We start from the raw sequence: 57,671 nt of genomic DNA, 5'->3' as shown, positions 1-57,671 counted from the left end.
ATTCTGGCAATTTATTTTGCTGACGGGTGGGATAGGATATGAAAAGGCCTGAATTTAAAATTGCTTTTGTGCTACTCCTGGGCCTGATATTATGTACGGTACCGGCTTCTGCAGGCAGTGCAGAAAGGACTCTTCCTTCTTCCGTTAGTACCAGTGAGGTATTTGAAGTAACGATAAATGTAGCTGATTATGGGGTAGCCGGGCAGGTTCTGGAAAAGATTCCTGCAGGTTTCACATACGTCAGCTCGACCCTTCCGGAAGAAGCTGTAACTGTAAATGGCAGCAAGATTTCTTTCCTGCTGATTAATGACGAGAGCTTCAGCTACACTCTTAAAGCTCCTGAGTCAACCGGTACATACCAGTTCGTGGGACTTTTAAGAGACGTCAACAAAGCTGAATTCTCTGTTCTTCCGGCCAGTTCTTCTATCAAGGTAGTATCAACCTCAGGAAGTTCAGGCGGCAGTTCACGTAAGAGTTCAGGTAGCAGTTCAAGTGGCGGAGCTGGAGGTTCCCCCGAACTCCAGAGCAATGTAGAGGCTAAAGAGCTTTCTCAGGCGTTTGTCACCAACGGAACACATGTAAGGTTTGATTTTCCAAATGGGGTAACCTGCATAAGGTATGTGGAGTTTGATGCCAAGAAAACTCTTGGAAAAATCACTACCATTGCCGAAATGCTGAAAGGCCAATCCAATCTGGTTCCGAATCTGCCCGAGGGCACGGTCTATAAGAACGTGAACATCTGGGTGGGTTCAGGAGGAATTGCAAACTCTGATAACATCGAGAACGCAGTTGTCGGTTTCAGAGTCGAAAAGGCCTGGCTTGAGGAAAACGAGATTGATGCAGATTCGTTAAACCTCTGGTACTATGACGATTCATGGAGCAAACTTGATACAGAGAAATTAGACGAGGAAAGCGACACTTACGTCTATTTCGAAGCCGAGACTCCAGGTTTCGGGTCCTTTGTAATTGTTGCTGGAGACGATTCTGGTTCGATAGAAGTCGAGCCTGTTCCGACTGCTGATGCAGAAGATGATGTGGCATCCGAACCCGCAAAGGCTTCAAGTGGAGGCTGGCGTTCCACGCCTGGCTTTGAATCCGCAGCTTTTCTGGGAGCTGTTGGAGCCGCATACTGCGTCATGAGAAGAAAGGTCTAAATGCAAAAATAAATTCCCTGGTTAAAGCAGCATCCAAAGCTGCTTACTTTTTTATATTTTATCCGAGTTTCGCTGCCCGAATTGCGCCTCGGGATCGCAGGAAATCGGAGATTCTCTGGGAGTTGCGATGTAATCGCAACAGTACGCAGCCTGTTTCGCTTCGCTCAAGCAGACTATAATTTATAAAAGAATCAGAGTCGGGAGCTGAGCTCAAGAAGACTATTTATGGGCTAAGAAGTGAGCTCACTCAAGAGGACTGCATTTCAATATTTCTTACCAATGTAATGTCATTATCTATATTGGGTGTCGAAAAGAATTTTTTACAATGTCGCTCCAGACAAGCAGGAGGAGATATCCGATATGGTCTGATTTTAAGGTGGTTTCCGGGGTAAAAGTTAGTATTCCTAAGACCGGCAGGAGTATTCTTCAGTTCTTTTTTCCGGGCAGAAGGCCGGCTACAGACCCGGGGTGCGAGGAGAAAAAACAGAAAATATTATTTCTGACGTTCGGTTTAAAGAACTGCATAAAATACTGAACTGAACAAATGAACTCAGAACTCGAAATTCTTACTGAAATCTGCATTAAATTCGGAATCTCTCCGGGCTACTGTATTTGACCTGGCATTTCTCCGGGAAGGAGCATCAGATTCATGTTTTTTCCCTGCTGGAGGAAGGTTGAGGATATGGAATTGGGGAGCCCTGATGCCATTTTTTAGGAATTCTATCCAGGTTCTTGTGTGCACATCGGATTCGAACTTGAATTCATCCCTCAGATCATTGACGTAAGCTTTCGCCCTTAACATTGTATAAAACGGGAGAGCTTTGTGGAGCAGAGTAACAGGGCTGCTTTCAGAGATATAGACGTATTTTGAGCTCACAACAGCTTCCCTCAGGATCCTCATTGCAGTTTCCACATTTGACCCTGATGCTATATAGAGGTCTATTACAACCATCATTTCCGAATCTCCGTAATTCCCGCTGGCAACGGTTTCATTGAAGATAAGGCTGTTTGGGGCTGTAATGGTGTTGTCATCAGGGGTTACCATTTTCGTTGCCCTTAGTCCGATATCGGTAACCTCCCCATAATGACCTCCAATGGATATTTTATCCCCTATCTGATAGGGCTTTTCAAAAGTAATTACAAGTCCGCCTATAATGTCTGCAAAAAGGTCCTTGACTCCAAAACCGATGGCAGCACCAAGAAGCCCTGTAAGAAGGAGCAGTTCGGGCCCAAAAATATTGAATATTTCCTTGAGGATGTAATAAAAAGCCAGAACATATATTCCAAACTTTACCGTAGGTATAATCATCTTTACTTTTATCCTATCCTTCCGGCTCATTTTTTCCGAGATCTTTGATAAAAGGGTGGTAATAATCCTGCTAAGGACATAGGCAGCGGCAAGAATCAGGAACATGATTACGATGGTTTGTGTATCTATTGACCTGAGGGTTTCCAGAAGCTGCTGACTGCCTGAATCTCCGTTTACCATTTACCACACCAGCCTTAGTTTTTCCATGTAAGCAATTACGCTTTGCAGGGCTTCGGGCCTGACTCTGTAGGAAGCGCCTTCATCTTTAAAAATCAGTTCCCCGGTTAAGAGCCTGAAGAGAACTTTATCTGCCCTGAATTCTGACCCTATTATTTCGGCAATTTCGGTTCTTTTTAGGGCCTGGTATGAAAGGATCAGGCTTAAAACAAAAGCCTCTTCGTGCTCAAGATCGATATCAAATGAAAACTGCCCTATATCTTCATACTTTATCCCCGGATAATCAAGCCCGAGTTCCCAGATCCTCCATGCAATTCCCGGGTTACCTTTTGATTCAAGGTAGATCTTTTCAAATACCCTTTCTTCGGCAGTCTGTGTCTCCTCCTCGTGCAGGAAGCGTTGCCTCAGATAAGGCAAATTTATTTTCAGGACCGGGACGAAGATTTTCCTGCCCAGGGAGGACAGTTCAAGCGGGTATTTTTCCATATATATGAAAGGCTCTTTTTTTGACTCTTCATCGTTTTCAAATCTGATTTCTGCTTTTCCATACCTTTTAAGGATAAAGAGCCTGAGATTTTCTTTTTCGAAGGCAGGGATGAAGATCTGTACCGGAAAATATCTCTCGATCCCGAAGGCTTCGCTCAGGTATCTCCAGGAATAAAGGTTCCAGGTGGTGACGAATAGCTTTTCCTGAGAACTTATCATGTCCAGAAACTCATAAAAGATGTCAAAACCGCCGGGTTTTCGCATGTACAGATAGTGACAGTTGTCATAGAGCATTACCCTTTTAGTGTCATCAGGAATGGAAATCTCCTTTCTGTTCCGGACAATTTCGGATAAAATGATTCCAGCCGCACGATTTCTATTTATTCTCTCTATTTCACCAAGCAAAGCAGTCTTTCCAGCAAGAGTTCCGGCTACTATGGCTATATTCAGTTTTTTCCCGGTCTCATAATCAGCAATTGAAGCCTGTATTTTTCCGATTTCTTCCCGCAATCCGAGTATTTTACCGAAGTTGTCCTCTCCAGAGTCGCTGTGCTGAATCTCCACCGTATCCCCGAGTTTATATTCCCTGTATGGTACTTAAGAGATACTGATAATATTTTTCCAGAATTAAGTTCTTTTCAGGAGCAGGACTTTTTTAAGTAACTTTTTAAAGCAGTCAGAGGAATCTCCAGGGCATTGAGCTTATATAATAATTATAGAATCTAAATTCGGCTAGAACTTTTAAATATTTATAGCCATTTATATAGTCTGAAATTCATTCTTCGAGATTCTTTTCCTTGCCCTGCTTATAGTGTATCTGCTCGTCAAATACATCAAATTGAAAGGTAGGGTAGAATCCCGTGCAAAAGACCTGTATGAAGCCTGGCAGACACGGGAGATGGAACGCCCGGTCTCCGAAAAAACCGATACTCTCTTTCGGAACTGGAAACTTGATGAGGAGAAAAAAATCCGCCAGGACGCCGTAAAGAAAAGCGAAGCCGTAATCTGCGGCAAGGTCACGGAACACCTGATCCCTTATTTCCCTGATTTCGAATACAACCCTAAGGATGCAAGGTTCCTCGGCACCCCTGTGGACTTCATCGTCTTTGACGGGCTTTCCGAAGGAGAAATGAATAAGGTGGTCTTTGTCGAAGTAAAGTCCGGAAAAACCGGCGCTCTTTCCCGAAGAGAAAAGCTTGTCAGGGAGTGCATTAACCGAGGAAGAGTTAGCTATGAGATCATTCACAACAGGGGATAGTTTCCCTTTTCTGAAAAACGGAAGAAAAATTTAAAAGTATGAATATTTTTCTTTCGCCTTTTTTGCTTTCGTTTTTCACTCCAGCTGTTCTCCTTCGACATAACACCCAAAATAGGTATTTTGCTCTACCTTTTTCAGGATATTGTTAATGCTTTCCAGTGTAGCTTCCATTTTTTCCATCCTCTTCTCGATTTCTTGCAGTCTGGTAAGAATCTCCTGATCCGCAGTCACAAACTCACTTCCTTGTATTTCTACGAAATTTATCATTTAGCATAGTTGAAGCTTTAGTGTATATCCAGCGTATATTTCAGTGTATATTCAGTATATTCTGCAATGTTTTTAAAGCCAACGTAAAAATGAGTGATAGCTTATTTATATCCTTAACTCCCATTTTTTGTAGGGAATATGTTGAATTTGAGAGTTTTATCTAATTCTCTTACTTTCTTAGGAACTTCAGTAATGATACTTTTTTCACCAAAGTTTATACTTTTCACTTTTCTAAACTTCAATAGGATATCAATGGGTGAGACCTTGTCATTTATCTCTGCTTTTTTAATTGCCTTCAACAATTTACAGTACGCATATAATGAAAGAAATGCCACAAACACATGCCCATAAACGCTCTCATCATCATGAAGATACAATTTGTCAGCGTCTAATGTTGTTTTGTATGCATCAAACAACTTTTCAATCGAGTCTCTTTTTTTGTAGAGTTCATACATCTCCTTTTTTCCTATGTCGTAATTGGAGATAATCAAGAACTTCCCTGCTCTATTTTGTTTTAAAGAGTACTCTTCATCGCTGATCTTCCCTTCCTCTCTCTTTCTGAAGATCGTCTTCTGTTCTTCAAGTCTTAGATCCAGGTCTTCATATAAATATAGGAACCTATTTCCTAACTTTCTTTTACCACATTTGATGAGTCTATCATGATAGATGAATTCTTCATTAAGGTGTATTCTTGTGTCATAATAGTGGCTGTTCCTTTTTGTTGGTAACACAAATTTGATATGTTTTTCTTCTAAGCAGTTAAGGATGTTCTCTGAGAAAAAACCACGATCAAGAAGAAGTATCTTATCGCTGATATCCAACTCTTCTATTGTTTTGTATAATGTCTTTATGTCCTTCACACTGCCTGGAACTGATTTGATCATAGTAGGCATTTCACTATCAAGACCACAAAGAAAGGGCAAAGTTGATTTGGGGAACTTGAATACAGTCTTTGTTGTAGCCTTTTTCAGCCTGTAGATATTCATAGATCGAGAGAAACAGGAACTTAAGTCATAGACGAGTTGAGTGTCTGCATTTTTGAGATGATTGAATAGCTCATTCTGCCCAAACCTATCACAGCCTACTTCCCTTAACACTTTTGAAAGATTGGATGGATTAAGATTTGGTTTTATACCTTCAAGATTATAGAGATCTTCCCAAGTATCTTTAATTCGTTTGAGGGGGACATATCCATTTACACGAACAATTGACATTGCATAGAGTTCTTCCCAATATTCCGGAAAATTTTTCATGAGAAAAGGTTTGAGCTCTCCCATCATATTATGTAAAATCATTGAATTTCCATAGTCAGTGACAGAGTGAGGCACAGGTATCACATTAGTTTTAGGTTTCTCACCTTTAGGTATAAAGCCGTAATCTTTGTCGAGTCTACCAATGTAAACTGAAACTTTACGACCTTTCTTAATTTTTTTGTCATATTTACTCGTAGAGCGATAAACATAATGACAAGCGCCTCGAACTTTGATTTCAAGACATTTTTCTCCAGCTTTACGCTGATCTTCAAGCCAGCATCTTGCCCAGGGTTCCATAATCCCTATTATGTAGGGAATATAGGCATATATAAGTTTCGATTTGAAATCGTTCTACTGATATTAAAAATGAGAAAAAATAAGCAAATTAGATGATATAGTCCCTATAAATAGGCAGAGTTAAGGTTATATAAAATCAGGAATATTTTTTTGGGAAATGAGAATAGAAAGGGGAAGGAAAAACCAATGTTAAGAATTGCAGTAACCGGCAGTCCGGGAGTTGGGAAATCAACAGTTGTAACAAAAGTCGTCGAAAAACTTGCTGAGCAGCCGGGCTTCAAAATAGGCGGCATCCAGACTGCCGAAATTCGGAAAGAAGGGCATAGGGAAGGTTTTTCAATCATGGACCTTGCGACAGGAAAGACAGGAATTCTTAGCCATGTGAAAGGCAGCGGACCCAGGCTTGGAAAATATCACGTTAACCTTGAAGACCTTGAAAGAATCGGAGCAAGCGCAGTCCGGGATGCTCTTGCCTGCGATCTGGTAGTGATAGATGAGATCGGGCCGATGGAACTCATATCCGGGTCTTTCGTTTCTGCGGTTGAGGAAGTTTTGCAATCGGATAAATCTGCCCTGGCTGTTCTGCACAGGTCAAGCAGGCATCCGCTTGCGCAGAGGATTAGAAAAGGGTTTGAACTTTTGACGGTTGATAAGGAGAACCGGGACGAATTACCTGAAAAAATCTCAAATGGTTTCCTCAGGGAATTGGGCTGAAACTTATCTTTCGTGCCTTACAGGCAACCATTTTTTTTCTGTCGGAACCAAACTTTTGAGATATTTTTATACTTAATGTTATTACGTTGTTGTCCGGTCTACGGTCCGGGCACACTTCAGAACTTCTGCGTGGTCAAAGAAAAGTAAGCTTCCTCGATAACAGGCCCGTTTGCCATATCCTGCTTTACTTCTGGGAAAGCAGGGCTAGCAGGATCACTAAAACTATGATCAATAGTTTTGAGGTAACCAGAATTAGTTTTTTTCTCAATATTTTCTCTCTTTCGGATTTCATTTCTTCTTCAATTTTTCCTGTTTTTTCTGGTTTCATTTCTATTTCTGTTTTTCCTGCTTTTTCCAGTTCTTCTTTTTTTTCGGGGTTTTGCTCCAGTCTTTCGTTCATCCTTCTCGCTCCTGATCTTTGTATGTTGATTTCTTTTTTAAGCTTGAATACTTTTTCTTTTTTCCGAACAGACTGTCGCCCGAATCAGACAAGATTTTTTGTTCCGGAGCAGGAGCTTTATCAACTTTTCAGATAAGCAGTAGCCCGGTTTGCCAGTCATTGATTATTCTGACTGCTGTCCTCATTTCATCCACCTCGCCTTTCTTCTGGAGAAAATTGCACTGTTTGCCTATCAGTTCAATTACGGCGTAAGAGTCCCGGGCTTCGAGGGTGACATTATAAAAAGCCTCAAGAGCAGTCTTGTTTTCGACAAGCATTATTTCTATTATCTTAAGGGCCACTCCTACAGGGTCCTTCAGGTGGTTTGCATCCTTTATCCCCAGCAGGCCCTGGACATATTCATCGTTTTCATCGAAGGGGATGACTCCGGGGGTGTCCATAAACATGATACGTGACCCTGCGTCCACGTGCTGCACACCTTTTGTGTGGCCGGATATCGGGGACGTGCTCGCCCTGTGCCTGCCGGTAACTCCATTGATAACGGAGGATTTACCCACATTGGGATACCCGAGGGTGCCGACAAGGATTTTCCGCCCTTTTATGCAGGCAGATTCAAGGATCTGGTGCCTTAATATAGTTGTCCCGGACCTGTCCTTGCCGGATACAAAAACCGTGGGAGCGATTCTGGAGAGACGGATTTTGGTTTTCTCGAGTTTCTCTTTTGAGACAAGGTCGCACTTATTGATGACTATTATGAAAGGCTTCTTTAAACGAATGATCTCCTTTTCAACCTCACTGTTTCGGGTCTCGTCAGGAAATCGGGCATCTATAACCTCAAGAAGGACATCTGATTGTTTTATAACATCCCTTACCAGAACTTTGTAGCTTGTCATCGGGCTGTGCTATGAAGGGGTAAGGATATAAGGATATCTTTAAATCTGGATCTTTCCAAATCTGGATCTTTTTCAAACGGGAAACTTTTGTTTCCATAACTTTCAACTGAGGAGCGGAAAAAACAAAACAATTAAAAGAGTAGTCAGTAACGGAGAAATTCTGCAAAATCAGATAATGTTTTTTTAGCTGATATTTTTCAGTTAGTGTTTCTTCTGTTAATGTTTTCCAGTTAGTTTTTTTAGTTAATGTTTTTTAGTTGCAGAGTTTCAGTCATTTGTTTTTAGTTCTCCAGCAACTTTAGAGTGGGTTCAATTTCCTTCTTTCGGATTACCGGCAGTTCGAATCTGAAAGACGAACCTTCGTCCATTTTGCTTTCCACATAAATATTTCCGCCGTGCATTTCAACATACTTTTTTACCAGGGTCAGCCCAAGTCCAGTACCTTCAAAATTGCGGCTTAGAGATGAATCGAGCTGGATAAATGGCTCAAATATCTTTTCAAGGCTGTCCTCAGGGATTCCTATTCCCGTGTCTTTGACTTCGATAGTTGCAAGGGTGTCTTCCTGTTTTGAGGTTACATCAATTAGACCGTTGGCAGGTGTGAACTTAATAGCATTACTTAATAAGTTCTCCATGATCTGTCGGAACTTACTTTCATCAGCAGCGATCCATAAAGTTCTGTTTTCGGAATGGTAATTTAATATTATATTCTTCTCCTGAGTTTTTGGAAGAACCATTGAGATAACTGTTTTGATAGCTTCATCTACGGAAAACTCTTCCATATGGAGGTCTTTTTCTCCGGCTTCTATTTTTGACAAATCGAGTATATCATTGATAATATTAAGAAGATTTTTTCCACTTGAAGAAATAAACTGAACATACCTGGACTGTTTTTCGTTAAGGGGCCCTGTGATTTCTTCTTTTAGCAGGTCCGAAAACCCGATTATGGAATTCAGAGGAGTCTTCAGTTCGTGGCTCATGTTGGTTAAAAACTCGCTTTTTGTGCGGTTCGCCACCTCGGCAGCTGTTTTTGCATTTATCAGCGCTTCTTCTGCTTTTTTTCTAACAGTTATGTCCCTTATAACTACGATATTTGCCGGCTGGTTCTGGTAGATTATTTTTGTACCAAGCCCTTCAATCCAGAAATGTTTGCCTGTTGAAGAGATTGCTTTGTAAACACTGAGGTAACCCCCCTGATCATTGAGGACATTTATCTGGTCTTTAATTGCAACCGGTATTGATTCTGGAGCGAGGTATTTTGCAATGCTCATACCGATTATCTTTTCGAGTTCCATGTTAAACATTTTTCCAATAGCAGCGTTTGCAGCAACGACTTTCCCTTCAAAGTTAAGTATGATTATACCGTCAAGAGTATTGTTGACAAGAGCACGGAAGTTCTCTTCGCTTGATTTAAGATCCCTTTCCGCCTTTTTACGCTCCGTAATGTCGCGGACATACACTATCAGCCTTTCTTCATCCCCCAGTTTGAATTTTCGGGTTGCAATTTCAGCCGTAAAGAACGTATCGTCCTTTCTTTTATTTATACTCTCGATGATTTTATTGTCCGGGACTGCTTTGACGTTTATTATCTCCGAAATGCCTCTTCTAAAGTTTTCCCTGAGAATATCAGCTACGTTCAGTTCCAGCATTTCTTCTTTATCGTACCCGAAGATTCTGCAGGCTGCCTCATTACAGTCAACAATTTTTCCACTATTTGCCCCTATAATCATGCCGTCAATTGAGAGTTCTACAACCTGTTTGAATTTTTCTTCCGATTCCCTGAGTTCAATTTCTGTCTTTTTGTTGAAAGTAACATCATAGACGTTTGTAATAATAAGCTCCTTGCCTCTGATGTTTATTGTATTGATATACATCTCTACATTCCTTGTTTCACCATTGGCAAGCTTATGGCAGGAATAAAAATGGCCTTTCTTCTCGGAAAAAAACTGCTGGATGGTCTCTTTGTTTCTTTCCCGGGAGTGTATACTGATATCAGTGATTTTTTTTGCAGTCATCTCTGCATACGTATACCCGTAGTAAGCAAACGCAGGCTCGTTTGCATCGGCAATACGGTAATTGACCGGGTCAATGAGAAGGGTGACAGCCGGAATGTTGTTAAAAAGCTGTTTATACCTGCTCTCACTTTCCTGCAGGGCTTTATAATTCTTTTTTATCCGGATTAAAGACTTTATCCTTGTTTTAAGCTCAAACCTGTTTAGCGGCTTGTGAATAAAATCGTCAGCTCCGCATTGAATTGCTTTCATGTTAGTTGTATCCTCAAAAAATCCGGAAATTATGATTATGGGTATGAACCTGTATTCTGGATCACTTTTGAGTGTGCTGCATATCTCATATCCGTCACTCTCAGGCAGCTTCATATCTAATAATATCAAATCAGGAAGTTCAGCTTTCACAAGTTCGATAGCTTCTTTTCCGCTGTATGCAGGGATAGGAAGATATTCATCTTCGAGTTGTAAGCATAGTAACTCTGCCTGGTCTCTTTCGTCGTCAATTATGAGAACTTTTGGTTTATTGGAAGCGTACAATTCGATCATCTTGAATATCATTTTTCATGGTTTTTACAACTGAATGGAAAATTTTGTATAGATTTACTCTCTGTATGAATCTCAACTTATTTATTTTCTTTTCCAAAAAAGATTATAAATTATTAGGTGGTAACTTATTTTTTTTGAAGTTCTTTCTGAATCTTTATCCTTTTACCTTAATTATCAATATCTGTAGCTTTAATATTTTTTCATTCATTATAACTTTTAAAAAATTCATGGATTCTTCTTTCGCCAAATAATTTACTAATTCACTATAACTAAATAAAAAATATTTATATTGATTCAAACATTTTTGCATGAAATTCTTCATTTACGGTAACAATTATTCATTCCTGTTTGTCCGAAATAATCCTTGTTGAAGTTAAAGGCTTTATTTTATTGAAAAAACAAGAGAAAAAGGGTAGAGAGGAAATTTTATAGAAAAATTGGCACACTGCCTGAAAATAAGAAAATCTCACAAAATTAACCTTTTTTAAGGAATTTTTTTGGTACTATTAACCGCTTTGCTTGATAATTTGTGATAAATAAATATTGCTGCTAAAAATATTATTATTGGTATTAAGCTTATTAAGGCGGTTGTATAGTCCAATGTTATTGTTTTCATTCGGTTTTCTTTAATAAATATAAAAAAGTAACTAATAAAGTAAATAAGGACCGTTGGAGCTAAGATTATTGCTTTGTCTATTGTTACGTTTGTTGTTTTTTTGTGAGATTGACACACTTTTGATTATACATAATTACTGTTTATATATTTTGTGTTTATTTGTATTTTTTTTATTTATACAATAATACTATCGATGGAAAATAGCCAGATAGACAGGTTGACGAGCTCATACTCCATCACAATTTTACAAAGTTTTTTAAGACTCCACATTCCTGGTATTTTCACTCAATAGCAAAAAACAGCATTGGTAAAGCGTAAAATATTTATTGCTTTCAAAATTTGGTCGTATCCTTGAGTTAGTTGTCAAGTTCGAAAAAGGGATTATCCTCCATACTTGAGGAAAATGTAGAGAATTTCTCATGCCTACGTTTTTCGATAATTTATTCCCGTTATTCTCATTTCTTTAAAATCTTAACGTAATTTTCTATATACACATCTTTAGGTACTGATTTTATTGCAATATACAAAAGAACGGGAAGGATTACCATATCATCGAGATATCCAATTACAGGTATGAAATCAGGTATTAAATCGATTGGTGATAATGCATAGCCTATGGCAATCCATAATAATATTTTTGAAATTTTGGGGGTGCGAGAGTCTGCATATATAAATTTACATAATTCCAGGTATTTTTTTGCATTATTCTTTATTTCTTTTAGTTTCATCATGTTTATTTCCAAATATTTTTTCCATTGAATCCATTTGTATCATTTCATAGGCGGCTATTCTCTATAAGTGATTTCAGCCCCAATAAATACCAACGGTTAATAAACTTATCTTTATTTTATAGGTTAGAAATCCGACATGAAAAAAAGATGAGCGGATAGCTCTATCCGGGAAACTGGATAAAATACCAATAGAGAACCGTTAAAGGTTTCTTTCTCGTAGAAACAATCTTTTCTGCTATCTTTTTCTGTTATCTAGTCAATACTCTCCGTTTTTTAGTATGCATCACTCATTTGCTGCCTGGTGATGACTTTCTACCTGTTTGCGTATCTTCATAAACGATAAGGTACAATAATAGCTTGGAGTGAATAATTATGCATAAATTAATAAAAATAGTGGGTTTTATCTTAGCGATAATAGGTTTTGCTCATATTGTAAAACACATCATGCACTGCAAAGAAAGTTGCCGTTGGTGTGGCTGGTATAAAATAAAAGTAGAAGACGAAAAAACAGCTGAAAAAACCGTATCGCATAAAATAAAAGTAGAGGATGAAGAACAAAAAGGTTCGAGGTATGGTTCTAATCCCATCCGTTATTAAACCCGAAACCATACGTGTAAGGGTTATTTCGAGCCAGATCATTATTCTTAACCATTATTCGTAAAAACACTTTAATAAGTGCGGTTTAATTTTCAGGCATTCCGATATTTTCACCTGCCATTCCCAAAAGTAAAGGAAGCTATAAACGTTCAGATTACCCCAGAGGTATGCACTGTGGCACTGCAATAGATAGTGTCATACTCTCTGTTTTTGAACTTGCAAATTCCCAATTGACCAGACAGGGAAATATACCGCATATCCACTGTAACTGTATCGGGTACATAAAGATGTATTTCTTGGTATCTCCGATGGTTTCTACAGCTAAAGCTTGGTTTTCGCTAACAAGTTTAAAAGAGAGCTTGTGCTGAAAATCATTTCTCTGATTGCTTATTTTCTCATGGAGTTTTGCAAGTCTCTGTTTTGCTTTTTCTCTGTTTTTGGAACTTTTTTGCTTCCAGGACTTCACAGCCACAACATCATTATAAATATATGTGTTGTTTAATTTGTTTGTATATCCGTCCCAGTGTTTCAAAAGAACTTCCATCGCGAAGAATCGAAGGAATTGATTGATGTCTATGACCTTCGCCAATCTCTTATTCAGGTTTATACAGACAGACTATACAGTCTAGTCTACCATCCCCGAAACCCTGTACTCCTAAGAACATTTCACTTCAGCAGCTTAATCATTTCCCTTCCGAAAGCGTGCAGGTCTCCCGGATTCCTTGAAGATACAAGGTTTCCGTCCACTACAACTTCGCTATCCTCGTAAAGCGCTCCTGCAGCTATGATGTCATCCCTGATTCCTATCCAGCAGGTAGCTTTCCTGCCCTTTATCACGCCTGCCGAGACAAGAACCTGCGGGCCGTGGCAGATTGCAGCAACGGGTTTGTTTTCTTTGAAGAAGTATTTTGTAATCTCAAGTGCATCTTTGTCGAGCCTCATTTTTTCGGGCCCTTTTCCGCCGGATATCACAAGGATGTCGTAATCTGCAGGGTTTATATCCTTAAAGGTAATGTCAGCATCGAGGACATAACCGTGCTTTCCTGTTATCGGTCCCCTCTTCATGGAAGCGATATGTGCGGTTATACCTTCTTCTTTCAGACGGTGGTAAGGGTAGATAAGTTCGACATCTTCAAAACCATCAGCTCCGAATACAAGTGCTTTCATATGAAACTCCCCCGGTTAAGTTAAGGTTTTATCTTAAGGTTCAGGCTTTTCTGTTTATCTTAAGGTTCAGGCTTTTCTGTTTATCTTAAGGTTCAGGCTTTTCTGTTAGACTTACGGTTATCTGGTCTTAAGTTTCTGATTTTAGGCTCCATGTTGAAATAAAGATTACTCCAGCAGCAAATATACCTTATCTGATTCTGAAAATATGACAGGTGAAATCCACTTAAAACAGGTTGAATCGTTTTCTCCCAGCATCAAATTTTTGATAGGGCCTGTTCAAGGTCTGCAATTATATCCTCAGAATCTTCAATTCCCACAGACAGCCTGACAAGGCCGTCTTTAATTCCGACCTTATTTCTGATATTCCTGGGAATGCCGGCATGGGTCATGGAAGCGGGATGCTGGATAAGGGTATCAGTTGCCCCAAGGCTCACTGCAAGGGAACAGAGCCTGACACTGTTCATAAGCCTGCTTCCGGCTTCACCCCCTCCCCGGATCTCAAAAGAGAGCATGCCACCGTAACCGCTCATCTGTTTTTTTGCGACCTCGTGCTGAGGATGGCTTGAAAGTCCGGGATACCTGACCCATTCTACTTTGGGATGAGACTCAAGGAAGTTTGCAACCTTCAGGGCGTTCTCTGCATGCCTTTCCATCCGGATGTGCAGAGTCTTAAGTCCCCTGATACAGAGCCAGGCTTCGTGCAGGCCCATAATCCCTCCTGTATATCCGACAACCTTTCCCAGACTTTTCATAAAATCCCTGCTCCCTACAATGACTCCGCCAAGCAGGTCTGCGTGCCCACCTATGTATTTTGTGCAGCTGCTGAGGGATATGTCCGCCCCGAGTTCAAGAGGTTTCTGGAAATACGGCGTTGCAAAGGTATTGTCCACGATGCAAATGGCTCCCTGTGCCTTTGCAAGTTTGGAAATCTCCCTGATGTCGCAGACCGTAATTGTGGGATTGGCAGGCGTTTCCAGAAAAACCATCCTGGTTTCCGATTTAAAGGCTGCCTTCACCTTCCCTATATCGGAAGTATCAACAAAACTGACATCTATCCCGAGACCGGGCAGGATCTCCGAAAAGAGGCTGTAAGTGCAGCCGTACACCACATCCGTAGAGATCAGGTTGTCTCCCTGTTTCAGGGTTGAGAGTACAACTGCGGTTATCGCAGCCATTCCCGAGGAAAAGGTCTGTCCTGCCTCCCCACCCTCAAGTGAAGCAACCTTTTCAGCAAGAACCGCATGTGTAGGTGTGTTCGGAGGGATTCTTGTGTATACGTACCCGGTTTCCTCTTCTGCAAACCTGGCAGCCCCCTGTTCGACATTCTCAAAAATAAAAGTCGAAGTCTGAAATATCGGAGTCGTATGCGCCCCGAAGACAGGTTCCGGCCGCTCTCCTGCATGCACGCATTTTGTTGAAAACTTAAATTCCCTTTCCATATACCGGGAACCCCCTGTTAAAATTAATGTCCAGACAAATTATCTTTCTTTCCGGTAATTATTTGTTTGGAAGAAAAAGCAGGAAAAAGGTTAAAGGGCTGCCCGAACTTAAAAAAGAAAACTTGTTTTTGAGCAGGTACATCAGAAATTTTAAAAATATAACAGGTTATATACGTGAAGCAAAAAGCCGCAATATTACTGAGAAGTTACGGATGTTGCGCCAGAAGCAAGCTAAAACGTTAAAGGAAGGCCTTCCGTGATAAAATCCATACTTGATAACGACCTTTATAAATTCACCATGCAGATGGCTGTACTGGAATTATTTCCAAAAGCAGAAGCAGAATACCGTTTTACCAACAGGGGACCCCAGCGTTTTTCCCGGGAGTTTGTAGAAGAGCTCCGGAGAGTCATAGACGAAGAGATCTCCGCCCTGGTGCTGACAGAAGACGAATACCAGTGGCTTGGTGAAAACTGCTCTTTTTTAAAACCCATGTACCTTGAATACCTCAAAAATTTCCGTTTCAAACCCGGGGAAGTAAAAGTCTGCCTCACCGAAGAAAAAGAACTGGACATCCGGATAAAAGGGCTCTGGCACAGCACGATTCTCTGGGAGATTGTCCTTATGGCTGCGGTCTCCGAGATCTACTTCACAACTATAGAAAAAGAATGGAACGGGAAAAGCCCCTCAACATCCGAACCCCTCCTTGAAGCCTATGGAGAAAAAATCCTGGAAATAGGAAAGGCCCTTGAGGAAAACGGCTGCCTTTTTGCCGAATTCGGAACCAGAAGAAGGAGAAGCTTTGAACTCCATGACCAGGTGATGAAAACCCTACTGCCGATAAAAACCCTCACAGGGACTAGCAATGTATTTTTTGCAAAAAAGTACGGTTTAAAACCTATAGGTACGGTAGGCCACGAGTGGATCATGGGCACTTCCGCACTTATAGGCCTCAGGTATGCTAACCGCTTCGCTTTTGAAAACTGGGTGGAGGTCTACAAAGGAGACCTTGGAATTGCCCTGACGGATACCTTCGGCTCTGAGGCCTTTTTTAAGGACATGGATCTGAAACTGTCAAAAATCTACGACGGCTTCAGACATGACAGCGGAGATCCTTTCACCTTTGTGGACGGGGTTATAGGGCATTACAGGAAAATGGGCATCGACCCGATGAAAAAGGTAATAGTTTTCAGCGATGCCCTCAACGCCGAAGCCGCAATTAGGCTCAAAAAATACTGCCAGGACAAAATCAACTGCAGTTTCGGGATAGGTACAAGCCTTACCAACAATTCGGAATTCTTCCGGGAAAGCCCTCCCCTGAATATGGTGATTAAACTCCACAGTGTTAACGGCATCCCGGTAGTGAAATTAAGTGACTCTCCCGAAAAAGAGACGGGAGAAAGGGACGCCCTGAGGGTTGCAAACTATATCGTTGGAAGAAAAGGGCTGGATGAATGACTTAAAGAATAAAAAAGTTACAAAGAAAAGAAAAAGAAGAGGAAGAAAAGAAAGGAAGAAGGAAAAGAATCCTGACTTAATGACCGAATATTCTGCTTCAGGAAGAAGTGTTTCACTCCTCAGACCTCAGATATATTCATTGAATACTCTGTAGAATACCTGTAGAATATCTGTATACAGCATATCCCTGCTGGTCCCGGTCCGCAGAGAGTGAAGGGTCTCTTATGTAAGTGCCGTTGCTATCGTCTTTCAGCCAGGACCTTACGAAAAACACAATTTCCTCGGTTCGGTTATTAGGTGTCACTGTCACGTTGAGCGTTTCTTCCTTCCCCGCACCCCAATCATACTCCGCAAGTTCAACAAGTGGATACTGAGCGGTTATCTCCCCGTTATTTCCCTGGATAAAATTTCCTTTTAAATAAACATCAACGTTGCTGGCCGTTCCCTCTGCATCTTCTATTGTCTCATTTTCAGGGAAGGAGACCGAGATATAGCCTTCAGATGCGTTTCCTCCTTCATTGATTACTGTTACGGAAATTGTGACATTTCCTTCCGGAGAAACTCCTTCGGGAGGAGCGGCTTTTACGCTGGTGATTTTTGGATCGGGGGAGATATAAGATGAGGAGAAGAGCTTTATAACAACGATGTCTGAACCATTAACTGTAGCTGTATCTGAACCGTTAAATGTAGTTGCATTGGAACCATTTATCGGATCAATATCCGAACCATCAATGTTGGAACCTTTTATCATATCCGTGTTTGTCGAATTAATTTCGGAATTATTCTCCCGGTTGTATCCTGCAAAAACGATTTTTGACCCGTCAGGGCTCCACTTTGGAACAGAATCAAGGCTTCCAATTTTGTTTGTAAGTCTGGTCCTATAGTTTCCTTCAATATCCCTGAGCCAGATATCGGGGATTCCGCCTTCTTCTGAGACGTACGCTATCCATTTTCCGTTTGGACTGAAAGAGGGGTTCCATTCGTTATAGGATGTATTTGTTAACCTGACCTGGTTTGTACCATAAAAGTCTATTACCCACAGATCTGAGTTATCCTCTGAATCTTTTGCGCTGTATATCACTCTCAGTCCTAGAGGACACCAGTCCTTCCCGGTCCCCACATTTTCAGAGGTTCCAAGCCTGAATTTGTTGCTTCCGTCCCGGTCAACTATCCATAACTGCGACGGGATCTCTGCCTCCTTCTGCGTGTAGGTTATTTTTTTCCCGAGGCGGCACCAGGCCCCCCAGTATTCGGAGATCTGCGGGTCATCAGAAACAGGGAATACTGTTCCATTCTCAAGATTTGCCAGATACAGCCCAGGCTGAGAATTAATTGATTTTGTAAAAATCAGTTCTGTTCCATTAAGATTTATATCACTGAAACCGGCAAGGTTTCCTTCCCCAATTCCGGTTCTTTCGATCGAACTTCCATCTGCTTTCATCCGATATGATTCTAAATTTTCTGAGTCGTTTCTTTCAACGGTGTACATGATGTACTGGCCGTCTGTAGTCCAGACCGGAGACGATTCCGATTCCGGACTGTCAGTAAGAAAAGTGATTTCTTCCACAAGCTCATCTGCAGAAATAATTTCCCCAGAATCTACGGTCTTTCCTGCAGCAACACAGATCAAACCGGAATCGGAGTCAAAGTAGTAACGCGAAGCATTTGAGGTTTTGTTTAATCCCGAATCCTCTGTAAAGTTGTCGTATTCAGACAGTTCATTGGGCACTGCCTCCACAGGCAGGACAAGAATTACAATGAACAATAAAGAACAGAAATCTTTCAATATTTCCTTCATGAGTCCTCACTGTTAACTTAAAAAATTAGATACATAATTATAAACGATTAATTATATAACATGCCGAAACTTTAGTCCAGATTCTACTTTATTAACTGAATTCAGAAAACAAAACCAACAGTCTTTTTAATTCACATGATATAGTGAGCCCACACATTTTTTCAGTCGGTTCGTATTCGCTTCCCTGGTAACTTTTACTTCTTGCACTTTTTCATGATCCTGTTTTTATGGGAAAGACCGCTCTCCAGCATCAAGTGGTAAAGGAAAGACGTTGTATGGCGAATATGGTTGTACGGGTCAGAGAAATCATAATTTAGTTCTCTTGAACGACGCTCCCGATTTTTACCCACAAATGAGTCTGCTTGAACGTAGTCTGCTTGAGCGGAGCGAAACAGACCTCGTGCTCCCGAAGCGAAACTCGGGAAGCAAAACTCGGGAAGCAAAACTCGGGAAGCGAAACTTGGGTGCTGACATAAAATTCGGCTGGTATGATTATGAGTGAAAAGAGAAATAGAGAACTTGCCCGAAAACAGGAAAATAAGGCAGTTCCGGGCAACGAAAAAAGATTTGGTACAGGTTTTGGTACAGGTTTTTTTCGGTAAAAGTCCCTTGCATCTTTTAAAGTTATATCTCCAGCATATTTCCTTGTTACAGTATATTTTCTGTTCTTACCCTATATTCGCTATCCATACTCTGTATATTTCCCCTGTATAGTCCAGTCCGTTCATTTTACTACTTAAGAGGAAAGTGTTTTTATGCGTTATATCCCGCAGCCAGGTTAACATTTACGTAGACTACTGCTTCATTAGTATGCTTGTATCCATAGTCATCAGTGACTTCGGGTAGCTCGTCCGCTTCTGCCTGAGAGGTTACCACAGTACCTGCAGGGATGTATCTGCCATCAGGGATGGTCACACCAATTGCTCCTGATTTCGGTTCAAGGACACAGTTGTCTCCTACGTTAGCCTTGAAAACGATGGCTTGCATACCAATGAATGTGTCATTTCCGACATAGGCCGGGCCGTGGATCTGAGCCTGGTGGGCAAGGGACACCCTTTCTCCGACGTAAACTGCATATTTTTCACCGTCAACCTCAACCAGATTACTTTCTACAGGCTCACCTTCCTCATCAACCGTTTCAAGGGCATGGAGTACGACTCCGTCCTGGATATTGGTCTCGTCCCCAACAAAAATCGGCGTGCCTTCGTCGCTCCGGACCGAAGTCATCGGGGAAACCATTACACTTGCGCCTATTGTTACGTCACCTATTACTGCTGCCTGGGGATGGATGTAGGCAGTAGGGTCAATTACAGGTTCGGTTGGTTCGGGATTCCAGGGGGTCACGGGATTTGCCCGGATGTTCGAAACCTCGCTTTCAACTTCTGTGTCCGCACTTTCTTCGTCCACACTTTCGTCTTCTTCTGCTCCCTCTCCCTGTGAGACACACCCGCTTCCGGCAAGGGTAAGTGCCAGGGATAAGAGAAAAACCAAAAAGATCCTGTTAATTTTCATAGAAATCCTCCAGTAACAGTGTCAACATTAGAAGTTATATAGGCGTTTCCATTTTTATTTAAAAAAAGATAAAAAAATAAATGTAAAAATATTTTGATCCGAAACCGGAAGTAGAAACTTATATTATATTACAAATAAGTTAAGGAATGCCCCTGCCAACAAAACCCGTTTCATTAAAATTAGTTTTACAAAAAACAACGAGCACACAGCCCTTTTAGAAATTAAGGATGATTGACTGATTTCAGCAAATCCAAAAAGCCATATATCTGAAAGAGATAGAAAATGTCACGGAGTCTGTGCTTCAAGTTCCCTGGCAGTTTATAGAGGCTGACCTGCCGGTCTTGTCTTATAAACTTAATTTGACAGTATCCACTAATTGATCTTGAAAATCTATCCTTTTCTTAGCTCAAACTAATTTGACACAAGGTTATGAACCCATCTAACTTTATAATAAATTCTATGGAATAATGCCCATTTTTGTTACAATTAAGCTATTGATCTTATCAAAATTAGCAAAAATATAATTTCTGAGTCCATTTTTCACTAACTTTATTGTAAGTGTCATATTTCTGACCAAACCCTTAACGGTTTAATCTGTATTCATGCGTCATCGGTTAAGCGTTAGGGAAGCTCTCTGGCATGTGTTTTTATATTAATACCCTAACTATTGGTATCTATGTCTCCTCGTTCCCCCATCTACTCTCGAAGACTCTCTTCGGGAAATGTTTCCCGAAGAATGGTTAAGACAAACTGCTAAAGAAACTGGTCTTATAAAACGTGAACGTAAAATTGACCCTGTTATCTTGTTTTGGGTTTTAACTCTCAGTTTTGGTGTACGTTTGCAGCGTACACTTGCCAGTTTGAAACGAGAATATGAAAAAGAATCCGGTAAAAACATAATCGATAGCAGCTGGTACTATCGATTCACTCCAGAACTTGTCGAGTTTCCTCATCAATGTGTAATTCACGGTATCGAAGAACTTGCAAAAGACCCTGGTAGAAAACCTGGCAAAAAACTCGAAAACCTCCAGGATGTTCTCATTCAAGACAGCACAATTGTTCTTCTTCACTCTTCTTAGCAGACAAGTTTCCGGCATCAAGATCAAGAACAGCAGCTGCAGGCATAAAAGTTGGAGTTATGGTAAGTGCAGTTGCTAACGGACCTAAAACCGTTGCTTTATACTCTGAGAAAACAGCTGAGATCAAAACATTGAAAATCGGTCCCTGGATAAAAGACCGTATTCTCCTTGTTGATCTTGGTTTTTACAAAACTCAAATGTTTGTAAGGATTGAGGAAAATGGAGGATATTTTGTTTCAAGAATAAGGAAGAATACGGATTCCGTTGTTGCTTCAATAAATGAAGGAATACCAAAGACAATGTGCAAAGATTTCATGGAGAAACCTGTTAGTGAATGTATCAAACAACTTTCTGGAAAAGATATTGATGCAGTTGTAAAAATAGCATTCAAAAGAAGATCGTATAAAAGCAAGCAAAAGCGGGATGAGATGCTTGTACGTCTTGTTGCGGTATATAATGAAGAGGACGAAAAGCATCACCTATACATCACAAATATTCAGAAAGATGTTTTGAATACAAAAGACATCACAAAATTATATGGAGCAGGATGGGATATAGAACTGCTGTTTAAGGGGTTAAAAAGCAAATATGCGCTTGACGTTCTTGAAACAAAGAATGTGCAGGTGATTGAGGCTCTAATCTGGACAGCAATACTAACACTAATAGTTAGCAGAAGAATTTATTCTCTTGTAAGAAACTCAACAGCTCATCCTGAAAAAATGGCTCAATATACACAGTTACGTTGGAGCACAATATTTGCAGAGAATGCATCAGATTTATTGACAGTAATTCTTCAGAGATGTGGAATTCAAAGAAATTTTGAAACTATAATGAGTGTATATGAAAGTCAAGCATTGGATCCACATGTAAACAGAGAAAGGTTCAGAGAAGAATGGTTTGAATAAGAAGTGATAGAGTGGACTCAAAAAAGAGTAACAAGAGAAGGAAATAAATCATTAACCGATGACCAATGGTATTCAATTAAATTTTCCAGTTTTTCGATAATAACTGGCCAGTTTATATAAATATCCACAAATAAACGCAATCCAAATAGAAAAATAAGTTATATAATCATACTTTGGGTAATGTATAGTAAGTCTAACTACTGCTACTAAAGTAATAACTTGAATTAATAGTGATATCATGTTCTTTTGTTCCATAATGTCCCTCTAAATTAAATTTGGCTGATCATGATATCAGCCAAATGGTTAATTAAATTAGTTAAATAGGACTTACGCGGTTGAACTGAAAAAACTTTAGTTAAAGAAGATTTTATATAGTAGTTAGCATAAGTAAACCCCCCTTCTTTTATTTATGGCGAGCAAAAACGGAATATTTCAGGTTTCTTGAAATTGTGGACCGTTATATCAAAAAAATTAAAGAATCTGAATTTTCAGAGGGATGCAGCGATATCAGCTGTAATGCTTCCTCTACGTCAGGAAAATTAATTTCCTGAGCAATTACACGATCTTCTAACTGGCAAAGGCCATGGCAAACCCCTTGCCAGCAACATGATTTCTAAAATTGCGGAAAAAGACCTGTTGAAAGCAAAAGTTTCCCAAAAGGACGGAAGAGTCTACCTGCTCGAGCTCGCCGATAAAGGAAAAAAGGTAGTTAAGACCAATACTGAGCCGATATGAGGTTTTTTGAAATGACACGGAAAATTCTGGATGAACCTAAATTTAAAGTTTTGGTGAGAATCTTTGAGAAAATCGCTGGTGGGATTGATGAGGAAAAAGTATGACCGATGAATGGGAAATGAGGTCTGAAAGTCTCGGAAAGCTTTTCCTGAAATTCGTTCTCCCGGCAATCATCGGGTTGATTGTTGCCGGAATCCAGGGAGTTATTGACGGTTTTTTTGTCGGGAATGCTGTGGGCAGCCAGGGCTTGCAGGTATAACTCTTGCGTTTCCTGCACTTCTAGCCATAATTGCTGTGGGACAGCTGATCGGGATCGGGACTTCAAGCCTTGTGGCACTGGCCCTTGGCAGAGCTAATCGGCAGGAAGCCCTCAAGCTCATACATAATGCTTTTCCCCTGCTCCTGCTTGCGGGGATAGGTCTCACCGCCATCGGGCTTGTCTTCTCGGGTTCTTATCTTCGCCTCCTGGGAGCTTCTGGCCCGGTCTTTGACATGGCAAATAGTTACCTTAGAGTCCTATTCTCAGGCTCGGTACTCCTAATTCTTGCCATTGCTCTCGATCCTCTGGTACGAAATGATGGGAAACCAAGACTTGCTATGATATGTGTTGTGGCGAGTGTTCTCATAAACATGGTTCTTGACTACATATTTGTCATGCGGATGGAAATGGGAGTTACAGGGGCTGCCGTAGCCACAGTAATTGCTTTTTCCTTTTCCGGAATTCTGCTAGCTCTATATTTTTTCAGCGGATGGGCCGGGATAAGGCTAAAACCCCGGTCCCTCTCTCTGGAGTCGAGAATAATTCTCAGAATTATGAAAACAGGCCTTCCTTCCTTTGCAATGCAGTTTTCAACTTTCGTCCTGCTCATTGCGAACGAGTACACGCTGCTCAGTTACGGCTCGGAACTCGCAGTTTCAGGCTATGGAATTATCGGTTATATTTTCTCGATCTTCTCCCTGATCTTTGAAGGAATCGCAGTAGGTGCCCAGCCCATAATCGGTTTTAATTACGGGGCCCGTTGTTATTCCCGGGTTGCAGAGATCTTGAAGATAGCTGTAATCTCCTGCCTCGCAGCCGGAGTGATTGGTTTCGTGCTTCTTTCCATGTATCCGGAACCATTTATCCTCATCTTTAACCGCGACAGCCCCAAACTCCTGGAAATTACTCTTAACGGCATGAAAATTTTTGTGTTTGCCCTCCTTACCCACGGGACGGTTATGCTGGGTTCCGTATATTTCCAGTCGATAAATAAAGTCAGGCAGGCTCTTTTCATCCAGCTCGGAATGGTTTTTCTCTTCCTCCTTCCCCTGCTCTGGATTTTACCCACTTTACTTGGCCTTGAAGGAATCTGGCTCGCAACCCCTGCTGCGGAATTCCTGATGTTTATGGCCGTAATGGGATTGCTCTGGAAGGAGTTTGGTTTTCTCACGAGTGGAAAACATGTAAGTAAGGAAGATAACTGCCTTGCTTCTGAGGTTGCATTAACTCCAAACAACTAAAATGGGCTTCCATGCTCCTGTGAACCTTGCCTCAGGACTCCCTTCCTGCGGACTGATTTTTCTGCAGTCCGGCTTGTTTTGAGTTCTCAGTATATCAGCTCATCTGCAAGGGATCAACTTTCATGTATTCCCGCAGCACCGTTGTAGCGTAACTTCCCTTGGGAAGCATGAACTCAAGTGCAGCCTTTGATTTTCCCGGGTTCAACTCATCCTCTGTAACCTCAAACTTCGGTTCCACCTGCAGGAGGACTTCTCTGCGGGTACCTTTCGAACTCATTTCCGGGAACTCTTCTACATTGAAGCCCTCGAGAGAAACTCCAAGTTCTTTAAGGACTGTACTTTCGATTTCTCCGGGGAGCACGGATGCAAATCCCGTATTAAAGCCCGGGAGAGGGGCGGTTATGAAGGCTCTGCCGTGCTTAATCAGGCGGTTCATGGCGTTTACGGTTTCGGAAGTGACTTTTTCCGTCTTTGAGGAGTCAGGAAGCCCGGCTTCGTTCCTGAAGCAGACGATGTCTCCTTCCACCGCCCTATTTAATGAGATGCCGCTTTCGATCCTGCGGCAGAGGATCATGTTATAAATGTAGGACTGGTAGGCGTGTACGAACATCCTGTACAGGTTTTTAGGGAGCACGCGGAAAGCTCCGGGGTAGTCTTCCGGGTTTGCTATCAGATGGTTCATCATTGCCCTTTCGTGGCCCAGGCGGAGGGGATAGGTTTTGAGGCCTTCTTTGAAGTCGCGGGTCTCCTTTACGAACTGGCGGGCTGCTTTTGTCTCCTCGGGTTCTTCCGGGAAGGGTTCGGCAATGTAGAGCATGGCAGCTTTTTCAAAGTCTCCTTCAACAATGGCTTTTCCTACCAGGTGGGTCACAGGGCGAACAGAACCGAAACGTTGGATCCCGAAGAAGTTCGGGACTCCTCCCTGGGCCAGGACTTCACCGTTTGTTTTCTCGAGCATGGCTCCGGTCTTTTCGGTAGAACTGGCTATGCCCCTGATTGTAATTATGAACTCATTTCCCCACAGGTCTCCCAGTTCCACGGACTTCCGGGAACGACCCAGGATTTTCAGCTCCACGTCTTTTAAATGGATTTTTTCAATTACCGAGGCATCAACATCGAAAATGCTGATCTTCTGGGTGGTGAGGGCTCGCTTGTCTTTTGTGCCTGCAACGTTTATCCTCTTCTGGCTTATCTGCAGGATTTTTGCCAGGGTCCGGGTAAAATGGTGGGTATCCCAGTCGCGTTTTGTGAGTTCGAGAACAAGGTATTTCCCGTCCTTTCCTTCTTCTCTATTTGTAATCTCTTTAACAATAAAATCCTCCACTTCCTGCCGGAGCCGCCCTCCGAGACCCTCGGTGTCAGTGGAGTACAGACTTATTCCGATCTGTTTTTCAATTTCTGGAACTTCCATAGGTTGCAAACACTCCTCTTTATAAATGGATAAAATTTAAGGCTGGATTTTTTGAGTAAGTATAATTAAAAAGATAAGAGTTGCTGATTAACAGCTAATCGGCTGATTGTCTGATGCAAATTCCCTCTCTGGCATACATTTTCTTCCTGAAGGGGGTCTTATTTGTTGATATAAAGAACTAATTTCAATTTCCTGGACTGATATCTATCACTTTTACAGTGCTTGTGTTTATGAAGGTCCAGCTCCTGTAGGTCTCGTTTTCCTCTGCTGTCTGGATCTTTGTCTGGGCTGTTTTTCCTGGAAGCCCGCCTGCATAAAGGCTGGAAGTCGGGTCGAGCATGAGCCAGGAACCGTATTCGTCAGTCAGGTAGTTTACGTCAACATTTCCGTAATAAGCCCTTACCCCTTTAACTTCGGCTTCAATTGCATCGGTTCCGTTGCCTATATAAACGGCCGCGAAGGCATGGTTATCAGTCAGGTAAACCCGGGTAGTCCCTCCCACAGCTTCGATCATGGAGGAAAGAAGAATTGCCTGATCCTCACAGTCTCCGGCTCCTATCCTCAGAGTAACATTGGCTGGCTCCCATATGTCGTTACCCCTAGGGTCACTTACGTATTCGATATCTTCTTTTACCGTGTCAAAGAGAGCGCATACCTGGTAGATATTATAAGCTCCGGGATATGAGCGGGCTACTTCGGCTGCTCTGGCTCTCACGTCCGGTTCGGATGGCTCTACAAGTCGGTTTATTGTTTTAAAGTAATAGGCAGGGTTGTATCGGTATTTAGGAGTAATTTTTTTGGGCATCGGCTTTAGATCGGTAACGACTCCGTTCATAAAATGGGGCTCGTACTCGTGCCATTTCCCTTCCGACGTCGAGGCAAGCAGCCAGAGGACTATGCTGATGGTGGCTTTTTCTTCTTCAGGAACCTCAACTGCGATTATTCCGAGATTCTGCTCTTCCCCCGGAGAGAGCAAAACACCGCAGTCTTCGGAAAAGATCCGGCTTACTGAGGCGTTAACCGAAACTCCGTACCTGTCAATAAAGATTGGGTTTCGACCATCGTTTTTAATTCTGATTTTAACATAACTTATCCCACCCTGGTAAAACTCAGAGGTCTGGTAATTGCTACTCAGAGAAAAACCGGGCTGCAATGGAGTTCTTAGGATAGGAGTAAGTTCTTTATTTGAAGTGGAGTACGAAGGGACTGCCGGAAAAGTAAAAGAAGCTATATCGGGTATGAATACCTCTTCAGAGATTTCAGGCTCCGCGCCCAATCCAAGATAACCTTTTAACTCATTCGTATAATTGCCAATTGAGTCCGAAAAGAGAAACCCGGTAATTGTAACAAGTACAAAACATATAAACAAGACCGTAGTTATCAAGAGTGCCTTTTTTTCTGATGCGTTTTTTTCTGAAAACTCCGGGTTATTCATTGATATCCTCCTGAATAGAATAACAGACAGAACTTTTTTCTGTCCGTGAAAACATCTCTTCAGGTATCCTCTACTCACTTTTTTAGAACGGGTTCAATCCTTTTTAGGTCACTTAAACAAGTTTGAGATCCCGCGTAACCTTATCTATAATCTCTTCTTTTGCCGGGCCTATCCCGAGCACCGTGACCGTCCCAGGCGGAATTTCCGTAAGGCCTGCGTCCTGTATCAGGGCGGTAGGAAGTCCTTCCCGTCTTGCTTTTTCCTTAAGTTCATACAGGTCCTTAAGGTTGGGAACTCTCAGGACAATTTTTTTTTGCCCTCCTTCCTTCCATTTTTCAAGGTCGCTTTTGCTTGCCCATTCAGCCGCGGAAATAGCTGCATGAGCTACCTGTACGGCAAACTTACCTTTTGAAAGCTTCAGGTCGTCCCGGGTAACTATACACTGTTTGTATTCGCTCATCCTTTTCCTCGGGCATATCAAGGTCAGCCTATATCTTAAATGTTTTCTGTCAGCCTTGCCGGGCCGAGCTTGAATGTTTCTTTCGGGGTTTCTCAAAGTCTTCTTCGACAACTTCGGTTTTACAGGTTGCCTACTGTTTTTGCAGGTCAGATAGTTTATGGATGGATAGTTTACGGATTTGAGTTAGGGGATAATTTCTATATATATTTGAGTTAGGGATAATTTTTATATATTATATATATTGGTATATTTACAGAGTTGAGAATACCTTTATTTGGTATCTTACTAAATTATATTACACTATTGTCAATGACATTTATAGTTAATTCATAATATATTTTGCAGGTATTCCAGGATATGTTCGGCAGGGTTAATACCCCATGCATCAAAAATCCCTTTTCCTGAAGGCGTTCCGTTGACTTCAAGTATCCTGGAACCTTGGCCAGCGCTTCTATCTTCAGTTTTTTTATTTTCATTGCCTGTTTGAGCTTCGGGTCCTTCTATTATATCAATACCTGCAAACGTCGTGCCTACTGCAAGGGCAGCTTTTTCCGCAATTTCTTTTTGTTCCCCTGTAAGTACACAGCGGTCTGCACTTCCTCCCTGACTGAGGTTATTTACCCAGGAACCTGAAGCCGCTTTTCGGTAAATAGCGCCTATGGCAGTGTCTCCCACGACAAAAACCCTTATATCCCTCCCGGGATTTTCTATAAACTCCTGAATATACAGCATCCCCCTCTCTTCAAGCAGCTTTTCAAGAATCTCTTCCACAGTTCCGGATCCGGTTTGCCGGTCTGAAAATCTTATTTCTCCGTCTTTTACCCTTGCGATATCCTTTCCCTTATATCCAAAAACAGGTTTTATTACGGCATCTCCGAACCGGGATGCTGCCTTTAAGGCTGCTTCAATGCTCTGGACGGCTACAGTTTCAGGCACTGGCAGCCCGACTTTTGCCAGGAGGTAAGAAGCATGGTACTTGTTTGCCGCATTCTGGATAGCTTCCGGAGAGTTTATGACCGGAACTCCTCCTGCCTCCAGTTCCCTCAGAATATCAAACCTGAAAGATACGCCTTCAAAAGCCCCTGCTCCGACATCTCTGATAATAAGGGCATCAAGGTCCGAGAGCAGGCTTTCCCCTGCCTTGAAAATAGTTGCCTGCTCGGAATTTTTTGAACTTATGCTAACCTCTGCTGTCCTGAGGTCAAGAACAAAAGGAGAAAAGCCTTTTTCCTTCGCTGTATTGATGAACGTCCGGGCTGTCCAGTCTTCCGGGTCGGTAATTGCGATCCCTATTTTTTTCATAGGGTATGATCTGGTACCCTTATGATCAAGTTTACGATAAAGATCCTCGGAAGGCTTTGCATGAGTTCCTGCTTTCTTTCAGGACTGCTCCGGAAGAGGCTTAAGCCCCTGCTTTTTGCGGTAATCATTGATTGCCCTGTGGGTTGCTTCCCTGGAAACTACCGAACACTCCAGTTTTCCCGGGGGCAGGCCTTCAAGCGCTTCAGCCACATCTTCGTTTGTAAGTTCCCAGGCTTCTTCAAGGGTCTTGCCTTTTATCAATTCGGTTGCCATACTGCTGGATGCGATTGCTGCTGCACAGCCAAATGTCTTGAACTTTACATCTTCAATCCTGTTGCCCCGGATTTTCAGGAAAATTTTCATCTGGTCCCCATGAGGGTTTCCGGCTTCTCCTATGCCGTCAGCATCCTCTATTTCTCCCACGTTTCTCGGATTCATGAAATGGTCCATCACCTTTTTATTGTACATAAAACTCCCTCACTTTTCACATTTACTTTCCGGCTTGTAGAATGGAGATATGGCCCTCAATTTTCCGACGACTTCAGGCAGCACTTCAAGGACATAATCGATATCTTCTTCGGAATTTGCATCTCCAAGGGTCAGGCGCAGCGTGCCCTGGGCGGTTTTTGGGGGTATGCCTATTGCCCGTAACACATGCGAAGGCTCAGAAGAACCCGAAGAGCAGGCGCTGCCTGTTGAACAGCAGATTCCCATCTGGTCAAGCATGAGCAGCAGGGATTCTCCTTCGATATATTCAAAACTAAAGTTCAGGTTTCCTGGAAGGCGTTTTTCCGGATGCCCGTTTAGCCTGCAGTAAGGAATTTCCAGGATTCCGGCCATAAGACGGGCTCTCATTTTCCTGAGCTTTTCATTATGTTCTTCTATGTTTGCAGCTGCAAGTTCTATCGCCTTTCCTATGCCCACGATCCCTGCAACATTCTCTGTCCCCGCGCGTTTTCCCCCCTCCTGCGCGCCTCCGTGCATGTAATTGTCAATTTTTGTTCCTTCTCTTATGTAAAGGGCTCCGATTCCTTTTGGCCCGTAGAATTTATGCGAAGAAAGGGAGAGCATGTCCACATCCTTATGTTCTCTCTGCAGGTCAAGGGGGACTTTCCCGATTACCTGTACGGCATCGGTATGAAAGGGAATTCCATGTTCCCTGGCAACCTCCCCTATCTCCGGAACAGGCTCGAGTGTCCCGATTTCGTTATTGGCATACATGACCGAGATCAGGACGGTATCCTTTCTTATTGCAGCTTCCACTTCCGCAGGGTTTACAAGCCCGTATTCGTCCACAGGCAGATAGGTTACGTCAAATCCCTGCGCTTCGAGATACTCGCAGGGGTAAAGCACTGCATGGTGTTCGATTGGCGTGGTGATAATGTGCTTTCCTTTTTTCTGCCTGGCAAAAGCCGTCCCCTTGACAGCCCAGTTGTCCGATTCGGTGCCCCCTGAGGTAAAATAAATTTCTTCAGGCCTGGCTCCAAGTGCTTTTGAAAGTTTTTCCCTTGAGGTTTCCACAGCCTCCCTGCCTTCTCTACCGATTGAATATAGGGAAGAAGGATTTCCGAAATGTTCTTTCAAAAAAGGCAGCATAGCTTCAAACACTTCCGGTTTTGTGAAAGTGGTGGCTGCGTGGTCCATGTATACTAAGTGCTTTTCTCCCATCAGAACACCAAATGAAAATAGGAGTTTGCTCGATATGAATTTATTGTGTGCCCTTTGAAAACGTTCAGCTTGTATCATGAAGGTGCGAAAGTATCGTAAATGTGAAAGAATCTTGGGAAAATAATCTAAAGGAAAGAATCTGGAAGCCGGTATATGGAGGTAAGTATCTGGAAAAGCAAATATCCCGGTTGTTTTTGGGTCTTGGTTACACTGTAACTAATTTTCTAATTATTGAGAAGGTATTTATAATCGTATTTATTTAGTCCATTTCCAGTCAACAGGAGGCAAAAAAGGTTTTGCTAAAACAATTTTCTATTATTCTTGGTATATATTTTCTGGGTGATTTCCTTCAGAAGGTCTTCGGGTTGCCCGTTCCGGGCAATATTCTGGGCATGTTAATCCTTTTTTTCGGCCTGTATTCGGGTGTGATCAAGCTCGAAATGATAGACAGGATCAGCGATTTTCTACTTGATAACCTGGCTTTTTTCTTCCTTCCGGCAGGAGTCAGCCTTATAACCTGTTTTGCTATGCTTGAAGGAAAATTGACCGCAGTCATCGGGATTTCCGTTGTCTCAACAGTGGTTATTCTGGGGGTAACCGGGCTGACAGTAGAGTTTGTCAAAAAATTCCTCCAAGAAAGGTCAATGAAGGAGATCTTTTCTGGAAAAGGGAAAAGTGAGACAGAGAAGGTTCCTGATAAAGCACTGGTATCCGAAAGAATACAGGCATCAGAAAGAGTAAATATACATAATAAAATACAAAAGCGCGAAAGAAAAACAAGAGAGGTAGGCTGAATTGCAGGCCGGTTTTTTGAAAGAGTTTGTGAATACACCCCTTTTTGGAATTCTTCTTTCTTTAATTGCTTTCCAGATAGGTACTCTGTTCTATAAAAAAACCCGTTCTTCGGTCTTCAATCCTCTTCTTATAGGCTTTGTGCTTGTGATTCTTTTTCTCCTTTATTTCAGGATAGATTTTGAAACCTACAATGTGGGCGGAGATTACATTTCCTTCTTCCTCGGGCCTGCAACCGTTGTCCTTGCCGTTCCTCTCTACAAAAAAATCCAGCTCCTGAAAAGCGATGCTCTTCCCATAATAACAGGTATAATTGCAGGCTGTATTGCAGGCATTTCAAGCATCTTCATCTTTTCCAGCCTTTTCGGGCTTGATGAAGTTATAACCAATTCCCTTGTCCCGAAATCCGTGACAACCCCCATAGGAATAGAGATCTCAAAACAGATAGGAGGCCTCCCCGCAATAACCGTAGCTGCAATTATAGTAACAGGAATAATAGGGGCTATACTTGGGCCTTTCATCTGCCGTTGCCTCCGCATAAACGATGGGGTTGCAGTCGGTATTGCAATCGGCACAGCTTCCCATGCTCTCGGGACAACAAGGGCAATAGAACTCGGGGAAACCGAAGGAGCAATGAGCGGGCTTGCAATAGGGATTGCCGGCCTTATTACAGTTGTTCTGGCACCGGTGCTGCTTTATCTTTTTTCACTCGTGTCCTGAAAACCGTAATAAGAACTATAGGCTGCTCCTATTAAAGGGGATATTATTTCTTAATACTCCGACCTCTTCCCCCTTTAAAAATTTGGCATTGGTAGTTAATTATAGTTATATATTATGAAAACCTATATTTCTGCATGAACTGCCCAAGATGCAAAAGTTCCAATCACACAAAAAACGGTATAGTTTGTGGACGTCAACGCTACAAATGCCACGATTGTGGATATAACTATTCAGTCGAGCTAAAATCAACTGCTAGTTCTCCTCTAGTTAAGAGACAGGCTTTGCAACTTTATCTTGAGGGATTAGGATTTCGCTCAATAGGACGATTTTTAGGGGTAAGTCATGTTTCTGTCCAAAAATGGATAAAGAAATTTGGTCAGGAGATAGAGGAGCTAAAAAGCGAAAATGAGATATCTATTGTTGAACTGGATGAGATGCACACTTACATCGGTAACAAAAAAAATATTGCTGGATCTGGATTGCTGTTGATAGAGTTGGGAAAAAGTTCATCAACTGCTCTTTTGGTAGCAGAGGAACGAAAACTGGACAACTACTCTGGGAAAAATTAAAGAAGAAAGAGATTGGAGAAGTGATGACTGATCACTGGAGGGCATATGCAGAGTTTATTCCTGAAACCATTCATACTCAATCCAAAGCAGAAACGTATACAGTTGAAGGATATAATGGCATATTGAGGCACTTTCTGGCAAGGTTGAGACGAAAGACAAAGTGTTATACGAAGAGTCTTGAAATGCTAAAGTACTCTGTTCTTCTATTGATGAAACACAGAAATAAAGAGTTACCTCTATTTAATTAACAATACCAAAATTAATTCTTCAAGCTTTCTTCACTTTGAAAATTCCTGACGGTTGTTTGATCGCTTCCGGAATCCAGAAGGAGGGAATCTACCTTTTTTCTTCCCCAGCGCCTCATTGGGTCTGTGCCGGCCGGTCAGCCAGTCCAGTAGAAAACCATCTGCAAGCAGGCGCTACAATTGAGAGATAAATATACTCAACAAGTGTCTCCATAGCTAAGAGGATGCTTTTCTTAACACCGAAAACCGATTTTTAATTTCAGCTAAATATCAGATGTATCCGCCAGCTTGTCTAGCGGCCCTGCCCAAAACGCAGAAAGAAAATTGAGACTAAAGAAGAAACTTGAAAACAAGTATTTTTAGAAAGTTTAAGTCCTATTTACATCAGGATAGATTTACATCAGGATAGATTTACATCAGGATAGATTTACATTCTGCAGGGAATTCGGCTACTTTCCCTCTCATTTTTATTTCCTCATTTAGTCTAAGATAGCCGGACAGTGCCGTAAGTCTGCAAAACTACCCTCCCGGCCTACGTATCATTTTTATGAAAATACAACTATAAAAATGAAACTGCAATTATCCTTTATACGAGTCTGCTTGAGAGATGTTAAAACGGTAAAAACAACATCAGGATTATCAATCTGACAGTTACAGTAACAGTTTATCTTATCAGATAATCTTATGAATTTATAACTTATCAGCTCGTTAATTTTATTCAGGGAGCAAAGTTTCGTGGGGACGAGAGCTTTTTTAGAGAGTTTATCCGTTACCTGCATTTTTATATATCTATCAGGAGCTTTCCGGATATTTGAAAAGTTGATTCACTGGTCGTTATGAGCAAAGTAAGATGGTGCCTATCCGTTATCTTTCTGGTTACTGTTATGCAGATAGCTTTTGCAGCTGAACTAATTCAGGGGGAAAACAACAGTGGAAACAGCAGTATTTCCGTGGATAATGGAGGGCAGGGTTATTCGGAAGAGACCCTAAGCCCTGCCCAGAAGAAACTCTCAGGTGACCTTCTGCAGTTGAGTGACGAAAGATATCTGTCCGGGAAAGAGTCAGCTGAAACCCTGAAAACCCGTATGGTAGAACTGGGCCAGTTGAAGCAGGAAGATCCTGTTTCGAGAAGAGCGGTTCTTTCCGGAGAATATCAGGAAATTGCTGCGGGCTCGGGAGAAAATTCCAGCGAAACTTCTTCTTATCCGGATGAAAAAGTTTACGTGTACATTTATCTGGAGCCATCTGCAAACAGCAGCATACTTGACAGATACTGCGAGGTTGAGGACAGGGACGAAGAAAATCATATTGCAGTAGCGTGGGTTCCGCTTGAATCCCTTGAGACACTGGCTGCTCTTTCTGAGGTAAGGAATATTCAAACTGTCCTGCCTCCTTTTGTCAGGCAGGGAAATACGGTTACGGAAGGAGACTCGATTCTTAACGCGTCCAGCCTCAGGGAACTTTACGGAGTAAACGGAACAGGAATAAAAATCGGGATTATATCCGACGGCGTGGACAACCTTGAGGACGCCCAGGCTACGGGGGACCTGCCTTCCGACGTACATGTCCTGAGCAATAATATGGGGGGTAATGAAGGCACGAATATGCTTGAAATCGTCTACGATATCGCTCCGGGAGCAGAACTGTATTTCCACGACTGCGGAAATAGCAGGCTCGAATTCAACAGGGCGGTCGATGTCCTTGTTAGCAAAGGATGCACGGTTATCTGCGATGATATAGGCTGGCTTGCCGAACCCTTCTTTGAAGACGGGACAGTGGCAGCCCATGTGAGAGAGGTTATAAAAGAGCACGATCTTCTTTACGTAAGCTCTGCAGGAAATTCAGGAGACAGCCATTACCAGGGCTTTTTTTATGACAACGGAAGTGGCTGGCACGACTTCAGCCGTGGGAAGGGAGAAGTCGAGAACCTGCGGCTTGAGATCCAGCCCTCGGGAAAAGTCTGGGTTTTTCTCCAGTGGGACGACAGGTGGGAACATTCGGGAAATAACTATGACCTTTTCATCAAAGACGGAAATACTCTGGAGACTATCGCGTCCAGTGAAGTCTATCAGGAAGGGGACAATCTCCCCCTTGAATACATAATGTATACCAACAGTGAAAATGAAACCCTTAACGCATCTATCGAGGTCCGAAAAACTTCAGGGGAAGCCAGTGAACTCGAACTCTACGTTTACTACTGGCCCGGGACAACGCTCAGGGCTGTAAACATCGTTTCCAAAGACTCTATTTTCGGGCACCCGGCTCTTCCGGAAGTGATAACCGTAGGGGCAGTCGGGACAGGGGGATCCGGGGATTATTATATCGAGTACTTCTCTTCCGTTGGCCCGGTTACGCTTTACTATCCATCTCCTGAAATTCGTCCAAAGATAGACATCTCAGGACTCGATGGTGTAAATGTCACAGGTACAGGCGGGGTTTCGGAGACGTTTTACGGTACTAGCGCTTCCTGTCCTCATGTTGCAGCCATTGCAGCGCTGGTCTGGAGCGCGGCTCCGGAAAAATCAGCTATGGACATAAAACGGCTACTTTCAACCTCATCAACCGATCTGGGGGAGCCCGGATACGATAATGTTTTTGGATACGGGCTTGTAGACGCCCTAAAGCTGCATGAACAGGCCTCAGCCGATCCCTCCACATTTACTGTGAAAACAGACGGAAAAGGAGATTTCTCCTCGATATCGGATGCCATAAACAGCAGCAGACCAGGAGATACCGTTCTGGTATATCCTGGCACGTACAGGGAAAATGTGGATGTGCGCTGGGCTCTGAATATCAGTTCGGCCTCCGGAAAGCCTGATGATACCGTTCTCGAAGCTGAAAACTCTGGAGAACCCGTTTTTCATGTGACTGCAAATGCTGCAAAGATCAGCGGTTTTGGCATAAGTGGCTCTGGAATAAGTAACTCTGGAAAAATTGATGACTCCGGAGGAAATGATGAAGCCGGAGGGGCTGGCATATATCTGGAAAGTGCAGCCGCCTGTACACTTGAGAACAATAAGATATCAGGCTGCAGTCAGGGAGTCCTCCTCGAAGAGTCACCTGACAATACCCTTACAGGCAACAACCTATCGAATAATGCGGAAGGGCTCAGGTTAACAGACTCTTTCCGGAATAGAATCCTTGAAAACGAGTTCGAGAACAGCCTAAATATAAATGAAAGTTCTTCAGGAGAAACAGGGCTTTCAAACACCTGGAACACGGATACGGAAATACGCTACCTGTACAATGGAGGAATTTACGAGAGCCGGTTTGGAAACTTTTACTCGGATTATAACGGCTCGGACTCAGACGGAAGCGGGATAGGAGACACCCCTTACGGCAGTGATTCTTCCCCCCTTATTGCCGGATTGTCAGCTTACTCCAGAGGTTTTGAGATAGGGAGTGCAACTCCTGCCCAGAGCACGGTTTTAATTGACGGGAATACCCTGGAATTCGGGATCAAGTCTACTAGAGACTGCACTTTCAGCTGGCTGCTAAACGAAGCCCTGCTCCAGACAAGTGAATTTGCCCCTTCTGCTACCCTTTCCGTAGATACCGGCGAATTTGCGGGCAGTATAACCGAGAGCAATACTTCAACCCCTGTCCCAACGAAATACACCCTGACAGTTATTGCAACAAATGGCTCTTCAACCCTGCAGCACAGCTGGACCCTGACAACCTCTCCTGCAGACGAAGAGACGGACATGCCTGAGGACACAAGTGAAGATAATGTGAGCAGGAGCATCAAAAGTTCAGGGGGCGGTGGAAGTGGAGGAAGCGGAGGAGGCGGTGCAGGCGGCTCCCCCGAGCCCGCAAGTAATGTTGAAAGCAAGGAACTGGTGCAGAATTTCGTCACCAGTGGAAGGCATATCCGGTTTTATTTTGCCAGAAACGCAACCCCTGTAACAGCTGTGGAGTTTGATGCCAGGAAAAACGCCGGAAAAGTCACAGTTACCGTGGAAATGCTGAAAAATCAGTCCGTTCTGGTTTCAGACCTGCCGGAAGGCGAAGTTTACAGACACTTAAATATCTGGGCCGGCAACAGCGGTTTTGCCTCCCCTGAGAACATTCAGAACCCCACAGTCAGTTTCATGGTAGAAAAAGACTGGATTTCCGAAAATAGAATTTATCCGGCTTCTATTTCTCTTTACAGGTACTCGGATTCGAACTGGACAGGACTTCCTTCCCGGATCACCGGAGAAGATGAAGCATTCTTCTATTTTGAATCCGAAACTCCGGGTTTTGCAGCTTTTGCAGTTGCCGGCCAGCAGAGCGGATCTTTAAGGTCTTCTTCCGATACAGACGTGCAGAATAACTCTCCTGAAACAGGTCCAGACGGGGTTCCGGAAGTATGGATAACACGCGAAAATACGGAAAATTCCACCAAAAGAGGCAGCGAAAATGGTAGTGAAGGTGACAGGAATATACCAGCCCTTGGTTTTGTGACATGTATCGCTCTTTTGCTCGCAGGTGCACTGTGGAGTAAAAAGAATGAGTGAAGAGGGAAAAACAACTTTATTCATCGTACCAAGTCACTCATGAATTGCAAGTATTTCTGACCCATACAACCTTATTCACTGTAACAACCTTATTCACTGTAACGGGTCATTCTTTCCCGCTCAACGCAGGAGAGCGGTCTTTCCCGTAAATAAGACGAAGAGAAAAGACAAATTGTAATCTCTCTTTTTTCTGAATTTTCCAGATTCCTCTTTCTTACTCTATTTCTTTCTTCTTTATGGGAAGAGCCGCCAGACAAGCTGGAGGATGCGCCTTATACTATCCTGTGAATTTGAATGATGTACCCCGGGTCGAGTGAAGTATTTTTTTTGGAAAGGGAAGAAAGGGAAGCAATAGTACTAATAAAGATTCTTTTTTAATGATACCTTTAACGCAAGATTTGGAAACTCTTTTAAAGGAATATCCATTTACCTGATAATATATTTTTGAGAAGAGAGGATACCAATGAAAGAAGTACTTTATTTCCTTGACTGTTACCTGAGAGAGTTTAAAGCAACCGTTGAAAAAGTGACAGATGATAAGTATGTTGTCCTTGACCGCACAGCATTTTACCCCGAAAGCGGAGGGCAACCCAATGATACAGGAAAGCTTGTTCGAGAGGAAGACGGGGTGGAGTTTGAGGTTGTCTATGTTGGTAAGTTCAATGGGGATATAAGCCATGAAATTGTCCCGACAGGTGAAAAGGTAGCTTCGAGACTGAAAGCCGGAGACAGGGTAAAGGGAATCATTGACTGGGACCGGCGCTACAGGCACATGCGCATGCATACGGCAACCCATGTGATGGCAAACGTGATCGAAAGAGAAGCCGGAGCCCAGATCACGGGAAACCAGCTCGGGCTTGACCAGAGCCGGGTGGATTTCAGCCTTGAAACTTTTGACAGGGACAAGTTTGCCGAATACGAGAAAATTGCAAACAAAGTAATAGCCGAAAACCATCCCGTAAACCTCTACCTTGTCAGCCGCAAGGAAGCTGAAGAAAAACTCTCAAGGTTAACCACCCTTGCCAAAGGTTTTTCAGAAGATATCAGCGAAGTCCGCCTTGTGGAGATCGAAGGCATCACGATTGAAGCCTGCGGGGGGACGCACCTGAAAAACACAGGAGAGATAAAGGGTCTAAAGATCGAAAAACTTCAGAACAAAGGAAAGAGCAACAGAAGAATGTACTTTACCCTCCTTGACTGAGATCTCTGTCGAAAACGAATGTTATCTTCAGGCTAAATTTTTTGATTCACAGCAGGATTTTTTAAATCCGTGCTTTTTCCTTTTCAGTCATTTTTCTGATTGACTTTCTCCCATATCAAAAGGATAAGGGGAAAGAAAAGAGCCGAAGGGGGTGAAAGGCTCAGGAAAAGCCTCACTTAGAGAAACAGCCGGATAAGCTTGAGTGGAAGGCAGACTCTGCGGTTGTAGGCCTCATAACGATGGATTTTGACGGCACTTTGAGATATGTGAATACTTTTTTTGTCCGGATGCGGGGATGCTGCAGTGCGGAAGAACTTCTGGACAGGCAGGTTTCGGAACTATGGGATTCTCCGGCTGAGCTTTTGCAGGCGGGGAGAGAGTGCAGAAATTTTGCGAGCTAATTTGAAATCCTTTAAAAAGATTGTAAATTAAAAAAACAGAAATAATATGATGATTAAAAACTCTATATCTGAAAAATACATGGATATTGATATGCAAAAAGAAGACGAACTTGAAGCCTACATAAATTCCGAGAAGGAGCCAAGTGAAGCTGAAGCTATTAAAAAAGACCATGTAATGATGGGAAAGGTCGCCCTGAATTCCGAGAGGAGAAAACTCGTGAGGATTGTAGGTTTTTCCGGAATAAAAAAAGAAGAATTAAAGGAGAAATCAGGCCTTAATGACTTCATGTATAAATATCACATGGACCTCTTGCTAAAGGAAGGGATCCTTAAGGACGAAGGGGGAAAATATCACCTGACGGACCCCCAGGGAATTACAGTACACGAGTCAGGATTAAGGATTTAAGGGCCAGAAGGTTAAAGGCCGGAGCCCTAATTGAAGCCCGAATACTGAAAAAAAAGGCCTGGAAATCGAAATCAAATTCAAGAAAATAGCCCCGGGCAGAGACAAAAGGAAAAATTGCATTCCTTTTTAGATCTATTCCTCTTTGAATTCCTTACATATAATTACCTTAATGAAATCGTCCTAATAGATTTATACCTGTTTTCAATTCTGTGAATTAATGATCTCAAATTAGAATTTTGACTTAAAAATCTATTCTTTTTTTCGCTAACCTTCACCATTTTGTTAATTATAGGCTTGGAGAAGAAGGAATCAATGAGATCATGATGATGTTAGGTGAAAAAATTCATAAACTTTCTCAGGAAAAGGAAGCTAAGATCGATTCTACGCCTCTTGAAGCTTCAAGATACGATAAGCATGATGATTACAATCCACATTATGAATGTAAAATGGATAAGTCACACATCACAATGATTGGAACCTATCCTGTTTATAACCCATACAAAAGGTGTTGCAGGGGATTCTCCAGAACTTATCAACCATATGAAGCTCTAAAAAAGACGAATGCCGATATTGAATTGTATTCAGCAGATGGAGGTTATGATTCGTTCCTCAACCATTCTGACATATGGTACCACCTAAATGCAAAACCGATTATCTCTTACGCTTCAAACTCTGTAATTAATGAAGAAGGTAAAGAGGAGAGAATCGATCATCGGGTCAACAAAATGTGGAAAATAGGCGGAGATATTCATGCAACAATGGAAAACAAACTAAAATATCTATACGAAAATGGAAGGGAAGAACAGGTTGGAATGTACCTGAGAAACCAAAACATAAGCGATGAAGGATTCGATGAACAATACAAAAAGAGATCTGAGTGTGAGAAGGTACATGGACATATTAAAGACACAGTAAAATTCGATATCAAAAGGGAAAGAAACAAAAGTAGAAAACTATACTCTTTATTGAGCTTCATAGCATATCAACTACTGGTGCTGACAGAAATTCAAAATAAGACCGGAAACAAAAATTCATTTGGGAGGTACTTTTAAAGAAAATATTGTCAAATTAGATCAGAGATTTTGAGAGCTAATTTGAGATCCTGATCGGACATACATTTATCCAGCACACATTTATTATATCTGCTAAATAATTTCTGTAATAAGAATGAACCGGGGAATTGCTGGGTTAACGTTTCGGATCGTGTTTCTTCCTTTATTCTGCAAAACTTCGACCCGGGAGATTAATTGAAATCAAAGGTGTGAGCTGACGAGGTGATTTTATGGTAGCCGGAAATACGGAAGGAGACAGGTGCGAATATCAGGACGAAAATTCATCTCTTAAAGGAGAGATTGGACGCCAGCTAATTCACCTTCTTACTGGGGTGTTTTTTATTCTTCTTATCTATGCAACAGGAGAAAAAGCATTATGGATCCTTCTTTTGCTATTTGCTTTTTATTTGGCAACATCTTTTGTGATTTTAAAGAATATTCTTCCCCCTTCACTTTCACCATTTCTGTGCAGATGGGGAAGACCTGAGAAGCAGAACATTCCTCTCAAAGGGAATATCCTGCTCCTTTGCGGAATAATTCCGTCTCTTGTACTCTTCCCTGAAGAAATCGTATACGCTTCGATTGCAATAGTGGGATTCGGAGACTCGGTATCAACCGTTACAGGCGTTACTGTAGGCAGGCATAAGTTGCCCTACTCGGAAGAAAAAACTGTGGAAGGAACTCTTGCAGGAATTATTGCTGCCTTCCTTGCTTCACTATTTTTTGTAACTCCTGCTCAGGCCTTTGTCGGATCAACCGGAGGAATGCTGCTGGAAAGCATTGTGGATTTACAGACAGTAAAAGAACTCAATTCTCAGGCAGCTTTCAGGTTTTTCCTCAATGACAATTTTTTAATTCCAATATTTTCAGGTTTATTGATGTTTATTACTTGTCTGTTCCAAAATTAAAAGTTCGTTCTCCTACGCCGGAGCTTTAAGAACCTGCAAGCGCATAATTAATTGCCTGCAATTTATAGATCCGTTGATAAACGAAATTCAAAAAGAAATTATAAAATTTATAATCAGGCTGATGAAAGGGGTTTGAATGGATACTGTTGTAAATATTATACCTGTACCTCTGAAAATGACTTCTGCGTTCATTATCAGAGACAAAAAACCATTTAGTCTGAGGACGTAAAAAAAGAGTTTTTTGAGCCTTTTTGAAGGCTCCAACCCTTAAAAACTCAGATGTAGAATAAAACCACAAGGAAAGCTGCATAAAAGACCATCAAAGCCACTCCTTCCCACCTTTTGATTTCCCAACCTGTGCTGATAAAGGCAAGTAGGATCAGGCTTATGACTATCATGACGGGGATCGTAAAAGAAAGGCTTATTTCTGCAACGGATATAGGGTAAAGAACCCCGGAAAGCCCCAGAATCAAAAATATGTTTGTGATGTTTGAACCTATCACGTTCCCAAGGGCTATACTCCCGTAACCCTGCCTTGCTGCAGATACCGTTACCACAAGTTCCGGAAGGGAAGTCCCGACTGCAACCAGAGTAGTACCTATGATGGTGTCCGGAACCCCGAGGAGTTCTGCAAAGAAGATCGACTCCTGAACAAAATACTTTGCCCCGATTACAATTGCTGCACAACTTAACACAAGGGTAAAGATATCTTTTGCAAATCCCCCTTCCGGCCGTTCATTTACATTTCCTGACTCAGAGTTTCGATCTGACTTGGAGTTTCTGTTGAGGTTCCCATTGAGCTTTTGCACTGCACTGCTTATATACTTGAATTTGAAAAAATACGTTATGAACTCTTTGAAATGGAGTTTACCTTCATATTTTTCGGCTTCTTCGAACAGAAAAAACACATAAGCGATATACAGCAGTACAAAGAGACCCGCTTCTATAATTGACAATTCTCTGTTAAATGCAAAAACAAAGAAGAGCAAAGCTGAAAAGAGCATGATGTAGCCGTCTCTTTTGAGCATGTCAATTTCGGTTTTTATAGGGGAAAGAAACGCAGCAACTCCCACAATCAGGCCTATGTTGGCAATGTTAGAGCCTACAATATTCCCTATTACAATGCCACTAGCCTGCTGGATAGAAGCGGCTATGGAAGAAGCAAGTTCCGGAATTGAGGTCCCTATTGCCACAAGAGTTAGCCCTATAACGAATTCCGAAACGCCAAGCTTTTTTGCAATCGTTGAGGCTGACTTTACAAAGTAATCAGAACCTTTAACCAGAAAGACCAGGCCAAGTAAGAGAATGAGAAAATTCACTGTGATCATAAAATCACATTTGATCTGTTTTTCATATGTTTGATCATTATCGGTTCGAACTGTAATCGGAATAACTCTTATTAAAGGCTTTCAGTAAAAAGAGAAATGACTTCCTTAAAACAGACTCTTAACTGAACGCTTTACTTAAATACGGATAAATATTCATTTTTTAATAATTACGATTTCGATATTGACTATTTCGGTATTATTCTTTTTTCAATATTGACAATTTCGATATTGTACTTTTTCAATATTGTGTTTATTGAGAAGTAGAAGGCAAACTCTCAGATTTCCCCGTAAAAGCGGCGGTAGTCCTCAATAGCTTTTCTTGCCTGTTCGGGAAATTCTTTTTTCAGGTATTCTATAAACTCGTCTCTTGATCCTGTTTCTTTGAGGACTTCGAGCATATCGGCAACAAATTCCCTTGATAGAGGATTTCCTTTCTGGATCTCAAAAGAGAGGCAAAGGGCTTCTTTTGGGAAATACTCCCTTCGAATCCAGGGAGAAACCGAACCCAGCAATACTCCTGCTTTAAGGACGCTGTAGGCAGGCACTCCAATCCTTTCCAACCTGTCCCTTCCTGCGAGTTTTTCGAGGTTTTCTCCGGAATAGGAATGGAGTTCAATGTAAACCTCTGGGTTCAGGGCTTCAACGGCTTTTAGTATATCAGTCCCCATTACCGGATAGTAAGCCGGGTCCAGAGTTGAAATATATTCTCCCTTGCTGACAAGAGGGATCACTGCAAGGATGCCGTTTTCGGGAGGCTCTATTTTCAGCAGGATTTCCGTTGTGTCCTTCCACTCATCCCCATGCAGTCCCGCAACAAAGAGGCGAACAGGTTTTCCCTGCCCATAGATTCTCAGCCCGGTTTCGTTTGCATAGTTATGCGTGTTGCACATGTCCGTACAATCGGGCTCTTCAGGAAAAGAGCCGGTTTTTTCATCAAATTTCATCCGTTTGTGTTCCTTTATTTCTTTTTCTTCAGGCCGTTTTGTTTTCGGATTTCGTGTCTTTTTCCCAAGCCTATTTTTTCAGGCTGATTCTTTTTCTTCAGGTAGCGGTTTTCTTGCAACCACGTAGATCTCCTGTTTTTCGGAACTAACAACCTTCTGGATTTCAAGTCCCAGGTTCTCGATCCTGCTCAGTATAGGCTTCGGGTTTTTCTTCTTTGGGATTTTTATTACCTGGAGCAGTTTTCCCCCTTCCTTCAAGAGAGGAAGCACTCTGGATAGGGCTTTGATCGAGTCTTCGGGCTCAAGAGTCATATCCGAGAGAATAACGTCCACAGGCTCTTCAGAGAGCTCTTTAAGAGGTATGGTAAATACATCCCCGAATATTACCTCAACATTTTCCTTTTCAAACGCAATTTTTCCAAGCTCGCTCCTGAAATCCCGGCTGAACTCCAGACCTTTTATATGGCTCACAATCTCTGACGCAAAAAGGAGAAAACCGCCCGCACTTGATCCCAGGTCGAGAACCCTGTCCCCGGGTTTAAGGACCTCACTTTCTTCCTGAATAAACCGGAGTTTGAAGTAGCCCTGAGGCTGATCCAGGCCCTCGGCAACTTCTATTACATCGTCAATCGAGACGTCCCTGGAGACTTTTGTTACCGTGATGCCGTTGACTTTCACGTTTCCGTCAAGAATGGCAGTTTTGGCCCGTCCCCTGGACTTGAAATGTCCCATCTCTACAAGATATGCATCCAGTCTCATGGGGCATTGTATCGGCAGAGCCTGTATATAAAGGTAGCAACCGGACGTCAGAGATAGCAATCGGATGTTTGAGAAATTTCGAGTATCCTGAGTTGTTAACAGGATTACAGTCAATCGATAGCATTTAACAGGAGTATAAGTAATCGGTAACATTTGACAAGATAACAATTAAATTATGAAGTTGAAATCAATAACAATTTTATTCTCCGGTTCTGCCAAATAATGGACCTTCTTTCTCGTTGTTACAATTTCTAAATTAATTACAGCTTTATTATTTATCGTAAATAAATAGATATATATTTAAATGACAATCTCAGTTTATTTAATGACTCAGTTGTCAATTTGATGTGATGGTGTACTAAAAATGCTTAAAAAGTTCACTTCATTATTTCCCCTCTGGGCAATACTCTTATCTGCGGTAGCATATCTGCATCCGGAGTATTTTGCCCCTCATCAGGGGCTTATCGTGCCCTTTTTAAGCCTGATCATGCTCGGGATGGGCGTTACACTCTCAGTGGGCAGTTTCCTTGCGGTCCTGAAGCGGCCCTATGTGGTTCTCCTGGGAACTCTGATGCAGTACACCCTTATGCCCCTTGCAGCATGGGCTGTAAGCCTGGCCTTAAAGCTTCCTGCCGACCTTATGGCGGGGGTGATCCTGCTTGGCTGCTGTCCCGGAGGTACGGCTTCAAATGTAATCTGTTACCTTGCAAAAGGGGATGTTGCACTTTCGATAGTGCTCACCTCTGTCTCCACAATGCTTGCCTTTCTCGCAACCCCGTTCCTCACCTGGCTTTTCATAGGGCAGACAGTGAACGTTGACGTTACAGGCATGCTTGTAAGCGTCGTAAAGATAGTGATTGTGCCTGTAGTGCTCGGACTTGCGATCAATTATTTCTTTGAAGCGCGGATTCGGGCGGTCAGGGACGTCTTTCCGGCAATTTCAGCAGCAGCCATAGTAGTCATAATTGCCATAATCATAGGGACGAACAGCGAGAATCTTGAACAAAGCGGGCTCATGGTCCTGCTTGCAGTGATCCTGCATAACGGGCTAGGGCTCACAGGCGGCTACGGGGTTGCAAAGGCTTTGAAGCTCAGCGAAAAAGAGGCAAGAACTCTGGCGATCGAAGTAGGGATGCAGAACTCGGGCCTCAGTGTGGCTCTTGCGATAAAACATTTCACTGCTGCAGCAGCGCTTCCTGGTGCAATCTTCAGCATCTGGCATAACCTGTCCGGAGCTTTCCTTGCAGGGCACTGGTCAAAAGAAACAGTGTCTGATCCCGATAAAAGTGAGAGACCCAAAACAATTGGGCATATACACTAAGAGGTTGGGTAAAACCTGAAGGGTTTTACAGGAAGTAAACATAAACAGAGGTTGGGAAGCAGGAAAAATCCGGGAATATAACAACAGATTTCCCGGTTTTTCCTGTATTCATCTACTTCTCTATTTTACTGTTTTCTAATAAAAGCATGAACTCCTTGGGAGATGTCAGCGCATCATAGAGAGACCCTGCCTGACCTGGAATGAGTGTATCATTATCCGTTTCGATTACAAGCATGTTGCACCTGATCTGAGGAGCCACTTCCTTCAGAGTATAAAGGGGAAGCATCCGGAAGTAATCGCCGGGCGTCCTGGCTCCGAAAATATATATCCCACTGGCTTTATAGCCCAGCCTATTTCAACTCTCTGGTCCATGGCCTTCAAAATCTCCTGGTCAAAAAGGCTTTTGATTTGTTCTCATCGCTCAGGATGTCCTCGATGTCCGGAGAAACTCTTTGAAGAATGCTGCCCCCGAAGTCATAAACTCCTCCATTAAGGAGTGACAACTGATTCCCAGTTATACCTGAATGGACCTGAAAATAAAGCTCCTCACCTGTACAGTCATAGCCTGGTTGGACGATCAACAGAGGCCTTTTTTCTCCATCGGTGTCTACAAGACAAAGGTAGTCAGGTAAAGTAGTGTTCTCGAACGGGATCCTGACAGGCCCGATGAGTTTATTCGACAAGTCGGCAGTCCTGTTCCGCTCCAGATATCAACAGCATCGGTAAAACTCTGATGTTTTCAAAAAAACACTTTAAGATGTACAATCCCCCCTCAGGATTAATCGGCAATCCCGTAAAAAAATATTTTTGCAATTAATTATAAGCCTTAACGCACTCTATTTTGTGAATTTTCTGTTGATCGTTTTTTTCACTTGATGGTTTCAATCAAGAAATGAAAAAATCACATTTAGAATCACATTTAGAAACTGAATTTACTTTTATTTTATCATGATTAATTTAAAATAATTACTGAGATAATTGTATATTCTATAACGGGAGCAAACGGGACAAACGAATGAGGAATAATCATCAGAGTACGGGAATATAGAGCTGCTGAAAGATTGATCCTGTTCCGAATAAACGCACCGGAAGGGTATTTTCGGAGCAGCTGTATCTGGAGCTGCAGTAAATGAACGGGACTTACGCAGTCGAACTGGAAAATCAGTTTCATTAAAAAGGATTTTTACAGAACCCAAATGAGCAGCCTTTACATGCTGCAGTGTAAGAGGCTCCTCAGGATCCATAGGAGTTGAGGGGGTATGAAGAGAAAGGGAGTAATATATCTATTCGTTTTTTGCATCGCATTGATTAACGCTTTAATCCCCATGGTCTCCGGCTCTTCCGAAACCTCGATAGGTAACACGAGCGCCCCGGGATATGAGAAAGCCTTCGACCACGGAAGCATGAACCTTTCAGTAAAACCCGGAGACGATTTCTATGAGTATGCTGAGGGAGCCTGGATAAAAAGCCACCCTGTGCCTGCGGACAAATTCCGATACGGAGAGTTCGAGATAGTAAAGGACAGAACATCCGACCGGGTCAAAAAAATAGTGGAAGACGCAGCCAGCAACACTTCTGCCCCTGAGGGAAGCCTCGAGCAGAAGATCGGCGAGTTCTACCGTGTGGGAATGGACAACTCCACCCTGGAAAAGCAGCGTCTGGACCCCATCAAAGCCGAGATGCGGATGATAGACGATGTTTCCAGTACTTCCGATGTCCAGGCCGTGTCGACGCAAATGATGGACTATGGCATGGACCCCTTCTTCTCCATGTACGCCGCGCCTGACAAGAAGAACAGCAAGGTCATGATTGCCACTCTTACTCAGGGGGGCCTTGGCCTCCCGGATAGAGATTTCTATCTCAGGCAGGACAGCGAATCTATCAGGATCAGAGAGCAGTACCTGACCCACGTTACCAGGATGTTCGTCTTCCTGGGAGATAACCCGGAGACCGCTGAAAATAATGCCAGAACCGTGATGAGGATAGAGACCAGGCTTGCCAATGCATCCTTTAACAACGTGGACGACAACGATGAAGCCAAAACGTATAACAGGATGAGCCTTGAGGAGCTTCAGGTCTTTGCCCCTGGCATGAACTGGTCCTGTTTCTTCAGCGACCTGGGCCACCCGAACGTAGCCGGGGTCAACGTAAGAAATCCGTCTTACTTCAAGGAACTGAGCATCGCCCTTCAGAAAGAGAGTACAGCTGACTGGAAGACTTTCCTGCGCTGGAAGCTGATCTCAGCTACGTCTCCCTATCTCAGCTCCGACCTTGAGAAAGAGCACTTTGACTTCTATGAGAGAAAACTTAACGGCCAGCAGGAGATGGAGCCCCGCTGGAAGAGGGTTCTTGATGAGGAAAACAAAGCCATAGGTGAAGCCATAGGCCGTGTCTATGTGGACAGGTATTTCGACACGGGCTCCAGGGCCAGGATGCAGGGGATGGTATCCAACCTGAAGAAGGCCTTCAGGGAAAGAATTCAAAGCCTTACATGGATGGAACCTGAAACAAAGAAGGAAGCCCTGATGAAGCTTGAGTCCCTGGACGTCCAGGTAGGCTACCCCGACGAATGGCTGAATTATTCGGAACTTGAAGTGAAAAACGATTCGTATGTCATGAACGTCCTCAGGGCCTCCAAATTCCGGTTCCACCACGGTCCCAACGGCCTGGAAAGGATAGGTAAGCCCGTAAACAGCAATCTCTGGGAAATGAACCCTCAGGAGACTAACGCCTATGCAGACTATAACAAGTTAGTCATAGTCTTCCCTGCGGGCATTCTGCAGCCTCCCTTCTTCGACGAGGAAGCCGATGACGCAGTCAACTACGGTGCCATAGGCGCCATCATAGGACACGAGATGACTCACCACTTCGACAGCCAGGGCAGGAAGTTCGATGCCAGTGGAAATCTGACGGACTGGTGGACACCAGAGGACGCCAATAACTTTAACAGGAGCACGGAGGTCCTGGTGGACGAGTACAACAGATTCGAGGTGCTGCCCGGCCTGCACGTAAACGGTAACCTGACCCTGCAGGAGAACATAGCAGATCTCGGCGGCCTGACCATTGCCTACCATGCCTATAAACTTTCATCGAAAGGGGAGTCGGAGATGGTCGACGGTTTCACCGGAGATCAGAGGTTCTTCTTAAGCTTCGCTCAGGTATGGAGGGAATCGGACACAGATGACTTCCTGAGGACGCGAGCGCTGACCGATACCCACTCGCCAGCCAGGTTCAGGGTAAATGGCGTGGTCTTCAACTTGCCTGAGTTTTACAGGGCGTTCCCGAGCGTAAAGCCAGCGGATAAACTCTACAGGCCAGAGAATGAGAGGCCGGTTATCTGGTAGAATGACCTTCAGGGAGTCTTATTCGTTTCAAACTGCTTTGGTGCGAGAGTACTTTGTTTTTCATTTTTTTGTGTCTGTTATTCAGAGAATTTCACGTGCGTTTTTAAGATCCCGATTTATCTTCCCGAGTTTCGCCTGTTCTAAACTTTACGATATAATGACCAAGAGGGTCTAAGGGAGAATAATGCCTGAATAATCCTATTAATACATATTGTGTCCATCGATAGTGGAATAAACCAAACATTTAGTACTGATCTAAAATTCCAAATAATTATATCATTTTGTCTAAACTTATCTTTTAATATATATAAAAATATTATAATTTTAGCAGTATGATATTTGATCGATAATATAATATCTGGACATGTATTTTAATTATTTCAAACTGTTGAGTTATAATGGGGGAAAGATATGCTTGAAAATGCCAGAAAAGAAGAGCAACAGAGAAAAGCTTCTGAAAGGTATTATAACCGGCAGAGAGCTGCTGAAACGGAGCGACCGGGAGAGGGATTCAGACGTGAAATCATCATGCCCTTGAAGGAGGCACAGCCCATAGAGAGACGCCTGATCTTTCTTGAACCAGGTGATGACCTGGCCCTGGAAAGGATCATAGGAAAGAGCGATCTAGTCGGCATCTCCTATCTGGAACTTGGACTGCTCGCGGCCAGACCCGTCTGCAGGATCCAGGTCGTGAACCCATTCGGAAGGCCAGAGGGTTACGGCACGGGATTTCTTGTCGGCCCAAATCTGCTGCTGACAAATAACCACGTCCTCGATACAGCAGAGCTGGCAAGGAAAAGTTTTGTAGAGTTCGAATTTGAGCAAGATATAAACGGTAGACGAAAGACATCAAAATCCTTCGACCTGCAACCGGACGAGGTCTTTGTCACCGATCCGGACCTGGACTTCACGCTGGTATCCGTGGCACCCGTTGCCATAGAAGGAACAAAGCTTACCGATTACGGATTACTGCGTCTTGTGGAAGACACCGGCAAGGTCCGGACCGGCGAATACGTCTCTATCATTCAGCATCCTGAGGGCGGTCTCAAGCAGTGCTGCCTGCGGGAGAACGAAGTTGTAGATCTCTTCGACAACTGGATACACTATCTGACCGACACTCAGCCCGGAGCCTCAGGTTCGCCCGTATTCAACGATCAATGGCTTGTTGTGTGCCTGCACCACTCAGGAGTGCCGATGAAAGATGCCCAGGGTAACATCCTCAAGACAGACGGTCAGTCCTATCAAGAAGGCATCGACGATCCCAGCACCATAGCCTGGGTGGCCAATGAAGGAGTGCGCATCAGCCGCATTTTCCAGGCACTGGAATCGCGCAGCGAGAACGAGCCGATGGTGGCCGAAGCTCTGCGCAGACTTCGCAGCCATGACACTGGTCCGGTCGGACCTGCGATCATAACCGCCCCGGCCCCCATCCCCGGCGCAGCAATAGAACTGGGAGAACTGCCCACGGGACATTACCGCCTGGCGGATGGCTACAACCCCGATTTCCTGGGACCTCTGCATCATCTGCCGCTTCCCAAGCTGGGCGATAATCTCCAGTCCAAAGTCGCAAAGCTTAAGGACGGGGGCGAGATTCTCACCTACCTGCACTTCTCGATTGTGATGAATGCCGATCGAAGGCTGGCCTTTTATACCGCGGCCAATATTGACGGCAAGAAGCTGAAGAAAATCAAACGTACCCGCGACAAATGGTACTTTGATCCACGCCTCGATCAGAAGTATCAGGCCGGACCCAAATTGTATAAAGGAAATCCACTTGACCGCGGACATCTGGTTCGCCGGCTGGATCCCTGCTGGGGGCCAAATGCCAGGGACGCGGGAGAGGATACGTTCCATTTTACGAACTGCTCACCTCAGCACAAGCGCCTCAACCAGCATGGTTGGCTAGAAGTGGAAGACTACATACTGAAGACCACAGATAATGCCAATGTGCAGATATCGGTATTCACCGGTCCCGTCTTCCGCGAAGACGATATGATTTACCGCAATGAGTACCTCCTGCCTGCCGATTTCTGGAAGGTGGTGGCATTCGTCAATAAGAGCGGGAAGCTCAGCGCCACTGCCTACCTGCGTACGCAGAAGAATTATCTGGAGAGCTTGGAGTTCTTCGACGACGAGTTCAAGACATGGCAAGTGCCGGTAGCGCAGGTTGAGGCGTTGACCAGCCTATCATTCAACTTGCCTACAGATGCCGATCCAATGGCCCGGGCAGCAGCCGGAAAGGGTCTGGAGAGCCAGAGGGGAAGTATCCGGCGGATTTTCTCTGCTGCAGACATAATGCTCTGATACGATCACCTGACGGTTGTTGCCTCGGATTAGTAATGAAGCACAGTCTTGCCAATGGACTTAAAGAGCCCAAGCCGACAATCCAGTTTACATATCGGCTTCACTTCATTTTGCTGGCAAGCCCGATAGTTGTAGCTTCATATCTTATCAATGGAATGGAAAACACCACCAGGTTGTGAATGGCATCAATCTTGAAACCGTTCTGGACATCTAACGATGCTGTAATCCCTGTTGACTTTAGAATTTAAGAATTTGTCCTGTTTGATACCTGGTATTCCAGTATAAAGAATCTCAAAGCAATCAGGAAAATGGTGGCAATAAGAGCATTTCTAAGATTTTAATCCAAAGAATAAAAGCAGGAATTACATGGTTTGAAACGAAATGGAACATTACAAGAAATGCTATTAATCAATTTATAAGAAATCCAATCTATACCTTAGCCGAAAAATTAAAAAAATTAAAAAGTTGCCTGCTGTGCAGGCAAATGCGTAATTCCTATTAATATTAAATTGTTGTTCGACTTTGAAAGATTTTATATGGAACTATCTTTTGTTCAGAAACAATTTTTCGCATAATTATTTTAAAATAATACAGGAACATTGTATATAACGTGGGTAAATCAGTCAAAAGAGTGAGGAACAACTGATAGAGTATGTGAGTAAGAACTGCCTGGAATAATTGATCCACCTGGAATAATTGATCCGATTCCAAAGAAATAAACTTAAGAAAGTATATCTTTGAGTAACTGTATTGGGGCTACAGTAAAAGGATCAAAGCTCTTTCGGGTTTTCTTCTTAATCACCTAATGCATTCTGGACTTACGTACCTGGGGTATAAAAACAATTACAACAAGCACTGCAGCTTAAATTCGTTATAGAGAGTTAGAGGTTTGGTGCTATTGATTCCCAGTCCAACTACATAAGTCCTGTATTGTGATACATTATCGTATACGAAGCATATCCGTTCGTATGGCTCTTAAAGACTCTATAGTTTATTTTGATCCTATCTCTTTTGAGGATGTGTTGTGATATGGAGTGCTTACAGTTAAAGAATTGATGTTATCTAATAGCGTTATACGCAATTGAACTGAAAAATCAACCGAGTCAAAAAAATCAATCACATCAAAAGTTTAACTGTATAATCATAGAGAACTTTTTAAATAGGTGATTATTATGTCAGTAAAAATCGAATGGCAAATCTTTACAGCTGAGACACGGAGCGACTACACATGGAGATCGAGCAGTCCAGCTCTTGAGGAGCTGCTCAACGTTATAGCATGCCCGGAGAGGATCAAGGAACCCACTCCAGACGTCGAGGAATCTATGGCTCGTCTGGCCATCAAGGAGCTGCCATATTTCAGAATAACCGAGACCAACTCATAAATACCAACTCATAAATACCAACTCATAAATACCAACTCATAAATACCAACTCATAAATACCAACTCATAAATACCAGGAAAAAAACCTTTCCTGGGCCTGTATACTAAAACAATTAATTATAAAGCAAAATTAGTTTAAGAAGGATCAGCCTCGAAAATGTCGGGCTTGAGAAACTACTTAGTAATTGTAACAAAATAGATCTGGCATTTTTTGTATATAAGCTCCCCCTATTGAACATATATATAGCTAACCAACTTGAGAAAATTGTCTCTGAAAAGTATAAATCGCTAAAACCTTTTCTTGATGAACAAAACAAACGTCTATTTGCTGCTGCAGAAGCTATTAGCCTTGGAGAAGGTGGAATCAGCATAGTTTCTCGTGCAACAGGCATCTCTCGTGATACTATTTCAAAAGGTTGTAAAGAACTAGAAAGTGGAATTATTGGAGCAAGTGGAATATCTATTCCTGATAGTAAAATTCGAGCTCCAGGGGGAGGGCGCAAAAAGAGTGTTGATAAGGATCCCACACTTATACCTGATCTTGAAAGTCTTATTGAACCAACAAGCCGTGGTGATCCGGAATCCCCTTTGCATTGGACTTCTAAAAGTGTTCGCAAGTTGGCTGAAGAGCTAAAAAAGATGGGGCATAAGGTAACTCATGCAAGAGTTGCAGATGTGCTTCATATGCTTGGTTACAGTTTACAGGCTAATAGGAAGACAATAGAAGGAGCTTCCCATCATGACCGTGATCAGCAATTCAACTATATAATTGAAAAATGCGAAGAATTTCAGGAAGAACATCAACCTGTGATCTCTGTCGATAAAAAAAAGAAAGAGTTGGCTGGAAATTTCAAGAGCGTGGGTATGGAATTACGTCCAAAAAAAGATCCCATGAACGTTAATGTATATGATTTTAAGGATAGAGAACTGGGAAAAGGAAATCCTTATGAAGTCCACGATATTGCCAATAATGAAGGATGGGTAAATGTTGGCATAGATCATGATACGGCATCTTTTGCAGTTGAAAGCATACGTAGATGGTGGAATATGATGGGATGTATGTCGTATCCTGATGCAAAAAAACTCTTAGTTACTGCAGATTGTGGGAGAAGCAATGGGTCAAGAGTACGATTATGGAAAACTGAGTTACAAAAGTTAGAACTGGATTGGAAATTTCAGTTTGCCATTTCCCGCCAGGAACAAGCAAATGGAATAAAATAGAGCACAGGTTATTTTCTTACATATTCATGAATTGGAGAGGGAAACCACTTACAAGCTACACAGTAATTGTGAATCTTATTGCGGCAACAACTACATCAAAAGGGCTTAAAGTTAAGTGCATGTTAGATAAGAATGAATACCCAAAAAGGATTAAAATCACAAAAGAGGAAGTTAAAGAATTAGGAATTATCCGTAATGAGTTTCATGGAGAGTGGAACTACACATTCAAACCTAAAAAAGAGGGGATTGAATAATCTATTTTGTAACAGTTCCTGAGGAAGGCTGCTCAGCCTATCATCCAAGACCTCTTTTAAAAATATTGCTTTATGGGTACCTAATATGCATTAGAAGTTCAGGTAAGCTGCAACAAATGACTCAAACTGATACTGCATTTATGCATCTGGCAGCCATGCAAAAGCCTGATTTTCATACGATTTATTGATTCCGTTCAACTCATCTCGGCCCTATTAAAGAAATCTTTTCCCAGGTTGTCACATACTGAGAAGTTCAGGAAGTCTCTAGTCTCTATTTACATACGATGAAGAAAAAGACTGTTATTATTGTCCTGCTGCATTTGAAATTCCCTTTACAAGAATACAAAAGAGGAAAGGTGAACCTGATTTAAGGTGTTATGTCTGTAGCTATTGTTATCGGTGTGTGCTGAAAAATGCATGTACTATGAGTGAAAAAAGGACGATAACAAGAGATCCTCGAGAATATTTAATGGAGGATATGAGGGCTAAACTGAACACAGAAAAAGGTACGGAAAAGTATCAGAAAAAAATGTCTACTGTAGAACCTGTGTTTGGCCAGATGAAACACGATAGAGGATTTAGGGAATTTCTGTTGAGGGGAAAAGGAAAACAGGAATTGAATTTGTTATGATGTGTACTGCCCGAAAATTGGGAAATTCGGAAAATACGGGACTTAGATCCACCTTTTCTTTTAAAATAAAAAACATGCTTATTCCCAGTAACATCATGCTAAGCATGACTACAGGGTAACCCCAGTGCCATCTGAGTTCAGGCATGTACTCAAAATTCATACCGTATACCCCTGCAATGAAGGTCAAAGGAATGAAGATAGTGGCTATAATTGTCAGAACTTTCATGATGTCGTTCATCCTGTTGCTTACGCTGGACAGGTAGACATCGACCATTGAGGCAAGGATATCCCGGAAAGCTTCTATAGAGTCTATGACCTGGATGGTATGATCGTAAATATCCCTCAGATAAATCTGCGTTGCTTCTGTGATAAGCTCGGACTCTACTTTCTGGAGGCCGTTAATAAGTTCCCTGAGGGGCCAGACCGATTTGCGAAGGAGAATCATATCTCTTCTGTATTTCTGGATTATTTTCAGGGTATCAGGGTCCGGGTCTCTGACGAGTTCGTCTTCAAGATCCTCTATTTTTTCCCCAAAATGTTCGAGAATCAGAAAATAATTGTCGATTATAGCGTCAATAAGGCCGTAGGCAAGGTAGTCCACTCCACTCTTTCGTAGGCGGGAAGCGGGATTTTTGAGCCTTTCCCTGAGGAGATCAAAAACATCTCCTTCCCTTTCCTGAAAAGATAGTATATAGTTGGGCCCGATAATGATGCTCACCTGGTCAATAACAATTTCTTCTTTTTCCGTATCAAGGAGCATCATTTTTAAAACAGTGTAAATATAGGAATCGTAGTCTTCCGTTTTGGGGCGCTGCCCCGCATTGAGTATGTCTTCGAGAGTCAGAGGGTGGATCTCAAAACAGCTCCCGAGTTTTTCTATAACCTCAGTCCGGTCGAGCCCGTCAACATTTATCCATAATTTCATTCCGGGCTGGTTTTTGAGGGCCTGACACTCATCTATGGTCTGCAGTTCTTTTTCTATCAGTTCCTCGTCGTTATAGATCCAGACCCGAATTGTGACTTTTTCGGCTTTTTTTTCCCCCACGTGCACAAGAGTTCCGGGGGCAAGCCCGACTTTTGACTGTTTCCTTCCGAAAGTTCCCGATTTCACGGCTCTGCCTCACCTTTAAACAAAAAATAAACACTTAAGTTAATGGAAATTATATCAATTTAAGCTCTGTGCCTGATCTTTTTTGCCGAATCTTATATTCGGCTTTTGAAGCAAATTGGATTATTTTCAGTGTAAGCTGGCTCTTAACTTTGAAATAAGTTATTTAAATGTTTGTAGTTAAATATATTTATATATACCACAGTATAATATGTTAAATATGTAGTAGATTTTTCCAAAATTAGGGGAAAATGGAAAGGTCTTCAGTTTAAAGCTAAAGTATAGGGGTATTAATATGGTTGGGACTGAAATTACGAATAGTCTGTATGCTATGTTTGACCAGTTCATAGCTTTTATTCCTACATTGGTAGCCATAATTATTCTTATTATTGTAGGAATAATATTGGGAAAGTTTCTCGGAAAAATCGGTGCGAAAATACTGGACAAAATAGGACTTGATGATCTGGTTGACAAAACCGTGATAGGTGGAATGATAAAACGAGGACAGATGAGTACGGTAGGCTTTTTTGATGCAGTCATCCGCTGGTTCGTCTACATTATCTTCGCTTTAATCATTCTGGACATTCTGAACATCGGGGTTGTGAATAATTTCGTTGATCTCGTAATATTCTACATCCCGCTTGTAATCTCTGCTCTCGTTGTTCTGCTTATAGGTTTGCTGATTGTGGACTTCATTTGCGACCTGCTCAAGAATGTGCTTATTTCAACTGGAGTAGATGAGAAACTTGAACAGACTACTTTCGGAGCTTCAATTAAATCCGGGGGACTGACAGCTTCAGGCATCGTGGCTGGAATCATCAGAATATTCGGGTATCTGATTTTCCTGACGGCTGCGTCTGATATCCTGCGGTTAAATATGATTAGCATTCTGTTGATAGATATTACTCAATACTTGCCACGTGTCATCATAGCTATCCTGATCCTGGTGATAGGAATTCTTTCTATAGACATAGTAATGGATTACCTGAGTAATACTGTCAAGGGTATGGAGATAGAAGGAGCAGATATCATTCTTCCTCTCCTCAGGGGCTTCCTGCTTCTTATTGTGATTCTGGTTGCCCTGGATACAATGCTAATTGATACCAGTATCCTTTACCTGTTCTTCGGGCCACTGGCATGGGGAATTGCTATCGTGGTGGCATTCAAATACGGGGTCAAAGACGCTATTGTTGCTTATGCCAGAGAAAGGAAGTAATTGCTTCCTTTCATTTTTTTGTTTAAAATATTGTTTCTGGCATTTAACAAGTTTATATATAAAAATAAGTGTTTAATCTATATTATACAGGTTTTTTTCAACTTTAGAAGGCTATTTTTTAGAGACAAATAAAAAATAATAATTATTCTATTCCTTTTTCTATTTATCCTGTATTTGAGATTTTTTTATTGAGAAAAAGCTGTCACCGTATTTCTAAAAGGGTTGATTGGAAGAAAGAAGGGCTTTAAATCCCGGTGTGAATGGGAAAATGAATTTTCTCCCGGGAAAATCAGGTAAAAAATTGAATTTTCAGATGTCGGATTGGCGGACTTTTATTATTATAAGATTTAAACGAATTTTTATAAAAATGAAGCCTTTCTTTGTAATATAATATTAATAAGAAAATACAAATACTCTTTGTATGATATATAAAATTGGAAGTCATACATATTCACACGAAACAAAACTTCAGCCAGACAAAAACGGGGGTAT

At 42.4% G+C, this 57,671-nt stretch carries 49 protein-coding genes and 7 pseudogenes (1 of these 56 running past the window's edge); 30 read left to right on the top strand and 26 right to left on the bottom strand.

The features are described from left to right. The 3 genes from MSSIT_RS13435 to MSSIT_RS23470 form a co-directional block, all read left to right on the top strand. Positions 1–42, top strand: partial view of a hypothetical protein gene (locus tag MSSIT_RS13435; RefSeq protein WP_048173002.1) — the 3' portion only. The gene continues 780 nt to the left of window position 1, outside the view; the window shows 42 of its 822 coding nt (coding positions 781–822); the start codon falls outside the window, past its left edge; its stop codon occupies positions 40–42. Next, complete coding sequence (locus tag MSSIT_RS13430) at positions 39–1,154, top strand: PGF-pre-PGF domain-containing protein (protein ID WP_048173000.1); 1,116 nt, start codon at positions 39–41, stop codon at positions 1,152–1,154. The genes MSSIT_RS13435 and MSSIT_RS13430 overlap by 4 nt, the downstream gene beginning before the upstream one ends. A 325-nt stretch (positions 1,155–1,479) precedes the next feature. After that, on the top strand, positions 1,480–1,689 hold the full coding sequence (locus MSSIT_RS23470; protein WP_048183783.1) for a hypothetical protein: 210 nt from the start codon (positions 1,480–1,482) through the stop codon (positions 1,687–1,689). Positions 1,690–1,704: 15 nt separating this feature from the next. On the opposite strand, the gene MSSIT_RS13425 is transcribed toward MSSIT_RS23470, so the two are convergent. Continuing rightward, the gene (locus tag MSSIT_RS13425) at positions 1,705–2,643 is read right to left on the bottom strand and encodes a mechanosensitive ion channel family protein (protein ID WP_048172998.1); all 939 of its coding nucleotides are present in this window, start codon (positions 2,641–2,643) and stop codon (positions 1,705–1,707) included. Further along, complete coding sequence (locus tag MSSIT_RS13420) at positions 2,644–3,690, bottom strand: hypothetical protein (RefSeq protein ID WP_048172996.1); 1,047 nt, start codon at positions 3,688–3,690, stop codon at positions 2,644–2,646. A gap of 223 nt (positions 3,691–3,913) precedes the next feature. On the opposite strand from MSSIT_RS13420, the gene MSSIT_RS13415 reads away from it, so the two are divergent. After that, a complete protein-coding gene (locus MSSIT_RS13415) occupies positions 3,914–4,384 on the top strand; it encodes a Holliday junction resolvase-like protein (RefSeq protein ID WP_048172994.1) in 471 nt (156 codons plus the stop codon). Positions 4,385–4,459: 75 nt separating this feature from the next. On the opposite strand, the gene MSSIT_RS13410 is transcribed toward MSSIT_RS13415, so the two are convergent. Together MSSIT_RS13410 and MSSIT_RS13405 are read right to left on the bottom strand one after the other, a co-directional pair. Next, positions 4,460–4,615, bottom strand: a complete 156-nt coding sequence (locus MSSIT_RS13410; RefSeq protein ID WP_156158863.1) for a hypothetical protein — start codon at positions 4,613–4,615, stop codon at positions 4,460–4,462. 149 nt (positions 4,616–4,764) lie between these two features. Beyond that, positions 4,765–6,201, bottom strand: a complete 1,437-nt coding sequence (locus MSSIT_RS13405; protein WP_048172990.1) for a transposase — start codon at positions 6,199–6,201, stop codon at positions 4,765–4,767. A 186-nt stretch (positions 6,202–6,387) separates the two neighbouring features. Here MSSIT_RS13405 and MSSIT_RS13400 point away from each other — a divergent pair, with 186 nt between their 5' ends. Then, the gene (locus MSSIT_RS13400; RefSeq protein WP_048174816.1) at positions 6,388–6,915 is read left to right on the top strand and encodes an NTPase; all 528 of its coding nucleotides are present in this window, start codon (positions 6,388–6,390) and stop codon (positions 6,913–6,915) included. Between the two features lie 184 nt (positions 6,916–7,099). Here the strand turns inward: MSSIT_RS13400 and MSSIT_RS13395 are convergent, their stop codons facing one another. From MSSIT_RS13395 to MSSIT_RS13380, 4 genes are all read right to left on the bottom strand, one after another. After that, on the bottom strand, positions 7,100–7,315 hold the full coding sequence (locus MSSIT_RS13395; protein WP_048172989.1) for a hypothetical protein: 216 nt from the start codon (positions 7,313–7,315) through the stop codon (positions 7,100–7,102). A gap of 128 nt (positions 7,316–7,443) precedes the next feature. Further along, positions 7,444–8,208: a GTPase gene (locus MSSIT_RS13390; RefSeq protein ID WP_048172987.1), complete on the bottom strand. Its 765-nt coding sequence runs from the start codon at positions 8,206–8,208 to the stop codon at positions 7,444–7,446. 281 nt (positions 8,209–8,489) lie between these two features. Next, a complete protein-coding gene (locus MSSIT_RS13385; RefSeq protein WP_231589824.1) occupies positions 8,490–10,763 on the bottom strand; it encodes a hybrid sensor histidine kinase/response regulator in 2,274 nt (757 codons plus the stop codon). 1,071 nt (positions 10,764–11,834) lie between these two features. Then, positions 11,835–12,110, bottom strand: a complete 276-nt coding sequence (locus MSSIT_RS13380) for a YkvA family protein (protein ID WP_048174814.1) — start codon at positions 12,108–12,110, stop codon at positions 11,835–11,837. Between the two features lie 372 nt (positions 12,111–12,482). On the opposite strand from MSSIT_RS13380, the gene MSSIT_RS13375 reads away from it, so the two are divergent. Then, positions 12,483–12,707 (top strand): hypothetical protein, encoded by a 225-nt coding sequence (locus MSSIT_RS13375; protein WP_048172983.1) that lies wholly within the window; start codon positions 12,483–12,485, stop codon positions 12,705–12,707. 307 nt (positions 12,708–13,014) lie between these two features. Here MSSIT_RS13375 and MSSIT_RS25745 read toward each other — a convergent pair. The 4 genes and pseudogenes from MSSIT_RS25745 to MSSIT_RS13360 all read right to left on the bottom strand — a co-directional run. Further along, positions 13,015–13,167 (bottom strand): annotated as a pseudogene (locus MSSIT_RS25745) (transposase); the annotation flags it as partial. Positions 13,168–13,194: 27 nt separating this feature from the next. Continuing rightward, positions 13,195–13,296: pseudogene (locus MSSIT_RS25740) on the bottom strand (hypothetical protein); the annotation flags it as partial. Positions 13,297–13,373: 77 nt separating this feature from the next. Then, positions 13,374–13,874 (bottom strand): type 1 glutamine amidotransferase domain-containing protein, encoded by a 501-nt coding sequence (locus MSSIT_RS13365; protein ID WP_048172978.1) that lies wholly within the window; start codon positions 13,872–13,874, stop codon positions 13,374–13,376. A 254-nt stretch (positions 13,875–14,128) separates the two neighbouring features. Further along, positions 14,129–15,313, bottom strand: coding sequence for a trans-sulfuration enzyme family protein (locus MSSIT_RS13360; RefSeq protein WP_048172976.1), 1,185 nt, complete (start codon positions 15,311–15,313; stop codon positions 14,129–14,131). A 256-nt stretch (positions 15,314–15,569) separates the two neighbouring features. Here MSSIT_RS13360 and pncB point away from each other — a divergent pair, with 256 nt between their 5' ends. After that, entirely contained in the window at positions 15,570–16,769 is a 1,200-nt protein-coding gene (pncB, locus tag MSSIT_RS13350) for a nicotinate phosphoribosyltransferase (RefSeq protein WP_052721654.1), read from the top strand. After that, positions 16,744–16,923 carry a hypothetical protein gene (locus tag MSSIT_RS23465; RefSeq protein ID WP_148705622.1) on the top strand — a complete coding sequence of 60 codons (180 nt, stop codon included), beginning with the start codon at positions 16,744–16,746 and terminating at the stop codon, positions 16,921–16,923. Before pncB ends, MSSIT_RS23465 begins: the two co-directional genes overlap by 26 nt. Here the strand turns inward: MSSIT_RS23465 and MSSIT_RS13345 are convergent. Next, positions 16,906–18,534 (bottom strand): TolB family protein, encoded by a 1,629-nt coding sequence (locus tag MSSIT_RS13345; RefSeq protein ID WP_231589823.1) that lies wholly within the window; start codon positions 18,532–18,534, stop codon positions 16,906–16,908. The genes MSSIT_RS23465 and MSSIT_RS13345 overlap by 18 nt on opposite strands. A gap of 355 nt (positions 18,535–18,889) precedes the next feature. Here MSSIT_RS13345 and MSSIT_RS13340 point away from each other — a divergent pair, with 355 nt between their 5' ends. Beyond that, positions 18,890–19,069, top strand: coding sequence for a hypothetical protein (locus MSSIT_RS13340; RefSeq protein WP_156158862.1), 180 nt, complete (start codon positions 18,890–18,892; stop codon positions 19,067–19,069). 251 nt (positions 19,070–19,320) lie between these two features. Here the strand turns inward: MSSIT_RS13340 and MSSIT_RS13335 are convergent, their stop codons facing one another. Next, positions 19,321–20,079: a carbonic anhydrase gene (locus MSSIT_RS13335; RefSeq protein WP_052721653.1), complete on the bottom strand. Its 759-nt coding sequence runs from the start codon at positions 20,077–20,079 to the stop codon at positions 19,321–19,323. Between the two features lie 722 nt (positions 20,080–20,801). On the opposite strand from MSSIT_RS13335, the pseudogene MSSIT_RS13330 reads away from it, so the two are divergent. The 4 genes and pseudogenes from MSSIT_RS13330 to MSSIT_RS13320 all read left to right on the top strand — a co-directional run bounded on the left by MSSIT_RS13330 (position 20,802) and on the right by MSSIT_RS13320 (position 24,298). Then, positions 20,802–22,063 (top strand): annotated as a pseudogene (locus MSSIT_RS13330) (IS4 family transposase). 606 nt (positions 22,064–22,669) lie between these two features. Continuing rightward, complete coding sequence (locus tag MSSIT_RS25365) at positions 22,670–22,798, top strand: hypothetical protein (RefSeq protein WP_261788830.1); 129 nt, start codon at positions 22,670–22,672, stop codon at positions 22,796–22,798. Between the two features lie 100 nt (positions 22,799–22,898). Beyond that, complete coding sequence (locus MSSIT_RS24955) at positions 22,899–23,057, top strand: hypothetical protein (protein WP_231589822.1); 159 nt, start codon at positions 22,899–22,901, stop codon at positions 23,055–23,057. Next, on the top strand, positions 23,054–24,298 hold the full coding sequence (locus MSSIT_RS13320) for an MATE family efflux transporter (RefSeq protein WP_331456195.1): 1,245 nt from the start codon (positions 23,054–23,056) through the stop codon (positions 24,296–24,298). Before MSSIT_RS24955 ends, MSSIT_RS13320 begins: the two co-directional genes overlap by 4 nt. Positions 24,299–24,392: 94 nt before the next feature. Here MSSIT_RS13320 and truD read toward each other — a convergent pair whose 3' ends face one another. The 6 genes from truD to nifS form a co-directional block, all read right to left on the bottom strand. Beyond that, on the bottom strand, positions 24,393–25,709 hold the full coding sequence (gene truD, locus MSSIT_RS13315; protein WP_048172970.1) for a tRNA pseudouridine(13) synthase TruD: 1,317 nt from the start codon (positions 25,707–25,709) through the stop codon (positions 24,393–24,395). A 184-nt stretch (positions 25,710–25,893) separates the two neighbouring features. Further along, complete coding sequence (locus MSSIT_RS13310) at positions 25,894–27,144, bottom strand: transglutaminase-like domain-containing protein (RefSeq protein ID WP_048172968.1); 1,251 nt, start codon at positions 27,142–27,144, stop codon at positions 25,894–25,896. A gap of 112 nt (positions 27,145–27,256) precedes the next feature. Continuing rightward, entirely contained in the window at positions 27,257–27,604 is a 348-nt protein-coding gene (pth2, locus tag MSSIT_RS13305) for a peptidyl-tRNA hydrolase Pth2 (protein ID WP_048172966.1), read from the bottom strand. A 327-nt stretch (positions 27,605–27,931) separates the two neighbouring features. Further along, on the bottom strand, positions 27,932–28,906 hold the full coding sequence (mptN, locus tag MSSIT_RS13300) for a tetrahydromethanopterin:alpha-L-glutamate ligase (RefSeq protein WP_048172964.1): 975 nt from the start codon (positions 28,904–28,906) through the stop codon (positions 27,932–27,934). 78 nt (positions 28,907–28,984) lie between these two features. Then, positions 28,985–29,374: a Fe-S cluster assembly scaffold protein NifU gene (gene nifU / locus MSSIT_RS13295; RefSeq protein WP_048172962.1), complete on the bottom strand. Its 390-nt coding sequence runs from the start codon at positions 29,372–29,374 to the stop codon at positions 28,985–28,987. A gap of 9 nt (positions 29,375–29,383) precedes the next feature. Next, the gene (gene nifS, locus MSSIT_RS13290) at positions 29,384–30,574 is read right to left on the bottom strand and encodes a cysteine desulfurase NifS (RefSeq protein WP_048172960.1); all 1,191 of its coding nucleotides are present in this window, start codon (positions 30,572–30,574) and stop codon (positions 29,384–29,386) included. Positions 30,575–30,870: 296 nt separating this feature from the next. On the opposite strand from nifS, the gene MSSIT_RS13285 reads away from it, so the two are divergent. The 9 genes and pseudogenes from MSSIT_RS13285 to MSSIT_RS13245 all read left to right on the top strand — a co-directional run bounded on the left by MSSIT_RS13285 (position 30,871) and on the right by MSSIT_RS13245 (position 41,367). Beyond that, positions 30,871–31,368 carry a CidA/LrgA family protein gene (locus tag MSSIT_RS13285; protein ID WP_048172958.1) on the top strand — a complete coding sequence of 166 codons (498 nt, stop codon included), beginning with the start codon at positions 30,871–30,873 and terminating at the stop codon, positions 31,366–31,368. A gap of 16 nt (positions 31,369–31,384) precedes the next feature. Then, entirely contained in the window at positions 31,385–32,086 is a 702-nt protein-coding gene (locus MSSIT_RS13280) for an LrgB family protein (protein WP_231589820.1), read from the top strand. Between the two features lie 134 nt (positions 32,087–32,220). After that, positions 32,221–32,903, top strand: a protein-coding gene (locus MSSIT_RS22400) for an IS1 family transposase (protein WP_148705127.1) whose coding sequence is annotated in 2 segments (ribosomal slippage) — positions 32,221–32,541 and positions 32,544–32,903 — 681 coding nt in all. Because the reading frame shifts where the segments join, the coding sequence is not laid out codon by codon here. 833 nt (positions 32,904–33,736) lie between these two features. Then, on the top strand, positions 33,737–37,399 hold the full coding sequence (locus MSSIT_RS13265; RefSeq protein ID WP_231589819.1) for a PGF-pre-PGF domain-containing protein: 3,663 nt from the start codon (positions 33,737–33,739) through the stop codon (positions 37,397–37,399). Between the two features lie 463 nt (positions 37,400–37,862). After that, positions 37,863–38,600, top strand: coding sequence for an alanyl-tRNA editing protein AlaXM (gene alaXM, locus MSSIT_RS13260; protein ID WP_048172952.1), 738 nt, complete (start codon positions 37,863–37,865; stop codon positions 38,598–38,600). Positions 38,601–38,839: 239 nt separating this feature from the next. After that, positions 38,840–39,001: a hypothetical protein gene (locus MSSIT_RS23460; protein ID WP_156158861.1), complete on the top strand. Its 162-nt coding sequence runs from the start codon at positions 38,840–38,842 to the stop codon at positions 38,999–39,001. Positions 39,002–39,080: 79 nt separating this feature from the next. Further along, entirely contained in the window at positions 39,081–39,407 is a 327-nt protein-coding gene (locus tag MSSIT_RS13255; protein WP_231589818.1) for a hypothetical protein, read from the top strand. A 263-nt stretch (positions 39,408–39,670) separates the two neighbouring features. Beyond that, positions 39,671–40,459, top strand: a pseudogene (locus MSSIT_RS13250) (transposase); the annotation flags it as partial. A 230-nt stretch (positions 40,460–40,689) separates the two neighbouring features. Next, positions 40,690–41,367 (top strand): diacylglycerol/polyprenol kinase family protein, encoded by a 678-nt coding sequence (locus MSSIT_RS13245; protein WP_048172949.1) that lies wholly within the window; start codon positions 40,690–40,692, stop codon positions 41,365–41,367. Between the two features lie 275 nt (positions 41,368–41,642). On the opposite strand, the gene MSSIT_RS13240 is transcribed toward MSSIT_RS13245, so the two are convergent. From MSSIT_RS13240 to MSSIT_RS13230, 3 genes are all read right to left on the bottom strand, one after another. Further along, positions 41,643–42,695, bottom strand: a complete 1,053-nt coding sequence (locus MSSIT_RS13240) for a calcium/sodium antiporter (protein ID WP_048172947.1) — start codon at positions 42,693–42,695, stop codon at positions 41,643–41,645. Between the two features lie 275 nt (positions 42,696–42,970). Further along, positions 42,971–43,639, bottom strand: coding sequence for a DUF2119 domain-containing protein (locus MSSIT_RS13235; RefSeq protein WP_082089005.1), 669 nt, complete (start codon positions 43,637–43,639; stop codon positions 42,971–42,973). 78 nt (positions 43,640–43,717) lie between these two features. Continuing rightward, a complete protein-coding gene (locus tag MSSIT_RS13230) occupies positions 43,718–44,398 on the bottom strand; it encodes a S4 domain-containing protein (RefSeq protein WP_048172946.1) in 681 nt (226 codons plus the stop codon). 364 nt (positions 44,399–44,762) lie between these two features. Here MSSIT_RS13230 and MSSIT_RS13225 point away from each other — a divergent pair, with 364 nt between their 5' ends. Next, entirely contained in the window at positions 44,763–45,719 is a 957-nt protein-coding gene (locus MSSIT_RS13225) for a bile acid:sodium symporter family protein (protein WP_048172944.1), read from the top strand. Positions 45,720–45,831: 112 nt separating this feature from the next. On the opposite strand, the gene MSSIT_RS23455 is transcribed toward MSSIT_RS13225, so the two are convergent. Both MSSIT_RS23455 and MSSIT_RS13220 read right to left on the bottom strand, forming a co-directional pair. Then, positions 45,832–45,978: a hypothetical protein gene (locus tag MSSIT_RS23455; RefSeq protein ID WP_156158860.1), complete on the bottom strand. Its 147-nt coding sequence runs from the start codon at positions 45,976–45,978 to the stop codon at positions 45,832–45,834. 118 nt (positions 45,979–46,096) lie between these two features. Beyond that, the gene (locus MSSIT_RS13220; protein WP_048172942.1) at positions 46,097–46,402 is read right to left on the bottom strand and encodes a hypothetical protein; all 306 of its coding nucleotides are present in this window, start codon (positions 46,400–46,402) and stop codon (positions 46,097–46,099) included. A 576-nt stretch (positions 46,403–46,978) separates the two neighbouring features. On the opposite strand from MSSIT_RS13220, the gene MSSIT_RS13210 reads away from it, so the two are divergent. The 6 genes and pseudogenes from MSSIT_RS13210 to MSSIT_RS22395 form a co-directional block, all read left to right on the top strand. After that, positions 46,979–49,063, top strand: coding sequence for a M13 family metallopeptidase (locus MSSIT_RS13210; RefSeq protein WP_048172938.1), 2,085 nt, complete (start codon positions 46,979–46,981; stop codon positions 49,061–49,063). A 411-nt stretch (positions 49,064–49,474) separates the two neighbouring features. Further along, entirely contained in the window at positions 49,475–51,367 is a 1,893-nt protein-coding gene (locus tag MSSIT_RS13205; RefSeq protein WP_048172936.1) for a DNA/RNA non-specific endonuclease, read from the top strand. Between the two features lie 35 nt (positions 51,368–51,402). Further along, complete coding sequence (locus MSSIT_RS23450) at positions 51,403–51,546, top strand: hypothetical protein (protein WP_156157343.1); 144 nt, start codon at positions 51,403–51,405, stop codon at positions 51,544–51,546. Positions 51,547–52,539: 993 nt separating this feature from the next. Continuing rightward, a complete protein-coding gene (locus MSSIT_RS13200) occupies positions 52,540–52,749 on the top strand; it encodes a hypothetical protein (protein ID WP_048065670.1) in 210 nt (69 codons plus the stop codon). Between the two features lie 243 nt (positions 52,750–52,992). Then, positions 52,993–54,224, top strand: a pseudogene (locus MSSIT_RS13195) (ISAzo13 family transposase). 11 nt (positions 54,225–54,235) lie between these two features. Then, positions 54,236–54,875: pseudogene (locus tag MSSIT_RS22395) on the top strand (transposase); the annotation flags it as partial. A 32-nt stretch (positions 54,876–54,907) separates the two neighbouring features. Here MSSIT_RS22395 and corA read toward each other — a convergent pair. Then, positions 54,908–55,966 (bottom strand): annotated as a pseudogene (corA, locus tag MSSIT_RS13190) (magnesium/cobalt transporter CorA); the annotation flags it as partial. A 292-nt stretch (positions 55,967–56,258) separates the two neighbouring features. Here corA and MSSIT_RS13185 point away from each other — a divergent pair. Next, complete coding sequence (locus tag MSSIT_RS13185) at positions 56,259–57,179, top strand: mechanosensitive ion channel family protein (protein WP_048172933.1); 921 nt, start codon at positions 56,259–56,261, stop codon at positions 57,177–57,179. The last annotated feature ends 492 nt before the right edge of the window (positions 57,180–57,671 follow it).

It is taken from the genome of Methanosarcina siciliae T4/M, from assembly GCF_000970085.1.
Taxonomy (GTDB): domain Archaea; phylum Halobacteriota; class Methanosarcinia; order Methanosarcinales; family Methanosarcinaceae; genus Methanosarcina; species Methanosarcina siciliae.
Note: the sequence above shows the minus strand (reverse complement) of the source record. Positions and strands in the feature narration are given on the sequence as shown.

Coding starts and splice junctions, on each gene's coding strand:
- MSSIT_RS24955 (WP_231589822.1), top strand. CDS start 22,899: ATGACCGATGAATGGGAAATGAGGTCTGAAAGTCTCGGAAAGCTTTTC.
- MSSIT_RS13430 (WP_048173000.1), top strand. CDS start 39: ATGAAAAGGCCTGAATTTAAAATTGCTTTTGTGCTACTCCTGGGCCTG.
- MSSIT_RS13400 (WP_048174816.1), top strand. CDS start 6,388: ATGTTAAGAATTGCAGTAACCGGCAGTCCGGGAGTTGGGAAATCAACA.
- MSSIT_RS13310 (WP_048172968.1), bottom strand. CDS start 27,144: ATGAATAACCCGGAGTTTTCAGAAAAAAACGCATCAGAAAAAAAGGCA.
- MSSIT_RS13385 (WP_231589824.1), bottom strand. CDS start 10,763: ATGATCGAATTGTACGCTTCCAATAAACCAAAAGTTCTCATAATTGAC.
- MSSIT_RS13395 (WP_048172989.1), bottom strand. CDS start 7,315: ATGAACGAAAGACTGGAGCAAAACCCCGAAAAAAAAGAAGAACTGGAA.
- MSSIT_RS25365 (WP_261788830.1), top strand. CDS start 22,670: ATGATTTCTAAAATTGCGGAAAAAGACCTGTTGAAAGCAAAAGTTTCC.
- MSSIT_RS13240 (WP_048172947.1), bottom strand. CDS start 42,695: ATGATCACAGTGAATTTTCTCATTCTCTTACTTGGCCTGGTCTTTCTG.
- MSSIT_RS13205 (WP_048172936.1), top strand. CDS start 49,475: ATGCTTGAAAATGCCAGAAAAGAAGAGCAACAGAGAAAAGCTTCTGAA.
- alaXM (WP_048172952.1), top strand. CDS start 37,863: ATGAAAGAAGTACTTTATTTCCTTGACTGTTACCTGAGAGAGTTTAAA.
- mptN (WP_048172964.1), bottom strand. CDS start 28,906: ATGAAAAAAATAGGGATCGCAATTACCGACCCGGAAGACTGGACAGCC.
- MSSIT_RS23460 (WP_156158861.1), top strand. CDS start 38,840: ATGGATTTTGACGGCACTTTGAGATATGTGAATACTTTTTTTGTCCGG.
- MSSIT_RS23470 (WP_048183783.1), top strand. CDS start 1,480: ATGTCGCTCCAGACAAGCAGGAGGAGATATCCGATATGGTCTGATTTT.
- MSSIT_RS13210 (WP_048172938.1), top strand. CDS start 46,979: ATGAAGAGAAAGGGAGTAATATATCTATTCGTTTTTTGCATCGCATTG.
- MSSIT_RS13230 (WP_048172946.1), bottom strand. CDS start 44,398: ATGAGACTGGATGCATATCTTGTAGAGATGGGACATTTCAAGTCCAGG.
- MSSIT_RS13265 (WP_231589819.1), top strand. CDS start 33,737: ATGAGCAAAGTAAGATGGTGCCTATCCGTTATCTTTCTGGTTACTGTT.
- MSSIT_RS13235 (WP_082089005.1), bottom strand. CDS start 43,639: ATGAAATTTGATGAAAAAACCGGCTCTTTTCCTGAAGAGCCCGATTGT.
- MSSIT_RS13390 (WP_048172987.1), bottom strand. CDS start 8,208: ATGACAAGCTACAAAGTTCTGGTAAGGGATGTTATAAAACAATCAGAT.
- MSSIT_RS13225 (WP_048172944.1), top strand. CDS start 44,763: ATGCTTAAAAAGTTCACTTCATTATTTCCCCTCTGGGCAATACTCTTA.
- MSSIT_RS13200 (WP_048065670.1), top strand. CDS start 52,540: ATGTCAGTAAAAATCGAATGGCAAATCTTTACAGCTGAGACACGGAGC.
- MSSIT_RS23450 (WP_156157343.1), top strand. CDS start 51,403: ATGAAGCACAGTCTTGCCAATGGACTTAAAGAGCCCAAGCCGACAATC.
- MSSIT_RS13375 (WP_048172983.1), top strand. CDS start 12,483: ATGCATAAATTAATAAAAATAGTGGGTTTTATCTTAGCGATAATAGGT.
- MSSIT_RS13360 (WP_048172976.1), bottom strand. CDS start 15,313: ATGGAAAGGGAATTTAAGTTTTCAACAAAATGCGTGCATGCAGGAGAG.
- MSSIT_RS13405 (WP_048172990.1), bottom strand. CDS start 6,201: ATGGAACCCTGGGCAAGATGCTGGCTTGAAGATCAGCGTAAAGCTGGA.
- truD (WP_048172970.1), bottom strand. CDS start 25,709: ATGGAAGTTCCAGAAATTGAAAAACAGATCGGAATAAGTCTGTACTCC.
- MSSIT_RS13255 (WP_231589818.1), top strand. CDS start 39,081: ATGGATATTGATATGCAAAAAGAAGACGAACTTGAAGCCTACATAAAT.
- nifS (WP_048172960.1), bottom strand. CDS start 30,574: ATGGGAGAAAAGCACTTAGTATACATGGACCACGCAGCCACCACTTTC.
- MSSIT_RS13365 (WP_048172978.1), bottom strand. CDS start 13,874: ATGAAAGCACTTGTATTCGGAGCTGATGGTTTTGAAGATGTCGAACTT.
- MSSIT_RS13335 (WP_052721653.1), bottom strand. CDS start 20,079: ATGAAAATTAACAGGATCTTTTTGGTTTTTCTCTTATCCCTGGCACTT.
- MSSIT_RS13245 (WP_048172949.1), top strand. CDS start 40,690: ATGGTAGCCGGAAATACGGAAGGAGACAGGTGCGAATATCAGGACGAA.
- MSSIT_RS13425 (WP_048172998.1), bottom strand. CDS start 2,643: ATGGTAAACGGAGATTCAGGCAGTCAGCAGCTTCTGGAAACCCTCAGG.
- MSSIT_RS13380 (WP_048174814.1), bottom strand. CDS start 12,110: ATGATGAAACTAAAAGAAATAAAGAATAATGCAAAAAAATACCTGGAA.
- MSSIT_RS13185 (WP_048172933.1), top strand. CDS start 56,259: ATGGTTGGGACTGAAATTACGAATAGTCTGTATGCTATGTTTGACCAG.
- pth2 (WP_048172966.1), bottom strand. CDS start 27,604: ATGAGCGAATACAAACAGTGTATAGTTACCCGGGACGACCTGAAGCTT.
- nifU (WP_048172962.1), bottom strand. CDS start 29,374: ATGTACAATAAAAAGGTGATGGACCATTTCATGAATCCGAGAAACGTG.